34 protein-coding genes are annotated in these 46982 nt (G+C 71.9%); 25 read left to right on the forward strand and 9 right to left on the reverse strand.

The window, feature by feature from the left end; all coding sequences use genetic code 11:
* Positions 1 to 280 precede the first annotated feature (280 nt).
* The gene (locus ABD161_RS15155) at positions 281 to 2410 is read left to right on the forward strand and encodes a DEAD/DEAH box helicase (RefSeq protein WP_344004834.1); all 2130 of its coding nucleotides are present in this window, start codon (positions 281 to 283) and stop codon (positions 2408 to 2410) included.
* A 90-nt stretch (positions 2411 to 2500) separates the two neighbouring features.
* On the opposite strand, the gene ABD161_RS15160 is transcribed toward ABD161_RS15155, so the two are convergent.
* On the reverse strand, positions 2501 to 3751 hold the full coding sequence (locus ABD161_RS15160; RefSeq protein WP_344004837.1) for a cytochrome P450: 1251 nt from the start codon (positions 3749 to 3751) through the stop codon (positions 2501 to 2503).
* An 82-nt stretch (positions 3752 to 3833) separates the two neighbouring features.
* Here ABD161_RS15160 and ABD161_RS15165 point away from each other — a divergent pair, with 82 nt between their 5' ends.
* The 3 genes from ABD161_RS15165 (at position 3834) to nagE (ending at position 7862) form a co-directional block, all read left to right on the forward strand.
* A complete protein-coding gene (locus ABD161_RS15165) occupies positions 3834 to 4760 on the forward strand; it encodes an aldose 1-epimerase family protein (RefSeq protein ID WP_344004840.1) in 927 nt (308 codons plus the stop codon).
* Positions 4761 to 4853: 93 nt separating this feature from the next.
* Positions 4854 to 5798: a M15 family metallopeptidase gene (locus tag ABD161_RS15170; RefSeq protein WP_344004843.1), complete on the forward strand. Its 945-nt coding sequence runs from the start codon at positions 4854 to 4856 to the stop codon at positions 5796 to 5798.
* Between the two features lie 144 nt (positions 5799 to 5942).
* The gene (nagE, locus tag ABD161_RS15175) at positions 5943 to 7862 is read left to right on the forward strand and encodes an N-acetylglucosamine-specific PTS transporter subunit IIBC (protein WP_344004846.1); all 1920 of its coding nucleotides are present in this window, start codon (positions 5943 to 5945) and stop codon (positions 7860 to 7862) included.
* Positions 7863 to 7897: 35 nt separating this feature from the next.
* Here nagE and ABD161_RS15180 read toward each other — a convergent pair whose 3' ends face one another.
* From ABD161_RS15180 to ABD161_RS15200, 5 genes are all read right to left on the reverse strand, one after another.
* Positions 7898 to 8977: an Rv2578c family radical SAM protein gene (locus tag ABD161_RS15180; protein ID WP_344004849.1), complete on the reverse strand. Its 1080-nt coding sequence runs from the start codon at positions 8975 to 8977 to the stop codon at positions 7898 to 7900.
* 71 nt (positions 8978 to 9048) lie between these two features.
* The gene (locus ABD161_RS15185; RefSeq protein ID WP_344004852.1) at positions 9049 to 9609 is read right to left on the reverse strand and encodes an ECF transporter S component; all 561 of its coding nucleotides are present in this window, start codon (positions 9607 to 9609) and stop codon (positions 9049 to 9051) included.
* An 18-nt stretch (positions 9610 to 9627) separates the two neighbouring features.
* Positions 9628 to 12204: an ATP-binding cassette domain-containing protein gene (locus ABD161_RS15190; protein ID WP_344004855.1), complete on the reverse strand. Its 2577-nt coding sequence runs from the start codon at positions 12202 to 12204 to the stop codon at positions 9628 to 9630.
* A gap of 30 nt (positions 12205 to 12234) precedes the next feature.
* Entirely contained in the window at positions 12235 to 12804 is a 570-nt protein-coding gene (locus tag ABD161_RS15195) for an ECF transporter S component (RefSeq protein WP_135115661.1), read from the reverse strand.
* An 81-nt stretch (positions 12805 to 12885) separates the two neighbouring features.
* Entirely contained in the window at positions 12886 to 13875 is a 990-nt protein-coding gene (locus tag ABD161_RS15200; protein WP_135115660.1) for a pirin family protein, read from the reverse strand.
* Between the two features lie 386 nt (positions 13876 to 14261).
* On the opposite strand from ABD161_RS15200, the gene recQ reads away from it, so the two are divergent.
* The 14 genes from recQ to ABD161_RS15270 all read left to right on the forward strand — a co-directional run bounded on the left by recQ (position 14262) and on the right by ABD161_RS15270 (position 37913).
* Positions 14262 to 16175, forward strand: a complete 1914-nt coding sequence (gene recQ / locus ABD161_RS15205) for a DNA helicase RecQ (RefSeq protein ID WP_344004920.1) — start codon at positions 14262 to 14264, stop codon at positions 16173 to 16175.
* A gap of 507 nt (positions 16176 to 16682) precedes the next feature.
* Entirely contained in the window at positions 16683 to 16964 is a 282-nt protein-coding gene (locus tag ABD161_RS15210) for a hypothetical protein (protein ID WP_344004862.1), read from the forward strand.
* Positions 16965 to 16984: 20 nt separating this feature from the next.
* On the forward strand, positions 16985 to 17770 hold the full coding sequence (locus tag ABD161_RS15215; protein WP_344004865.1) for a DUF5819 family protein: 786 nt from the start codon (positions 16985 to 16987) through the stop codon (positions 17768 to 17770).
* On the forward strand, positions 17767 to 19422 hold the full coding sequence (locus tag ABD161_RS15220) for an HTTM domain-containing protein (RefSeq protein ID WP_344004868.1): 1656 nt from the start codon (positions 17767 to 17769) through the stop codon (positions 19420 to 19422). The genes ABD161_RS15215 and ABD161_RS15220 overlap by 4 nt, the downstream gene beginning before the upstream one ends.
* A 172-nt stretch (positions 19423 to 19594) precedes the next feature.
* Positions 19595 to 21667 (forward strand): acyl-CoA dehydrogenase family protein, encoded by a 2073-nt coding sequence (locus ABD161_RS15225; protein WP_344004871.1) that lies wholly within the window; start codon positions 19595 to 19597, stop codon positions 21665 to 21667.
* A 130-nt stretch (positions 21668 to 21797) separates the two neighbouring features.
* The gene (locus ABD161_RS15230) at positions 21798 to 28001 is read left to right on the forward strand and encodes an Ig-like domain-containing protein (protein ID WP_344004874.1); all 6204 of its coding nucleotides are present in this window, start codon (positions 21798 to 21800) and stop codon (positions 27999 to 28001) included.
* Between the two features lie 19 nt (positions 28002 to 28020).
* Positions 28021 to 28992 (forward strand): AAA family ATPase, encoded by a 972-nt coding sequence (locus ABD161_RS15235; RefSeq protein WP_344004877.1) that lies wholly within the window; start codon positions 28021 to 28023, stop codon positions 28990 to 28992.
* A gap of 22 nt (positions 28993 to 29014) precedes the next feature.
* Positions 29015 to 30304, forward strand: coding sequence for a DUF58 domain-containing protein (locus tag ABD161_RS15240; protein ID WP_344004880.1), 1290 nt, complete (start codon positions 29015 to 29017; stop codon positions 30302 to 30304).
* 20 nt (positions 30305 to 30324) lie between these two features.
* Positions 30325 to 32712 (forward strand): transglutaminase-like domain-containing protein, encoded by a 2388-nt coding sequence (locus tag ABD161_RS15245; protein ID WP_344004883.1) that lies wholly within the window; start codon positions 30325 to 30327, stop codon positions 32710 to 32712.
* A 153-nt stretch (positions 32713 to 32865) separates the two neighbouring features.
* Positions 32866 to 33921, forward strand: a complete 1056-nt coding sequence (locus tag ABD161_RS15250; protein ID WP_344004886.1) for an RDD family protein — start codon at positions 32866 to 32868, stop codon at positions 33919 to 33921.
* A 2-nt stretch (positions 33922 to 33923) separates the two neighbouring features.
* Positions 33924 to 34196, forward strand: a complete 273-nt coding sequence (locus ABD161_RS15255; protein ID WP_344004889.1) for an FHA domain-containing protein — start codon at positions 33924 to 33926, stop codon at positions 34194 to 34196.
* A complete protein-coding gene (locus ABD161_RS15260; protein ID WP_344004892.1) occupies positions 34193 to 35011 on the forward strand; it encodes a PP2C family protein-serine/threonine phosphatase in 819 nt (272 codons plus the stop codon). Before ABD161_RS15255 ends, ABD161_RS15260 begins: the two co-directional genes overlap by 4 nt.
* A complete protein-coding gene (locus ABD161_RS15265; protein ID WP_344004895.1) occupies positions 35011 to 36327 on the forward strand; it encodes an FHA domain-containing protein in 1317 nt (438 codons plus the stop codon). The genes ABD161_RS15260 and ABD161_RS15265 overlap by 1 nt, the downstream gene beginning before the upstream one ends.
* On the forward strand, positions 36324 to 37913 hold the full coding sequence (locus ABD161_RS15270) for a serine/threonine-protein kinase (protein WP_344004897.1): 1590 nt from the start codon (positions 36324 to 36326) through the stop codon (positions 37911 to 37913). Before ABD161_RS15265 ends, ABD161_RS15270 begins: the two co-directional genes overlap by 4 nt.
* A gap of 482 nt (positions 37914 to 38395) precedes the next feature.
* Here the strand turns inward: ABD161_RS15270 and ABD161_RS15275 are convergent, their stop codons facing one another.
* Entirely contained in the window at positions 38396 to 38857 is a 462-nt protein-coding gene (locus ABD161_RS15275) for a recombinase family protein (RefSeq protein WP_233441138.1), read from the reverse strand.
* A 137-nt stretch (positions 38858 to 38994) separates the two neighbouring features.
* Here ABD161_RS15275 and ypfJ point away from each other — a divergent pair, with 137 nt between their 5' ends.
* Both ypfJ and pip read left to right on the forward strand, forming a co-directional pair.
* On the forward strand, positions 38995 to 39873 hold the full coding sequence (ypfJ, locus tag ABD161_RS15280; RefSeq protein ID WP_135114077.1) for a KPN_02809 family neutral zinc metallopeptidase: 879 nt from the start codon (positions 38995 to 38997) through the stop codon (positions 39871 to 39873).
* An 18-nt stretch (positions 39874 to 39891) separates the two neighbouring features.
* On the forward strand, positions 39892 to 40860 hold the full coding sequence (gene pip / locus ABD161_RS15285; protein WP_344004901.1) for a prolyl aminopeptidase: 969 nt from the start codon (positions 39892 to 39894) through the stop codon (positions 40858 to 40860).
* Positions 40861 to 41013: 153 nt separating this feature from the next.
* Here pip and ABD161_RS15290 read toward each other — a convergent pair whose 3' ends face one another.
* Positions 41014 to 41289: a glutaredoxin family protein gene (locus tag ABD161_RS15290; protein ID WP_344004903.1), complete on the reverse strand. Its 276-nt coding sequence runs from the start codon at positions 41287 to 41289 to the stop codon at positions 41014 to 41016.
* Positions 41290 to 41403: 114 nt separating this feature from the next.
* Between ABD161_RS15290 and ABD161_RS15295 the strand changes: the two genes are divergently transcribed.
* The 5 genes from ABD161_RS15295 (at position 41404) to ABD161_RS15315 (ending at position 45691) form a co-directional block, all read left to right on the forward strand.
* Positions 41404 to 42561 carry a glycosyltransferase gene (locus ABD161_RS15295; RefSeq protein WP_344004905.1) on the forward strand — a complete coding sequence of 386 codons (1158 nt, stop codon included), beginning with the start codon at positions 41404 to 41406 and terminating at the stop codon, positions 42559 to 42561.
* A 78-nt stretch (positions 42562 to 42639) separates the two neighbouring features.
* Positions 42640 to 43107, forward strand: coding sequence for a DUF2243 domain-containing protein (locus ABD161_RS15300; protein ID WP_344004908.1), 468 nt, complete (start codon positions 42640 to 42642; stop codon positions 43105 to 43107).
* 44 nt (positions 43108 to 43151) lie between these two features.
* On the forward strand, positions 43152 to 43928 hold the full coding sequence (locus ABD161_RS15305; RefSeq protein WP_344004911.1) for a cytochrome c oxidase assembly protein: 777 nt from the start codon (positions 43152 to 43154) through the stop codon (positions 43926 to 43928).
* Positions 43929 to 43937: 9 nt separating this feature from the next.
* Positions 43938 to 44669 (forward strand): SDR family NAD(P)-dependent oxidoreductase, encoded by a 732-nt coding sequence (locus tag ABD161_RS15310; protein WP_344004914.1) that lies wholly within the window; start codon positions 43938 to 43940, stop codon positions 44667 to 44669.
* A 239-nt stretch (positions 44670 to 44908) separates the two neighbouring features.
* A complete protein-coding gene (locus ABD161_RS15315; RefSeq protein ID WP_425560918.1) occupies positions 44909 to 45691 on the forward strand; it encodes a type I restriction-modification system subunit M N-terminal domain-containing protein in 783 nt (260 codons plus the stop codon).
* 36 nt (positions 45692 to 45727) lie between these two features.
* Here the strand turns inward: ABD161_RS15315 and ABD161_RS15320 are convergent, their stop codons facing one another.
* Positions 45728 to 46942 carry a rhodanese-like domain-containing protein gene (locus ABD161_RS15320; RefSeq protein ID WP_344004917.1) on the reverse strand — a complete coding sequence of 405 codons (1215 nt, stop codon included), beginning with the start codon at positions 46940 to 46942 and terminating at the stop codon, positions 45728 to 45730.
* Between the last annotated feature and the right edge of the window lie 40 nt (positions 46943 to 46982).

The raw sequence follows: 46982 nt of genomic DNA on the forward strand, positions 1-46982 counted from the left end.
TGACCGTCGCTACGTCCGCAGCGACACGGTCACCCGATCCGTACACCACGCTATTGGACGCAACCGGGTAAAGGTGCGGCGTGTGCACCTTGAGCGTCGTGGTTCGATGCGTTTGCCGCACCTTTGCGCCCCACTCCCGGTTATCGAGCGTGGGGGACTCGGGGGTCTCTCAGGCGCTGTCGGTATCCTGAAGGGTCGGCTTGGGATACCGCGTTGTATGCGCGGGTGTGTGTGGTCCTGACAGGCCGCATGACACCTATGGAAGGTGCGTTACTTTCGCATGCCCAAGAACAAGAAGCCCGCGGGCGGTCGTCCCGCCCAGAACTTCGACCCGCGCTACGCCAAGAAGAAGACCGGTGGTCCCTTCCGCGGCAACGACGGGACGCGTGCCCCGCGCCGCGATGACAGTGCCGGCGCCGGTCGCTTCGACCGCGCCGAGCGTCCCCGTTTCGACCGCGATGCCCGTCCCGCCCGTGAGGGCGAGCGCCCCCGCTTCGATCGCGACGCGCGACCGGCTCGTGATGCCCGTCCGGCTCGCGAGGGCGACCGCCCCCGTTACGACCGCGATGCCCGTCCGGCCCGCGACGGCGAGCGCCCTCGTTTCAACCGTGACGACCGTCCGCGCTTCGACCGCGACGCGCGTCCGGCCCGTGAGGGCGACCGCCCCCGTTACGACCGCGATGCCCGCCCGGCTCGCGATGGCGACCGTCCCCGCTTCGACCGCGACGCTCGTCCGGCTCGCGATGCCCGTCCGGCCCGCGACGGCGACCGCCCCCGGTTCAACCGTGACGACCGCCCCCGTTACGACCGCGATGCCCGCCCGGCTCGCGATGGTGACCGTCCCCGCTTCGACCGCGACGCTCGTCCGGCTCGCGATGCCCGTCCCGCCCGCGACGGCGACCGCCCCCGGTTCAACCGCGACGACCGCCCGCAGCAGGATCGCCCCCGCTTCGACCGCGATGCCCGCCCGCAGCGCGACGACCGCCCCCGTTACGACCGCGACGCCCGTCCGGCCCGCGATGCCCGCCCGGCCCGCGACGCCCGCCCGGCCCGCGACGAGCGTCCGGCCCGCGAGGAGCGCGCCCGCTTCCAGCACGAGGGCGAGCGCAAGTGGTCGGAGCGCCGCGAGGAGCGTCCGGCGCGCAGCCAGGCGCAGGAGGACCGGATCGACGTTGTGCACGAGCGCCTCGAGGCGCAGGCCGTGCAGGCGGATGAGGTCGCCGAGGTGACCTTCGCCGACCTCGGGTTCGGCGACAACATCGTGCGCGCTCTCGCTGCCCTCGGCGCCGAGAAGCCGTTCCCGATCCAGGCGTCGACCGCCCCGTCGATCATCGAGGGCCGCGACGTCCTCGCCCGCGGCCGCACCGGCTCGGGCAAGACCATCGCCTTCGGCGCGCCGCTCGTCGAGCGCATCCTGCGCGCCAAGGCCGGCCAGAAGCGCGAGTTCGGCCGCGCGCCCGTCGCGCTGATCATGGCGCCGACGCGCGAGCTCGCGCTGCAGATCGACCGCACGGTGCAGGCGATCGCCCGCAGCGTCGGCCTGTTCACCACGCAGATCTACGGCGGCGTGCCGCAGGGCCGCCAGGTGGGCGCGCTCAAGAAGGGCGTCGACATCGTCATCGGGACCCCGGGTCGCATCGGCGACCTGCAGCGCCAGGGCAAGCTCGACCTCTCGCAGATCCAGGTGTCGGTGCTCGACGAGGCCGACCACATGTGCGAGCTCGGGTTCCTCGAGCCCGTCCAGGAGATCCTGCGCGAGACCGGCAAGGGCGGCCAGAAGCTGCTCTTCTCCGCGACGCTCGACCGCGAGGTCGCCGCGCTCGTCGACGAGTTCCTCGTCGACCCGCAGGTGTACGAGGTCGCCGGCGAGACGCAGGAGACCGGCACGATCGAGCACCGCGTGCTCGTCGTCGACCACCGCTCCAAGCCGGAGATCCTGGATCAGCTCGTCGCGCGTGAGGGGAAGACGCTCGTCTTCACCCGCACCCGCGCGTACGCCGAGATGCTCGCCGAGCAGTTCGACGGCGCCGGCATCGACGCCATCTCGCTGCACGGCGACCTCAACCAGGCCAAGCGCACGCGCAACATCGAGCGCTTCTCGAAGGGCCGCGCCCGCGTGCTCGTCGCGACCGACGTCGCCGCGCGCGGCATCCACGTCGACGACGTCGACCTCGTCATCCAGGCGGACGCGCCCGACGAGTACAAGACGTACCTTCACCGCGCCGGCCGCACCGGCCGCGCGGGCCGCACGGGTCGCGTCGTCACGCTCATCCCGCGTCAGCGTCGCCGTCGCATGACCGAGATGCTCGAGCGCGCCGAGATCGCCGCGCCGTTCGACGAGGTCCGCCCGGGCGACGACGTGCTCGATGAGCTCGCCGGCGCGCCGACGCTCGCCGACCTCACGGCCTGATCGCAGACCGGGGCGCGTGCCCCGGCCGGATCGACACGGATGCCGCCCTCGCAGGTCGAGGGCGGCATCCGTCGTCTGCGGGCAGGATGATCAGCCGCCGAAGACGACGAGCATCCGATCCTCGGGCTCGGCGGGGATGCGGCGCAGGCTGATCCGCAGATCCTGCTCCGGCACCGCGTACTCGGGGCCCCGGGTCAGCAGCTCCAGCGTCGCGACGAGCAGGTCGGCCGTCGCCTGCTCCCCGGGGCAGCGGTGCGCCGCAAGGGGGTCGCCGACGCCCTGCGCGACAACGGTCATGGGCGACGCTGTCGCGAAGCGACCGGGGTTGAACACATCCGGGCGCTCCCACAGCTCGGCGGAGTGATCGGTGCCGTACAGGTCGAGCATGACCCACTGGCCCTGGGCGAGCCGCGTGCCGTGCAGCTCGATCGGGCGGGTCGCGATGCCGCCGATCATCGGGAAGAACGGGGAGAACCGGCGGATCTCGTCGGCCGTCCACCGGGTCGCGGCGGGCTCGCCGCCCCGGATCTGCGATGCCCAATCGGGGTGGCGGTGCAGCGCGTGAACCGCGAAGGCGATGAAGCGGGCCACCGCCACGGTGGGGCGCAGCAGGTTCAGCAGCTCGATCGCCGCGACGCTCTCGTCGAGCAGTCGGCCGTCCTCGGTGTGGTGCGCGAGGCGCCCGGCGACCGTCGCCCGGTCGCCCTGGCGGCGGAGGTCGCGCACCACCTCTCGCGCCCATGCCTCGGTGCGCCGCCGCCGCAGCCGCGCCGCCCAGTTGAGCGGCCCGATGGCCGCGGCCCGCGACACCATGGCGTCGAAGTCCTCGCACAGGGCCCGCTCGTCGGCGGGTTCGGTGCGGATCCCCGCCCAGGCGAGGGCCGCGCGCGTCAGCGCGAGGGACGCGACCTGCCGCACGGGCACCGGCCGGTGCGCGTGCTCGGCCGCCACCTGCGGCCACGCCTCGCGGAACGCCGCCACGAGTCCGCCACGCTCCTCCTGGGCGAGATCGAGCATAAGCCGCTTCCGCGCCTCGTGGCGCGGGCCCTCGAGCTGCTGCACGCTTCCCTCGTCCTGCAGCAGATGCATGACCGAGCGGGGGATCGCCCCCGTGCGCGAGAACGCGTCCGGCGTCCCGAACACGTGTGCGGCCTCCGCGCCCCGGGCGACAACCACAGCGCGCCCCAGGAGGCGTGTGCGGAATGCATCGGCGTCGACGTCGCGGAAGCCGCGCGTGCCGAAGAGATACCCGTCGCGCGCGAGGCGCCACGTCGCATCCAGGCCGGGAAGCGCCGGGATGCGTGATGCCGTGGACGTCGCGGGCTCCACTGTCTGCGTCATGCGTCCACCGCACCATGCGCGATCCGCGCCCGACAGCGGGTTGACAACGGCTGGCACCGAGCCGCCCAAGTAGGGTCGAAGGGTGAACGCACCGACGCGCATCGATCCCACTGGCACCCAGGTCCGCATCCGTCGCGACGGCCCGGCGGGCGAGGTCGCCGCCCACATCGCGCAGGTCGGCGCGGCGTTGCGCGGCCTCACCGTCGGTGGCGTGGACATCGTCACGCCGTATCCCGAGGGCTCGCCGACGCCCTTCGGCAGCGGCATCGTGCTCGCGCCGTGGCCGAACCGCATCCGCGACGGGCGCTGGACCGACGGCGGCACCACGCGCCAGCTGGACATCACCGAGCCCGACCGCAGCAACGCCATCCACGGTCTCCTCCGCTACGCGCCGTACGAGATCGACGCCGCAGAGGGATCCGCGACGCTCAGCGCCACGGTCTTCCCGCAGCACGGCTACCCCTACACGCTCCGCACGAGCGTGACCTACGCCCTCACCGAGGACGGCGTCGAGATCACGCACGAGGTCGCGAACGTGGGCGACGGCGACGCGCCGGTCGCGCTCGGCACGCACCCCTTCTTCTGCCTCGGCGGCGTCCCCACGGAGGACCTCGTGCTCGCCGTGCCCGCGAGCACGGTGTTCGAGGTGGACGATCGTCTGCTGCCCACGGGCGAGGTGCCGGTGTCCGGCACCTACGACCTGCGCGGGGGAGCCCGCGTCGGCGACCTCGACCTCGACACCGGATTCGGCGCGCTCGAGCGCGGCGACGACGGCATCGCCCGCACCACCCTCACCGCGCCCGACGGCCGGACGGTCACCATGTGGCAGGACGAGAACTGGGGCCACATCCAGGTCTTCACCACCGACGCCTACCCCGGACAGTCCCGGGCCGTCGCGGTCGAGCCGATGACCGCGCCGACCGATGCCTTCAACACGGGGCAGGATGTGCGCCGCCTGGCACCGGGGGAGAGCTGGACCGCCCGCTGGGGTGTGAGCCTTTCCCGCTGACGCGCTGCTGCGGCGTCGGAACGCGGATGCGGGCGAACGCGCCGGACGCCGTGTCCCCACGTCGCATGCAGGTGAGCCGACGAGAATGACGGCATGAGCTACGCCCAGCGGGTCTCCGCGCGGCGCCGCGCCGCGTGGTTGCGGCGCGCGCGGCGGATCGCGCTGGTCACGCTCGGCGCGGGCGTGCTGCTCGTGTCGGAGGTCTCGCTCATCACGCAGCTCGTGTCCCGCAGCGAGGCCGCCGCCGAGGTCCGCGCCGGCGGGCCCGACGCCGTCGTCGCGGCGCTCCTGCCGGTGCCGGTGATCGACCAGGTCGAGGCGGGCGATCCGCCGGAGGGCTGCGCCGACGACGCGCTGCAGGCGAAGACCCCGGATGCGCTGATCGGCGCGTTCGGCGGTGCCGAGGCGATGCACAAGGCGATCCTGGCAGGCGACGCCCCGTGCGTTCCGCTGGACGATCCGTCCCTTCCGTGGGTGGTGGTGAACAAGCAGCGCCCACTGGAGCCGCTCGGCTACGCGCCCGAGGCGCTCGCCGTTCCTCCGTCGCACGTCGTGGAGGGGAGCCTTCGCGCCGACGTGGTCGACTCGTTCGAGCGGCTCGTCGCTGCCGCCGACGCCGAGGGAGCGGGACGGATGTCGCTGTTCAGCGGATACCGCTCCTACGACACCCAGGTGGCGACGTACGACTCCCAGGTCGACGCCCGGGGCCAGATCGGGGCGGATGCCCTGTCGGCTCGCCCGGGCTTCAGCGAGCACCAGCTGGGCCTTGCGGCCGACGTCGTCGCGTGCGGCGAGGCCGGGTGCGGGACGATCTACGAAGTGGGCGCCACTGCGCAGGGGAAGTGGCTCATCGACAACTCGTGGCGGTTCGGATGGATCATCCGCTACGAGGAGGGCCACACCGACACGACCGGCTACAACCCGGAGCCCTGGCATCTGCGCTACATCGGGCCCGAGCTCGCCCAGGTGTATCACGAGGGCGGCTACCACTCCCTCGAGGAGTTCTTCGGGTTGCCGCCCGCCCCCGACTACCCCTGATCCGCGCACCGCACGAGGGGCCTCCGCGATCTTCGGAGGCGCGGGATCCCGGGCCGCGCGCGCACGCGGGAGTACAGTCGCGGACAGCCCGTCTGGTCACGGGTCTCCCCGCGGACGCACGTCCCCTTCACGTTTGGAGGCTCGATGAAGTTCTTCCAACGGCTCGGCCGATCGATCATGCTGCCGGTCGCCGTCCTGCCGGTCGCGGCGATCCTGTCCGGCCTCGGCTACTGGATCAAGGAGACCGCGGGCGACAACGTCGCCTCGGCGTTCTTCGCCGCCGCGGGTGGTGCGCTGCTCGACAACATGGCGCTGCTGTTCGCGATCGGCATCGCGATCGGCATGGCAGAGAAGCCCGACGGCACCTCCGCCCTCGCCGGGCTCGTGTCGTGGCTCACGATCACAACGCTGCTGAAGCCCGAGACCGTGCAGGTGCTCACCGGTGCGGCCGAGCTCGAGGCGGTCGACCCCGCGTACGGGAAGATCCAGAACGTCTTCGTCGGCATCATCTGCGGTCTGATCGGAGCGTGGTCGTACAACCGCTTCAAGAACACGAAGCTCCCCGACTGGCTGTCGTTCTTCTCGGGCAAGCGCTCGGTCGCGATCGTCAGCGCCGGCCTCTCGCTCGTCGTGGCGATCGCCCTCTTCTTCGTGTGGCCCGTCGTCTACGGCGGCCTCGTCACGTTCGGCGAGTGGATCCTCACGCTCGGCCCGGTCGGTGCCGGCATCTATGGCATGATGAACCGCCTGCTGATCCCGCTCGGCCTTCACCACGCCCTCAACTCGGTGTTCTGGTTCGACGTCGCCGGCATCAACGACCTGAACAACTTCCTCGCCGGGGCGAACGGCGACGGCGTCTACGGCGTCACCGGTCAGTACATGACGGGCTTCTTCCCGGTCATGATGTTCGGCCTCCCCGGTGCGGCGCTCGCGATGTACGTCACAGCCAAGACCACCCGCCGCAAGGTGGTCGGCGGCATCCTGCTCTCGGCCTCCGTCGCCTCGTTCTTCGTCGGCGTGACCGAGCCGCTCGAGTTCTCGTTCCTGTTCCTGGCGCCGTGGCTGTACGTGATCCACGCGGTGTTCATGGGCATCTCGCTGACGATCTCGGCGCTGCTTCCCGTGCGGATGGGCTTCGGGTTCTCGGGCGGATTCATCGACCTCGTGCTCGGCTGGGTGAACCCGCTGGCGCAGAACCCGTGGCTCATCCTGGTGATGGGCGTCGTGTGGTTCGTCATCTACTTCTTCGTGTTCCGCTTCGTCATCCTGAAGTTCAGGCTGAAGACGCCCGGGCGCGAGGACGAGGACGAGACGCTCAGCACCGGTGAGGGCGAGGCCGGCGTCGGAGATTCGAAGTACGCCGCGGTCGCGGCCGGCTTCCTGGCGGGGCTCGGCGGTCAGGCGAACATCCTGTCGCTCGACAACTGCGCGACGCGCCTGCGCCTCGAGGTCGCCGACCCGTCGAAGGTCGACGAGGCGGCTCTTCGCCGCGCGGGAGCCGCGGGCACCATGAAGCCCGGCGGCAAGAGCGTGCAGGTGGTCTACGGCCTCAACGTGCAGTTCGTGAAGGACGCCATGGAGGACCTGATGGAAGGGCGCCAGCCCGCGCCCGCTGCGGCCGCCACGCCGCAGACCACGTCGGTCGCGACGCTCGCTCCGGCGGTCGTGCGGATCGCGCAGCCGATCGCGGGACGCGTCCTGCCGCTGTCCGAGGTGCCCGACCCGATGTTCGCCGAGCAGACGATGGGCCCCGGCGTGGCGATCGATCCGACCGGGGACACGGTTGTTGCCCCTGCCGACGGCACGGTCACGACGATGTCCCCGACGGGGCACGCGGTGGGGCTGACCCTCGCCGACGGCACCGAGCTGCTGATCCACATCGGCATCGACACCGTCTCGCTCAAGGGTGAGGGCTTCCGTCCGCTCGTCGAGCAGGGTGCCGAGGTGCGCAAGGGCGACGCGCTCGTGTCGTTCGATGCGAACGCGATCCGCGCGGCCGGTCTCTCGCCGATCACCCCGGTGATCGTCGTGAACAACGAGGACGCGTCGATCGAGTTCTCCTGATTGGCGTCCCCGCGGACTGATCCGGAGCCCGCTCGTCAGAACAGGCGGGCGGGCTCCGGCGCGGGAGCCGTCGCGGCGGCCCGGCCGCGTGCGGTCGTGATGATGCGCGCGGGCGCCGGCGCGGTGGCGAAGGACGGGCGTCGCCACGGGTCTTGGTCGTCGCGGCCGTCGAGCCGGTGCGAGCGGATGAGCGGACGGATGCGCTGCGACAGCATCGTCCGGTACGCCTGCGGGGCGTTGACCGACGCCCCCGGATACAGCCCGCGATACGCCGGCAGCAGTTCGGGATGCTCCCGCGCCAGCCAGCGCATGAACCACGGCTTGACGCCGGGCCGCAGGTGGAGCGCCCCGTGCACGACGCGGGACGCGCCCGCCGCCTTCACCCGCGCGAGGGCCGCGTCCAGCGCCTCGGGGGAGTCGGTCAGGTGCGGCAGCACGGGCATCATGAACACCGACACCGAGAACCCCGCGTCGGTCGCGGCGCGTACGGTGTCGAGCCGCGCCTGCGCCGTCGGGGTGCCCGGCTCGATCGCCTGCTGCAGCTCGTCGTCGTAGACGGCGATCGACATCGCGATCGAGATCGGCACCTGGTCGTGCAGTCGCTTCAGCAGCGGCAGGTCGCGGCGCAGCAGCGAGCCCTTCGTCAGGATCGAGAAGGGCGTGCCCGACTCGGCGAGTGCGGTCGAGATTCCCGGCATCAGCTTGTAGCGCCCCTCGGCGCGCTGATACGGATCGGTGTTCGTCCCGAGCGCGACGTGCTCGCGCTTCCAGCTCGGCTTCGCCAGCTCGCGCCGCAGCACCTCGTCGACGTTCACCTTCACGACGATCTGCGAATCGAAGTCCTTGCCCGCGTCCAGGTCGAGATACTCGTGCGTCCCGCGGGCGAAACAATATACGCACGCATGGGTGCATCCACGGTAGGGGTTGATCGTCCAGTCGAATGGCATGCTGCTCGAGCGCGGCACGTGGTTCAGTGCCGACTTCGCCGCGACCTCGTGGAAGGTGATGCCCGCGAACTCCGGCGTCGTCACCGAGCGGACGAGCCCGTCGAGCTGCTCCATGCCCGGCAGCGCGTTGTCGTCCGCAACGCCGAGTTCCTGCCCCTGCCACCTCATGCGCCAAGTCGAACAAAGATTCGACGGGATGTCAAGAAGGATCGAAGCTATGTCCCCTCGGCGAGGCTGGATCAGGCCGTGGCGCGGCTCGCCTTCGGGCGCACGGTCGCGGCGACACCGGCGCGGTGGAGGCGGTCGGCGATGAGGATCCCGAGCGCGGTCGCGGCGACGCAGCTCAGCACGGCGAGCGCGTAGAAGGTGACGACCGCGAGGGGCGTCATGGTCTCGATGCCGAAGTACGAGCCCTGCCAGAGGCAGTAGATGATCGCGGTGGCCGCGGCTCCCGCGTAGTACTGCCAGGTCGCCCAGCGGCGGTAGAGCGCGGCGGCGAAGGCGAGCTCGATCGGCAACGCGAACATCACGTTGGTGAGCACGCTGGCAAGACCCCAGCCCGAGAACGGCAGCAGCACGAGGCCCGAGATCAGCGCCGTGAGCAGCGCGGCGCCCGGCCGCTGCAGCAGGCGCAGCGCGACGACCGCGGGAAGGATCCACAGGCCGGTCAGCAGCTGGGAGGCAAGCGGCGCGACGCCGAGCAGCACGGTCGACAGCCAGTTCGCCGGGGCGAGCAGGATGGCGGCCGCCACGCCCAGCACGGCGCAGGTCAGCAGGTACGCGGTGGACACGCGGTTCATCGGGGCTCCTCGGTGGGGTCAGGGGAAGACGCGGGGGATGATCAGGAAGACGGCCGCGCACGCGGCCCAGAACAGCAGGACGAACACGAGGTCGCGCCACCGCAGCGGCACGAGGTGGCGCTCGGTGCGCGTGGGGTAGGCGCCGAAGGCGCGGGCGTCCATCGCGAGGGCGACGCGCTCGGCATGGCGGATCGCACTCGCCAGCAGCGGCACGATGTATCCCCAGCCGCGAGCGATCCGGGCGAGCGGCCCGCGTCCGCTCCCGCGGCCATGGCCGCGCACGCGGTGTGCCGCCCGGATGAGCTCGAGCTCGTGACCGAAGCGCGGCACGAAGCGGTAGGCGGCGAGCGCGGTGTACCCGATCCGGTAGGGGACGCGCAGGTGCTGGACGCTCGCGCGCACCACATCCGGTCCCGCCGTGACCGCGCCGCTCAGCACCGCGAGCAGCACGATGGCGGCGAGGCGCAGCGACGTGGCGAATCCGATGGCGAACGCGCCCTGGTGCAGGATCCAGTCCCCGACGCGCAGCACCGCGGGCGTGGCCGCGACCTGCGCGGGATCCACCCAGAGCGAGAACCCGATGCCCACGGCGGCGATGCCGAGCGGCACGCCCGCGAGCAGCCCGAGCGCGAGCCGGCGGGGGAGCCGCGCCCCGGTCGCCAGCACCACACTCGCCAGGGCGAGCATCGCCAGCGGCGTCGGGATGTCGCGGGTGAAGACGAGCAGGATCATCGCGGGGGCGGTGGCCGCGAGCAGGGCGAGCGGGTTGAGGTGGTGGAGGAACCGCCACGCCGGTGCCGGCGGCGGGGGAGCGTACGGGTCGGGGCGGGCGTCCCTGGCCGGGGTGGGGTCCGTCGCGCTCGGGGCAACCGCGCCGCCCCGGACGCCGCCGGCGCCGGCGCGCCCGCCGACCGCCACCGCCGCCTCGACCCGCAGCGCCCGATGCACCGGCGGCAGGCGCAGGCCCGAGCGCTCGAGCACCGCCTCGTCGGCGAACACCTCCGCCGTCGGCCCGGCCGCGGCGATCCGTCCGTCGTCGACGATGACAACGTGCGTGGCGTGCTCCGCCACCAGCTGCAGGTCGTGGGTCACGATGACGACCGTGGTGCCGGCGGCGTGGAGCCCGCGCAGCAGGGCGAGCAGTTCCGCGGCCCTGGCGCGATCCTGTCCGAACGTCGGCTCGTCCAGCACCAGCAGTTCCGGGCCGTGGCCCGTGTCGCCCGAGATGAGCGCTGTGCCCACCGACAGGCGCCGCTTCTGCCCGCCCGAGAGGAGGAACGGATGGGCGTCCGTACGCTCGGTGAGGCCGAACCGCTCAAGGATGTCCTCGACGCGCGCGCGGATCTCGTCATCCGCCAGGCCGCGCAGGCGCAGCCCGTGCGCGAGCTCGTCGTACACGGTGTGGGCGATGAACTGGTGCTCGGGGTTCTGGAAGACGAAGCCGATGCGCGTCGCGAGCTCGTGAGGCGACGCGGATCCGGGGTCCATCCCGGCAACGGTGATGCGGCCGGGCGGCGGCGGTGTCACGCCCGCGAGCGCCTGCACGAGCGTCGTCTTGCCGGCGCCGTTGGGGCCGATCACGGCGGTGAACGACCCCGCGGGGATGTCGAGGTCGACGTCCCGCAGCACCTCGCTGCGGTCCTTCTCGAGCGTGAGCCCGCGCACGCGCACGACCGGATCCGCGGCGTCGTCCGCGACGGGGCCGCGCAGCAGCAGGGCTGCGGCCTCGTCGCGCCGCGACGGATCCAGAGCGTCCCGCAGCTCGGCGGGGGTGAGCGGGAGCGGCTCGATCGGATGACCGGCATCGCGCAGGCGCAGCGCCGCGAGGGTGGCGGACGGCAGCCACACGCCCATCGCCGCGAGCGTCTCCGCGCGGGCGCGCAGCACGGCGGCGGCCGGGCCGTCGAACGCCACGGCGCCGGCATCATCCAGCACAACGACGCGCGTCGCCAGCTCGACGGCGGCGTCGAGGTTGTGCTCGACGAGGACGATCGCGCGGTCCCCCGCCGCCACGATCTCGGCGAGCGCCGCGTAGACGTCGTCGATGCCGACGGGGTCGAGGTTGGCGGTGGGTTCGTCGAGCACGAGCAGCGGGGAGCCCATCGCGAGGGCGCAGGCGATCGCGAGACGCTGCCGCCCGCCGCCGGAGAGCCGGTCGGGGTTCCACGCGCGACGCTCCCACAGGCCTATCCGGCGCAGCGCATCCTCGGAGCGAGAAAGGACGTCCGCGGCGGGGAGGCGGAGGTTCTCCAGCGCGAACGCCACCTCGTCGAGCAGCGTGCCGGCGACGAGCTGGGCATCCGGGTCCTGGAAGACCATCGCCGCCCGCGTGCTGAGCTCGGCGACCGTGCTCGTCGCGGTGTCGATCCCATCGACCTCGACCGTGCCGTCGAGCGTCGCGGGGAGCGCGTGGGGCACCAGCCCGTTCATGGCGAGGGCGAGCGTCGACTTGCCGGATCCGCTCGGCCCGAGCAGCAGGACGACCTCGCCGCGGCGCACCTCGAGCGTCACGTCGCGCGGGGTCGGCCGGACGGCGTCAGGATGCGTGATCGAGACGTCGGTCAGGCGAAGGAGGGGGCGGTCGGCCGAGGGCACGGCCTCACATTAGCCGAGAGTAAGGCGGGCCTAACCTCGGGAGGTGGCGTCCTTCACGCGCGGGGGTGTCCCCACACCCGCGCGGGCGAGCGCGGCGGCGGTGCTCAGGCCGGCAACGGTCCAGGCGACGGGCCCCAGGACGGCCAGCACGATGTAGAGCACCTGCGCCCAGGGGGCGAGCTCATCCAGGTCGGCGGCGAAGGCGACGGCGACGGCGACGAGCGCGCCGATCACGACGGCGGCGGCGAGCGAGCGCAGGGGCGTCCAGGAGCGGTACCGCCCGAGTGCCGCGGCGACCTCCTGGATCCCGCCGAACAGCACGGCGGTCGCGATGACCTGCCACATGTACACCGGCGCGAACGCGCTGGAGACGAGTGCGGCGAGCAGGTGCGTGGCGAGCGCGACGCCCGGCTGCCGCAGCAGCCGCTGCGCCACCACACCGGGAAGCACGTGCACGCCGAGGACGAAGCCGTAGACCATGGGCAGCGTCGCGAGCACGGCGACGGTGATCCACGCCGCCCCGGCGCCGAGCACACCGGTGCCGACCCCGATCGCCGCACACACGAGCAGGGTGCGGGTGTCGAGCCGGGGGCGTGCCATGCCCAGAGCCTATGCCCGCCATCGGGGCCGCGGCGCCGTCGCTGCAGCGCGCCTCCGCGCCGTCGCCTCGGCGGATCCGGATCAGAGTCGGCGGCGCCGGGGAGTGAGCCGCACCTGCGGCATCGGGGGAGCGGGGATGCGCTCATCCCCGTGCGTGACGACGTGACCGAAGCGGCCGGATCCGGTCTCCCACTCCTCGCGTGCGGTCACGATCTCCGCGTGGTCGCGGCCGACGAAGTTCCACCACATCACGAGGTCGTCCTCGAAGGGCTCGCCGCCGAGCAGGAAGAACATCGCCCCCTCCTCGCTCGAGACCTCGACGGCGTCCCGCGCGATGCCGAGATAGAGCAGATCGAGGGGCGCCAGTGCCGTCGGCTCGCCGGAGCGTCCGGCGTGCGCCACCACGTCGCCGTCGACGGCGGCGATCGCGTACTCCCACTCGCGGTGCAGCGGCACGCGCACGCGCGACCGCGGCGGGATCCGCACCTCGGCGCCGACGATCGGGGTGTGCACGGTCGCCGGTGAGACGGCGCCGGACAGCTCGCCGATGACGACCGTGGCGGTCGCGGGTTCTCCCGTGACGACGGGAAGCGCCACCGAGGGAAGGCCCTCGTGGCGCTCGAAGTCGGGCGCGCCGTGCCGACGCGAGTCCGGCAGCGCGATCCACAGCTGAAGCGCGTCGAGCGGCACCGGACCGTCGCCGATCGAGTACTCCGAGTGCGAGATCCCGTGCCCCGACGTCATGATGTTCAGCACGCCGCGGCTGATCGTGACGTCGCTGCCCACGCTGTCGCGGTGACGCACCTCTCCGACGAGCGGCCACGTCACCGTCTGCAGGCCGATGTGCGGGTGCGGCTCCACCCGCATCACGGCATCCTGCGGGCCGAACCGGTCGAAGAAGCACCACGCGCCGACAGTCGGCAGCTCGCGCTGGGGCAGCGTGCGGTGCACCGCCATCGCCCGCACGCCGCCGAGCGGCACCTCCCGCGGGGCGAGCAGCAGCTCGCGCGGGCCGTCGCAGGCGTCGGAGGCGAGATCCCACGACGTCGCCTCGACGTCGTATCGGGTCATGCGGGCGGCTCCCCCTGCGTCGCATCGGAGAAGTGCAGCTCGTACCGGTTCTCGGCGTCGTTCCGCGTCACCTCGATCACGGTCTCGCTGGGCTGGGGCATGACGCTCCTTCGCTCTCGGGTCTCGTCAGGGCCACGCTACGTCGTGCCGCCCACACCGGGAAGCGGCTCGTCCCCAGGCCGCGCATCCTGGCGGGCTTCCGCACACCCGGGGCGCTGTCGGACGCGCCGCCTACACTCGATCAGGTGACCAAGAGTTCCCAGGAGACCCCGTCCGGCTGGGGCTCGTGGGCCCCGTCCGACCCGTCCGATCAGGGTGGCCCGGGTGACTGGATCCCGTACGAGCCGCCGCCGGAGGACGAGCCTCCCTACGACCCGTATGCCGACGTGCCGCCCCCGGACGAGCCGTGGGGACCGGGACCGGGCGACGTCCGCTCGCCGGCGGCAGCGCCGCCGGCCGCCGCGCCGGGCGGCATCCGCGCATCCGCGTACGCCACCGCGGTCGACGCGCTGAAGACGGTCTACGGCTACGACGCCTTCCGCGGTGACCAGCAGGCGGTCGTCGACCACGTCATCGCCGGCGGCGACGCCGTCGTGCTCATGCCCACCGGCGGCGGAAAGAGCGTCTGCTACCAGGTGCCGGCCCTGGTGCGGCCCGGCACCGGGCTCGTCGTCTCGCCGCTCATCGCGCTTATGCACGACCAGGTCGACGCGCTCGTCGCGAACGGCGTGCGTGCGGCCTACCTGAACTCCACGCAGGCGCCGGATGAGCGTGCCCGGGTCGAGCGCGCCTACGTCGCGGGAGAGCTCGATCTGCTCTATGTGGCGCCCGAGCGGCTCAACGGCGAGGCGACCCTGCGGCTGCTCGAGCGCGGCACGCTCAGCGTCATCGCGATCGACGAGGCGCACTGCGTGTCGCAGTGGGGGCATGACTTCCGGCCCGACTATCTCGCGCTGGGCGGCCTCGCGGAGCGCTTCCCCGGTGTGCCCCGCCTCGCTCTCACCGCCACGGCGACCCCCGAGACGCACCGCGAGATCACCGAGCGTCTGAGGCTTCCCGACGCCCGCCACTTCGTCGCGAGCTTCGACCGTCCGAACATCCGCTACCGGATCGAGGCGAAGACCGAGCCGCGCAAGCAGCTGCTCGACTTCATCCGGTCGCAGCCCGAGGGCTCCGCGGGAATCGTCTACGCGCTCAGCCGCAACTCGGTCGAGCAGACGGCCGAGTATCTCGCCCGGCAGGGAATCGACGCGATCCCGTATCACGCGGGACTGGATGCGGCCACGCGCGCCCGGCATCAGTCGCGCTTCCTGCGGGAGGACGGCGTTGTGGTCGTCGCGACCATCGCGTTCGGCATGGGCATCGACAAGCCGGACGTGCGGTTCGTCGCGCACATCGACCTGCCGAAGTCGGTCGAGGGCTACTACCAGGAGACCGGTCGCGCGGGCCGCGACGGCGAGCCCGCGCAGGCCTGGATGGCGTACGGCCTGGGCGACGTCGTGCAGCAGCGGCGGCTGATCCAGCAAGGCGACGGCGACAGGGCGATCCAGCAGCGGCAGGGCCAGCACCTCGACGCGATGCTCGCGCTGTGCGAGACCGTGGGCTGCCGCCGTCAGAACCTGCTCGCATACTTCGGGCAGCCGTCCGAGCCGTGCGGCAACTGCGACACCTGCCTCACGCCGCCCGAGACGTGGGATGGGCTCATCCCCGCGCAGAAGCTGCTGTCGACGATCGTGCGCCTCAAGCGCGAGCGCAACCAGGCCTTCGGCGCCGGTCACCTCATCGACATCCTGCGCGGTGCATCGACCGACCGGGTCCGCAAGATGGGTCACGACGCGCTATCGACCTACGGGATCGGGGCCGATCTGTCCGATCAGGACTGGCGCAGCGTCATCCGGCAGCTCCTCGCGCGCGGGCTGCTCGTCGCGCAGGGCGAGTACGGCACCCTCGCGCTCAGCGACGCCAGCGCGGGAGTGCTGCGCGGCGAGACGCCCGTGCCGCTGCGACGCGACGTCATCGGCCGGGTGTCGCGCTCCGGGGGAGGCGCCAGGAAGGCGGCGGCCGCCGAGCAGCTGGCTCCCGAGCACCGCGAGCTGTTCGAGGCGCTGCGCGCCTGGCGTGCCGAACAGGCGCGAGAGCAGGGCGTGCCGGCGTACATCGTGTTCGGCGACGCCACGCTGCGGGCGCTCGCCGAGCGCCGCCCGACCACGCTCGGCGAGCTCGGCGGCGTCTCCGGCATCGGCGAGCGCAAGCGCGAGGCGTATGGCGCGGCGGTGCTCGAGGTGATCGCCGCCCACTGACCCGCCCGCCGGCGGCGTCCCACCCGCTGGTTTCGCCCATCGTCCCCGCCCGGACCGGCATGGTACTTTGGCCGGGATATCGCCGGTCCTCGGGCCGGCGCCACGGGGGTGGGACAGATGACGGAGCACGCGGGCGCGGATCCGGCGCCGCCTGCCGACGCCGCGCCGCGGCGCGGAACGTTCGTGCCCGCCGCCGCCCCCGTCACCCCGCGCTCGATCGACGAGGCTGCCGACGAGCGTGTAGTCGCCGCCCACGAGGCCACCCGGGATGGGGTACGTCGTCCCCGCCGGGATGTCGCCGTTCTCGTCCGTCCGGACCGTGATGGTCTCGCCCACGGGCTCGCCCGTCTCCGGGTCGGTCAGCGTGATCTCGACATCGGTGTTCGGCGGCCAGTTTCCACCCGAGATCGGCATGTCGGTTCCCGGCGCGGCCGGGTCCTCACCACGCAGATCGGGGGTGTAGCCGGCTTCGAGCCGGGCGAGTCCGTCTCGGCCACGATGTACTCCGTGCCGCAGGATCTGGGTACCCAGATCGCCAATGCGGACGGAGAGGTCGTGTTCACCTGGGCGGTCGACGGCGAGGCCGTCGTCGGTCAGCACCGCGTGGAGCTCGTCGGAGTCCTCTCGGGCGCCGTCGACGACACGTTCCAGGTCGTCGCGCGCAGCTCGCTCGCCGCGACCGGTGCCGACCTCGGTTCGCTGATCCCCTTCGGCCTCCTGATCCTCATCGCGGGTGCCGCGCTGACGATCGCGACGCGCCGTGACGGAGTGGCCTCGCACGACGCGTGAGCACTCGTACCCTTCAGGATGTGAGTCCTGAGAAGCGCCGTGGCGGTCCGGGTTCTTCCCGGGCCGCCACGGCCGCGCCGGTGGTCAAGCGCGTCGTGCTCGTCGCGATGGCGCTGTTCACGGCGTGGCACATCTTCGCCAGCATCCTCTGGATCGCGCCGCCCTCCCCGGCGCGCGAGGTCGTTCCCGCGGGCGCCCTGCGGGGCTACATGCTGCCGATGTTCGGACAGAGCTGGAGCGTCTTCGCCCCCGCGCCCATCAACGGCGACTACCACCTCGACGTGCGCGCCGCCCTCGACGCGGGCGGCGGTGAGGTGGCCGTCACCGAATGGACCCGGGCGAACACGGCAGAGCTGTCGTACGCGCAGCACAACCTCTTCCCGCCGCGCTCCGCGGGTCTTGCCGTGTCCGCGGCCAGCGACCTGTACCAGGCGTACGGCGAGCTCTCCGACAAGAGCAAGGAGCTCGTGGCTCTGAACTTCTTCAAGGACGACTGGAGCGCGCGCCTCGAGTCGTCCCTGGCCGCCGACAAGACCGTCGACACCTACGTCGCGGCTGAGCGCACCGTCGCCGCCTATGCGACCCAGGTCGCGTACGCGGTGTGGGGCGACGACGTCGTGCGGGTGCAGTACCGCGTGAGCCGCGAGGGGATCGTGCCGTTCGACAAGCGCAACGACCCGAAGGCCGTGCGCCCCGAGCCGACAGTCCGCAGCACCGGATGGCGCGGGCCCCTCGAGTACGAGGGCCAGTCGCGCGAGCAGTTCCGTTCGTGCTTCTGCTCCGCGCCGGCAAGGGTCTGCCCGTGATCGCCGTGAGGGACGTCCTGCTGCGGATCGTCGCCGTCATCCGTCACCTCGTCGTGAGCGGATGGCGCCTCGTCGTCGGCGGCGTCATCCGGATCCTGTCCTTCTGCGAGCAGTGGCTCATCGGCCAGCGGCACGCGCGCTACGGCGTCGCGGTGACGCGCATCCTGCTCGGTTTCGTCGGCTTCGGCCTGCTGTGGACGAACTACACGGCGCGCTCGTATCTGTACGGCCCGGCATCCTTCTGGAACGGCGAGGAGGTCGACAGGATCAGCCAGCTGCCCGAGGTCTGGGTGTTCGGTCTCGGCGACCTGCTGTCGGGCGACCTCGTGGCGTTCACCATCCTCTATCTCGTCGCGGCGGCCCTCGCCCTCGCGGTGATGCTGGGCTGGCGCACCCGCCTCACGCTTCCCCTCTTCTTCGCGCTGTACGTCGGCATCATCGAGCTCAACAGCGCGTCGGGCGATCAGGGCGACAACGCCTACCGGATCTGCCTGTTCTGGCTGATGTTCGCCGACCCGGCGGGTGTCCTGTCGATGGATGCGCGTCGCCGCGCGGCCGGGATCACCGGACCGAACCGCACCATCTGGGACCGGATCCGGCGGATCTGGCGCGGCGAGCGGCTGCTTCCCGAGTGGCTGCAGAACGCGATGCACAACCTCGTGCTCGTGCTGCTGACGGCCCAGGTGACGTTCATCTACGTCGCCGGCGGCCTGTACAAGGCCGGGGGAGACCCCTGGGCGGGCGGCACCGCGGTGTATGCGCCGCTGCAGGTCGAGAAGTTCAGCACCTGGCCGGAGCTCGCCGACCTCATCACGGCGTGGGGGCCGATGGTGGCGCTTGCGTCGTGGGGCTCGATCCTGCTGCAGATCTCGTTCCCGTTTATGCTGCTCAACCGCTTCACGCGCATCCTTGCGCTCGTGGGCATCCTCGGCTTCCACGCCGCGATCGGGCTGCTGATGGGGCTGCCCTGGTTCTCGCTGTCGATGGTCGCGATCGATGCGATCTTCGTCCGCGACCGCTCATGGATCGCCCTCGGCTCGGCCGCGCGCGGCGCCTGGCGGCGTGCCCGCGCCGGATCGGACGACCGGGCCGCGGATGATCGGGTGCCGCGGCGGCCCGTGGTGGTCCGCAAGGCGCCGATCGGCGCGCCCGCCGAGCCTCGAGAGGTCGCCGAGCCGGTCCGGGAGCCAGTGCTCGTGCTTGCCGGTGCCGGTGCCGGTGCCGGTGCCGGAGACGACGCCCCGCCCCTCTTCAAGTCGGCCCCGGCCGCGCAGCCGATACCGATCCCGAAGGCCGCTCCCGCTCCCGGGCCGGCCCCGAAGCGCGCCCCCGCCCCGCGCCCGGCCCCCATGCCCAAGCCGCAGCCGGCTCCCATCCCGAAGCCGCGGTCCTCGCCGGCGCCCGACCCGGTCGCCGCGCCCGAGCCCGAGCCGATCCCCGCGCCCACGCCGACGCCCGAGCCCGCAGCGAAGTCGGTCACCGCGAAGGTCCGCACGGTCGCCGAGCTGCCGGCGTGGGCGCGGAACGCGCGCCAAGCGCCCCGCCCGGATGCGGCGCCGACCCCCGCGGCCGAGCCCGCTCCCGATGCGCCGAAGCGGCCCGCCTGGCTCGACGAGGCCGCGGCGCGCGCCAAGGCCGAGCGGGAGCGCTGACGCCGCGGCGACTGTGGCGCACGCACATCCTGTCGTCCGACCGTTCGCCGACGACCTGTCTACGACCCACAAGGTGTTTATCGAGCGCTTGTGGTCGTCCTACGGTTGAGCCGATCGCCCGTGTCCACCGACGGACCGGCATCCGACCATCCCCAGCCAGTGAGAGGCAGACATGGCAGACACCTCTGTTCGCCCGCAGGCGTCCGACGCAGAGCCCACCCACGAGGTCGCGCCCTCCGACGCCCCCCGGATCGACATCCCCCTCGTCACCGACAAGCTGCTCGGCACCTGGGGCGACATCCGTCGCACCGCCCGCGAGATGCTCAAGGACTCCGCGTTCTGGCGCATCGACGGGCAGACGCACCACGAGCACCGCGAGCGCGTGTACAGCCAGCTCGGGCTGCTCGTGCAGCACAACGCGATCGGCCGCGCGTTCCCCGTCGAGTACGGCGGCGAGAACAACAACGGCGGCAACCTCGCCAGCTTCGAGGAGCTCGTGCTCGCCGACCCCAGCCTGCAGATCAAGGCGGGCGTGCAGTGGGGCCTGTTCACGTCGGCGATCTACCAGCTCGGCACCAAGAAGCACTGGGACAAGTGGCTGAAGGCCGCGATCGAGCTCGAGATCCCCGGCGCCTTCGCGATGACCGAGACGGGTCACGGATCGGATGTCGCCGCGATCGGCACGACCGCGACGTACGACCCCGAGACCGAGGAGTTCGTCATCCACACGCCGTTCCGCGGCGCCTGGAAGGACTACCTCGGCAACGCCGCCGTGCACGGCACCGCCGCGACCGTGTTCGCGCAGCTGATCACGGGCGGCGTCAACTACGGCGTCCACTGCTTCTTCGTGCCGATCCGCGACGAGAACGGCGAGTTCCTGCCGGGCGTCGGCGGCGAGGACGATGGCGTCAAGGGCGGCCTGAACGGCATCGACAACGGGCGCCTTCACTTCACCGAGGTGCGCGTCCCCCGCGAGAACCTGCTCAACCGCTACGGCGACGTCGCCGCCGACGGCACCTACTCCAGCCCGATCGCGAGCCCCGGCCGCCGCTTCTTCACGATGCTCGGTGCGCTCGTGCAGGGCCGCGTCTCGCTCGACGGCGCCGCCACGACGGCATCCGCGCTCGCGCTGAACATCGCCGTGACGTACGGAAACCAGCGGCGCCAGTTCGCCGGCGCATCCGGTGCCGAGACGGTGCTGCTCGACTACGGCAAGCACCAGCGCCGCCTGCTCCCGCGGCTCGCGACGACCTACGCGCAGACGTTCGCCCACGACGAGCTGCTGCGCAAGTTCGACGCCGTCTTCGGCGGGACGAACGACACAGAGGAGAGCCGCGAGGACCTCGAGACGCTCGCCGCCGCGCTGAAGTCGCTGTCGACGTGGCACGCGCTCGACACGGTGCAGGAGGCGCGCGAGGCGTGCGGCGGATCCGGCTTCCTCGCCGAGAACCGCCTCGTCGGCCTGCGCTCCGACCTCGACGTCTACGTCACGTTCGAGGGCGACAACAACGTGCTGCTGCAGCTCGTCGGCAAGCGGCTGCTCGGCGACTACGCCAAGCAGTTCAAGGGCAAGGACTCGAAGGAGATCGCCGCCTTCGTCGTCGGCCAGACCGCGGGCAAGGTCTTCCACGGCGCCGGACTCCGCCAGCTGGGCCAGGCCGTCGCCGACCTCGGCCAGGTCGCGCGCTCGGTCGAGCTCGGGCTGCGGGCGAAGGACCAGCACGAGCTGCTCACCGACCGCGTGCAGCAGATGGTCGCGGATGTCGCCGGGCGCCTGCGCGCCGCGACGAAGCTCAGCCCCGACGCCGCGGCCGCGCTGTTCAACGAGAACCAGGTAGAGCTGCTCGAGGCCGCGCGCGCTCACGCTGAGCTGCTGCAGTGGGAGGCGTTCACCGACGCCGTCGCATCCGTCGAGGACGCGGGCACCAAGCAGGTGCTCGGCTGGCTGCGCGACCTGTTCGGGCTCGGCCTGCTCGAGAAGCACCTGTCGTGGTACCTGATGCACGGCCGCCTCTCGAACCAGCGCGCGATCGCCGTCGGCCGCTACATCGACCGGCTCTGCCTGCGCCTGCGCCCGCACGCGCAGGACCTCGTCGACGCGTTCGGCTTCGCCCCCGAGCACGTGCGCGCGCCCATCGCGTCGGGTGCCGAGAAGGAGCGCCAGGATGAGGCCGCCGCGTACTACGCCGACCTCGCCGCGAGCGGCACGGCGCCCGCCAAGGAGAAGAAGCCCTCCACGCGCTGAGCGCATCGCCGAACGGGACCGGGATCGACGATCCCGGTCCCGTTCGCGTGCGGGGCGGGCTCCCGCTCTCCACAAGGGCGCGCAGGTGCGGCCGATTAGGATAGCCGCCAGGATCCGAGGGGGTGAGGCGATGGGCGCCATGGCGTGGCTGCGCGTGCGCCCCCGCACGCTCGTCGGCGCGTCCGTGGTCAGCATCGCCGCGCTCGGGATCGCCACGATGGCCGTCGCCTACGAGGGCAACCCGACAACCGAGCTCGACCTCCACGATGGGTCCGTCTGGATCACCAAGGCGGAGGCCGGGCTGATCGGCCACTTCAACGCCGAGTCCCAGGTGCTCGACGGTCAGCTCGGCGCGCCGACGGCCGACTACGAGGTGCTGCAGGACGGCGACACCGTGCTCGTCCACGACTCGGGCGACGACACGATCGGCCGCATCGACACCGCGTCGGTCTCGATGCGCGACAGCGTGACGGTGCCGGATGACGCGGTCGTCGACTACGCCGCGCAGACCGTGGCCATCCTCGATCGCGCGAAGGGCTCCCTGTACGTCGTGCCGCTCCCGGGGCTTCCCTCCTTCGCCGTCGGCGAGACGAAGCCCACGCTCGACAAGCTCGGCGAGGGAGCGGTCGTCACCGTCGGCCGCGACGGCACGGTGTTCGCGGCCTCCGCGGAGAAGGGCACCGTCCACACGATTCCCGTGAAGCCCGAGGGCGACGTGGACAAAGAGGCGATCGCGCAGCAGCAGGTCGAGGGCGTCGACGAGACCGCCGAGCTGTCGATCACCTCGGTCGGCGAGAAGCCGGTGCTCCTCGACGCGACGGCGGGAGTCGTTCACCTCCCCGGCCAGCCCGCGTTCGGACTCGCCGAGCCGGAGGACGCCCGCCTCGCACTGGATGCCGCCGACGGCGATGCGGTGCTCGTCGCCACGCGCGCCGAACTGCTGAGCATCCCCCTCGACGGATCCGAGCCGACGGCCACGCCGTCCGGCGGTCTGTCGGGTCGGCCGGCCGAGCCCGTGTGGCTGAACGGCTGCGCGTACAGCGCCTGGATGGACTCCGGCCGCTTCGTCCGCGACTGCCGGGGAGCCGGCGACCTCTCGTCCGCAATCGACCAGTACAAGACCGAGGGCGAGCTGCGTTTCCGCGTGAACCGCGACGTCGTCATGCTGAACAACGTCTTCAGCGGCGCCGCCTGGCTCGCGAGCGACGTGCTGCAGAAGGTCGACAACTGGGACGACCTCACGCCCCCGAAGGGCGAGGGCGTGGAGAACCCCGACCCGACGACGGTCGAGGTGCCGAACCCGTCCCCGCCCGACCGCGGGATCGAGAACCATGCGCCGAAGCCGAACCCCGACCGGTTCGGCGCGCGCGCGGGCACGTCGACGATCCTGCCCGTGCTGAGCGGCTACGGCCCCGAGGGCGCCGGGGCTGACAGCGATCCCGACGGCGACGTGCTCGTCGTCTCGCTTCCGGACGCGCCGCCCGCTGGCGCCCAGATCCAGGCGATCAACGACGGCACGGCACTGCAGATCACGCTGGACGAGGGCACGACCACGGTCCCGACCTTCCGGTATCAGGTGAGCGACGGACGTCCCGGCGGCGTCGCCGAGTCGACGGTGACGGTCGATGTGCGCCCCGAGGACGCGAACGAGCCGCCCGTGCAGCTGCGGCAGCTCGCCGTGCCGGTGGCCGCCGACAGCTCGGTCACCTACAACGTGCTGTCGGAGTGGATCGATCCGGACGGCGACGACATCTTTCTCGAGGCCGTCGCCGCGCCGGAGGGCGACGAGGTCGAGTTCACCGCCGACGGGCGGGTGACGTACCGGCCCACGGCCGGGGTGCAGGGCCTGACCGAGATCAACGTCACGGTGTCGGACGGCCGCGCGGCGATGACGGGGACGTTCAGCGTCGAGGTCCGCCCGCCCGGTCCGACCCCGCCGCTCGCGACCGCCGATCACCTCGTTGTGCGCCCCGGTCAGCAGGGGACGGTCAGCCCGCTCGCCAACGACCTGAGCTCCAGCGAGGAGCCGCTCGAGCTGACCCAGGTGTCGCAGGTCGAGGACGCGACGATCGTGCCCGACCTCGTCGACGACACGTTCACGTTCCAGGCGAGCCGCGTTGGCACCTACTACGTCGACTACCTCGTCGCCGCGGCGGGCGCCCCTCCCGCCGAGGGCCTTGTGCGGGTGGATGTCGTCGAGCCGACGGGAGAGAGCGCGTCGCCCGTCGCGGTGCGCGACGTGGCGCTGCTTCCGCCCGGCGGGGATGCGCTCGTCAACGTGCTCGGCAACGACTCCGACCCCGGGGGCGGCGTCCTCGTTGTGCAGGGCGTCGAGGTCGACCCGGCAAGCGGAATCGCGGTGTCGGTGATCGGGCACGAGACCCTCCGTGTCGCCGACGCGGGGCTCTCCGGCGAGGGCGGACAGGTCAGCATCCGCTACACGATCTCGAACGGCGTCGACACCGCCACGGGCGAGGTCATGGTGCTCGCGCTGCCGAAGGAGACGAAGGCGAAGCCGCCGGTCCTCAACGGCGACAGTGCCGTCGTGCGCGTCGGCGACGTCGTGACGATCCCGGTGCTCGAGAACGACTACGACCCGAACGACGACGAGTTCGCGCTGGATCCCGAGCTCGTGAAGGATCCCGAGGACGGCAGCGCCTTCGTCTCCGGCGATGTGGTGCGCTACCGGGCGGGCGATAAACCGGGCACGGTGCACGTCACGTATGCGGCGGAGGACTCCCGGGGTGAGCGGGGCACGGCCGAGATCACCATCCGCGTCGAGCCGATGGACGCCGAGAACAACAACGCCCCGCGGCCGCTCGACATCGAGGCCCGTACGCTCGACGGCGCCGAGGCGACAATCGAGGTCCCACTCGACGCGATCGACCCCGACGGCGACTCGGTCGAGCTCGTGCGCCTCGCCTCGGCGCCGAAGCAGGGCGTCGCCACGCTGGGCGCGACGTCGATCGCGTACACGGCCCACGCGGGCGCGGCGGGGCTCGACACCTTCACCTACACCGTGCGCGACACCCAGGGCGCGGAGGCGACAGGCACGGTCCGGATCGGGATCGCGGCGAAGGCGGCCCAGAATCAGGCGCCGTTCGCCGTGCGCGACACCCTCACGATGAGGCCCGGCCGTGTTGTGGCCGCGCCCGTGCTGGAGAACGACTCCGACCCGGACGGGGGAGACATCGGCCTCATTCAGGGTGAGGGCGGCCTGATCCTGGGGGAGGATCCGCGGGTCGAGGCGGAGGTGGACGGCAAGTACGTGATCGTCACCGCGCCAGAGGAGGAGCTCGAGACGTCGCTGCAGTACGCGGTGACGGACGACCAGGGTGCCCGGTCGCTCGGAGTGCTGCAGATCACCGTCGACGAGGACGCCCCGACGCTGCCGCCCCGCGCGAAGGACGATCGCATCCGCCCGGAGCAGATCGAATCGGGGAGCGCGACCATCTCCGTGACAGCGAACGACGTCGACCCGGACGGCACGACCGAGGTGCTCGTGCCCGAGATCGTCGATCCCGACGCCGGCGTCGACGTGGCGCCGGACGGCACGGCGACGGTGGAGATCCGGGAGGATCGCCGCCTCGTCGAGTACACGGTGACCGACGAGGACGGCCAGGTCGGGCGGGCGTTCATCCACGTCCCGGGCGACGCGGATCTCCGGCCCGCGATCAAGCCGGAGGTCGAGCCGGCGCGGGTGCAGAGCGGCGAGACGATCGAGCTTCCGCTCGAGACCTACGTGCGGACGACGGATGGCGCACCGGTGCGCATCACCGAGGCCGAGAAGGTCAGCGCGGCGCACAGCGACGGCTCGTCGCTTGTGATCGACGAGTACACGCTGAGGTACACCTCGGCCGACAGGTACTCGGGCACGGACGCCGTCACGTTCGAGGTGACGGACGGGTCGGGCCCGGACGACCCGAACGGGCGCACGGCGATGCTGTCGATCCCGATCATGGTCACGCCGGCCGACAACGAGGCCCCCGAGATGCAGGGTGCGGCGGTGACGGTCGGCGCCGGCGATCCCGAGCCCGCGACGATCGACCTCGCGGGGCTCGCCACCGACATCGACCAGGATCCGGTGAGCTTCGAGGTGGCCGAGCAGCCCGAGGGCATCACCGCCGAGATCGTCAACGACACGACGCTGCGGGTCACCGCGGATGCGGGGCTGAAGGGCACGGTTGCGAACGTCGTGATCCTCGCCGACGACGGCCAGCCGAACCCGAACGATCCGGATCCCGTCACCGCCGACATCGAGGTGACCGTCACGGCGTCGACCCGGCCACTGCCGGTGGCCACCGACGACACGGTTGCCGAGTGGAACGCGGGGCAGAGGCTGACCGTGCCCGTGCTCGAGAACGACGTGAACCCGTTCGACGGAGAGGCGCCGCTCGAGGTCGTCGACGCCAAGCTCGAGACAGGCGCCCCCGAGGACGCCGACGTCGCGTTCGATGCCGACAGCGTGTCGATCACCCCGGTGGGCGACTTCCACGGCCGGCTCGTCGTGCGCTATCGGATCCAGGACAGCACGCAGGATGTGGATCGCGTCGCGGACGCCAGGGTGACCGTCACGGTGCGAGGAGAGCCGGATGCGCCCGGCGTGCCGAGCGCCACGAACGTGCAGAGCCGGGAGGCGACCCTCCGCTGGCGACCGCCGGCCGACAACGGCGCGGCGATCACCGAGTACCGCGTCACCACGGTGAAGGGCGGCACGAAGAGCTGGACCTGCCCCGAGACGACGTGCACCCTCACCGGCCTGACGAACAACGTCACCTACGCGTTCACGGTCACCGCCGTCAACGAGGTGGGCGAGTCGAAGCCGTCTCCCGTCAGCGGCGACGTGCGCCCGGATGTGCGCCCGAACATGCCCGCGGCTCCGCAGCTGCCGAAGTTCCGCGACAGCGGGCTGCTCGCGACGTGGGAGGCCCCCAAGACCGAGGGGTCGGCGATCACCAAGTACGACCTGCGGATCGAGCCGACGCCGCCGAACGGAATCGACACCCGCACGGTCGCGGCCGGCACGACGCAGCTGTGGTGGGACGGGCTGCTCAACGGCCAGGCGTACAGCGTGAGCGTCCGCGCCCACAACCTGGCGCCGAAGCCGTCGGACTGGAGCCCCGCCTCCACGCGGAACACTCCCGCCAAGCCGCCCGCGGCCCCCGCGGCTCCCGCGGCGAAACGGCAGTCGTCGGTCGGCGCGACCGCGGGCGGCGTCGAGGTGACGTGGAACGCGGTCACCGGCGAGCCGGCCGGCGGCGACGAGGTCGACGCGTACCAGGTGCAGATCCTCAAGGGCGGCGCCCAGTACGGCGAGCTCCACAGCACGTCGGCGACCCGCTTCGTCGTGACGCTGCCGACCGATCGGGCGGAGTACACGTTCCGCGTCATGGCGAAGAACAAGGCCGGCTGGAGCGGCTGGAGCGAGCCGAGCGCCTCGCTGCGGCAGTTCACCTCTCCGGGAGCGCCGGGAACCCCGACCGTCACCGAGGGCGACCGGCAGATCCAGGCGTCGTGGGCCCCCGCCACGGCCGAGGGTGTCGACGCGAGCGAGATCAGGTACCAGTACAGCGTCAACGGCGGCGCATGGCAGGAGGCCGCCGGCACCTCGGCGACGATCGTCGGGCTGCAGAACGGCGCGGAGTACCGTGTCGCCGCACGGGCGTACGCGGTGGCGGACGGCACCCAGTCGGCTCCGGGGCCGGCGTCGGCGCAGTCGGCCGCGGCGAGCCCCTACGGTCCGCCGCACGCCCCGTCGGCGAACGCCGTGCTCAGCCAGAACGGCACGCACGTGACCTGCTCGTGGGATGCGAGCGGGTCGGCGAACGGGCGCCCGGTCGCGGTCCAGGCACGGTTCTTCGACGGCGCGGGATGGCAGGACGTGACGGTGAGCGGCTCGCGCACATGCGCCGACGGCTACAACAAGACCGGCCAGGTCGAGGTCCGCGCCACCGCGAACCCCGGCGGCACGGCGAGCGCGATCTCGCCCCAGGTCAGGACCGTCGACGAGCCCAAGCCCGCGACCGCGCAGACGCTGCAGGGCGCGGACAACGGCGCCAAGCACGCGCGGGAGTGCCGCTACGACAACTGCGAGTTCGTGGGCGTGAAGGTGCAGAACTTCCCCGAGGGCAACTACCGTCTGGAATGCCACACCGGCACGAAGAGCAACCCCGGCGGTCAGTTCGGCGGCACTGAGACCCACCACCTGAGCAGCAACGACACCGCGTGGATGAACTGCTTCTACGACGCGAACCTGCCCCAGAAGAACGTGGTGATTCACATCGTCGGATGGGGCTACGCGGATCACGCCGTGTGGCGCAACGGCTGCTGCTGATGAGAGGACATTCCCCGAGATGACGATGACCCCCGAGCAGGCGGCGTGGTTCCAGGGCACCTTCCACCGCCTCGTCGACAACGTCGACAAGGCGGTGCTCGGCAAGCGCGAGGTCGTGAGCCTTGTGCTCGCGGCGATGCTCGCCGAGGGGCACGTGCTGCTCGAGGACGCCCCGGGCACCGGCAAGACCAGCCTCGCGAAGGCGCTCGCCGCGACCGTGCAGGGAACCTCGAACCGCATCCAGTTCACCCCCGATCTGCTGCCGAGCGACGTGACGGGCGTGACGATCTACGACCAGCAGTCGCACACGTTCGAGTTCCACCGCGGCCCGGTGTTCGCGTCGATCGTGCTGGCGGACGAGATCAACCGCGCGTCCCCGAAGACCCAGTCGGCGCTGCTGGAGGTGATGGAGGAGTCCCGCGTCACGGTCGACGGCACGCCGCACGAGGTGGGGCGGCCGTTCCTCGTCATCGCGACGCAGAACCCCATCGAGCAGGCCGGTACCTACAAGCTGCCGGAGGCGCAGCTCGACCGGTTCCTGATCAAGACGTCGATCGGCTACCCGACCGTCGAGGTGACCGAGCGGATCCTCGCCGGCTCGGCCGATCGCAACCCGTCGGCGAGCCTCAGCGCGATCATCACGACCAGCGCGGTCTCCGACATGGCCGACCTCGCCGCCACTGCGCACGTCGAGCCGGCCGTGCTCCGCTACGCCGCGGAGCTCGCCGAGGAGACCCGCGTCGACAAGGATGCGCGCATCGGCGTCTCGGTGCGCGGCGCGATCGCCCTCGTCCGTCTCGCCAAGGTGTGGGCCGCCGCGCAGGGGCGTCACTACGTGATCCCCGACGACCTGAAGGCGCTCGCCGAGCCCGTCTGGGCGCACCGCCTCGTGATGGATCCCGAGGCGGAGTTCGTGGGAACCACGCCCGAGACCGTGATCTCCCGCGTGCTCGACAAGGTCGCCGCGCCGCAGACGCGCACTGCAGCCTGAGCCGCCGAGCCGACGCCACCGTATGACGACCGCACCCCACGCCGCTCCCGACGAGGCCGCCGCGTCCGCGGCGACAGCGCACGCCGACGCCGCCGCGCAGGCGAGCTGGCGCGAGGTGGCGGCGTACCTGTGGGGCCGCGGCCTCGCCGGCGTGCGGCGGGTCGTAGGTGTCGTGCGCCCGACCGGCTGGGTGCTCATCGGCACCGCGGCGGTGCTCTGGATCGTCGGGCTGCGGTTCGGCTGGCGCGAGGTCACCGTCGCGGCCGTGGTCGTGACGGCCGTGCTCATCCTGTGCCTGCTGTTCCTCATCGGGCGCACCACCTACGACGTCAGCCTCGATCTGGCCCGCACCCGGGTTGTGGTCGGTGAACGCGCGGTCGGTGCCCTCACCCTCGCGAACTCGGGGCAGCGGGCGATCCTTCCCTCGCGGGTTGTGCTGCCCGTCGGCCCGGGACGCGGGGTGTTCGGGATCAGGCACCTCACGCCGGGAGAGGCCGTCGAGGAGCTGTTCGCCATCCCGACGACGCGCCGCGCCGTGCTGCCGGTCGGCCCGGTCAGCATCGTCCGCGGCGACCCGCTCGGGCTGTTCGAGCGGGTCGACAGCCGCGACGAGCCGGTCGACCTCTACGTGCACCCGCGCACCGTCCGCTTCGACGGCCAGTCGCTCGGCTTCGTGCGCGACCTCGAGGGGATGACCTCGCGCGAGCTGACGCGCGACGACATCGCGTTCCACGCGCTGTCGGAGTATCAGCCGGGCGACGACCTGCGTCACGTCCACTGGCGATCCACCGCCCGCACCGGGACGCTCATGGTGCGCACCTACGAGCAGACCCGTCGTTCGCACTTCGTCATGGGGCTGTCGAGCCACCCCGCCGAGTATGCGGACCCGGATGAGTTCGAGCTCGCGGTCTCGGCGATCGGATCGCTGGGCCTGCGTGCGCTGCGGGATTCGTACCGCGTGGATGTGCGCACGCAGAGCGGACGACTGCGCAGCGACACCCAGAAGCACCTCCTCGACGCGCTCGCGGGCGTGGAGCACACCCGCCCGCGCGAGGGCGGCGCCGCCGCGCTCGCGGGGGCCGTGGCCGCCGCGGCTCCCGCCGCGAGCATCGTCGTGCTCGCCTGCGGCAGTCGTGTCACCGCCGCCGAGCTGCAGGCCGCCGTGTCACGGATGCCCCTCGGCTCGCGCGCCCTCGTTGTCGTCGCGGCGCGAGGTGAGGAGCCTGGCCGCCGCCGCATCGGGGAGGCGGATGTCATCACGATCGGCGCGCTGGAGCACCTTGCGCCGTCGCTGAGGCGGGTGCTGGGATGACCGCGCTGCAGGATGGACCCGTGCTCGCACCGCCCGCGGGCAGCCAGGCGGCCGCCCCGTCCCGCCGGCAGGCGCGCGCCGCCGCGTCGGCCGCGCCGCGCGAGCCGCGCCGCTGGGCACTCGACCTCGGCGCGGTGGCGCTGCTGCTGCTCGTGCCGGTCATCGGCTTCTGGCCCACGTTCGACGGGCCGCTTGCGCTGCTTCCCGGCCTCGGCGGACTGATCCTCGGGCTCGGAATCGCCGCGCTCGGCACGCTGCAGCGGTGGGGCGTGCTGCTGCTCGCGGCGGCGACCGTCGTCGCGTACTTCGTGTTCGGCGGGCTCTTCGCGCTTCCGCACACGGCGCTGGCGGGCGTGGTGCCGACCGGGGAGACCCTGCGCGGCCTCGCGCTCGGCGTCGTGACGTCGTGGAAGTCGCTGCTGACCACCGTCGCCCCCGTCGCCGCCGAGGACGGCCACCTGGTCGTGCCGTACCTGATGCTGCTCGTCTTCGCGGTGGTCACGGGGAGCCTCGCGCTGCGAGTGCGGCAGCCCGCCTGGGCGCTGCTTCCGGCGGTCGCCTGCCTGGCGCTGCAGATCGCGCTCGGCACCTCCGAGCCGGCCGCCCCGGTCGTGCAGGGGATCCTGCTCGCCGTCGTGGCGATCGTGTGGCTGACGGTCAGGGCGGCCTGGGCTCCGGCGCGCAGCGCCGTCGCCCTCTCCTCGGGCACGCAGCACATCGAGGACCGCCGGCATCTCGTTCGCCGGGTCGCATCCGCGGCCGGCGTGCTCGCGGTCGCTGCCGCGGTCGGCGGTGCCTCGACCCTGCTCGCCCCGCCGCACGAGGTGCGGTACGTCATCCGCGACGTGATCATCCCGCCCTTCGACATCCGGCAGTACCCGAGCCCGATGCAGGACTTCCGGATCTACGTGAAGGACTTCTCCGACACGCCCCTGTTCACCGTGACGGGGCTCCCGGCGGGCGCCAGGGTGCGCCTCGGGACCATGGACGCGTACTCGGGCGTTGTGTACAACGTCTCCGACTCGTCGAGCGCGTTCACGCCGCTGCGCTCGAACATGGCCGGCGACGTCGAGGGGACCCCCGCCGACGTGCGCGTCGAGATCGGCGAGTACGGGGACGTCTGGCTGCCGGATGCGGGATACGTCGATGCGCTCGAATTCGAGGGCGAGCGCGCGGATGCCCTCCGCCGCGCGACCTATTACAACCCCGCGACGGGCACTGGCGTCGTGCGCACCGGGCTGAGGGCGGGCGACGCGTACACGTTCCGCGCCGTCGTGCCCCCGCGGCCCTCGGACGCCGACCTCGCCGCCGATCGCTTCGCGGCCGTGGATCTTCCCCGGCCCGTGGCCGTGCCCGAGCGGCTGCGCGAGATCGCCGCCGACGCCATCTCGAAGCAGAAGGCGACGACGCCGTTCGCGAAGGTGGAGGCCCTGCGCACCCACCTCATGGAGTCGGGGTACTTCAGCCACGGACTCAAGGACGAGCAGTACTCGCTGTCGGGACACGGGTCGGCCCGCCTGTCGACGATGGCCGCGGCCGAGCAGATGGTCGGCGACGACGAGCAGTACGCGGCGCTGCTGGCGCTTATGGCGCGTGAGGTCGGCATCCCCGCCCGCGTCGTGATGGGCTTCCACGCGGAGGACGCCTCGGGCAGCGAACTCGTCGCCACCGGCGGCAACCTGCACGCCTGGGTGGAGGTCGCCTTCGAGGACGCGGGCTGGGTCGCCTTCGACACCACGCCCGACGAGGACAAGGAGCCGAAGGACCAGACGACGCAGCCGAAGTCCGACCCCCAGCCGATGCCGCTGCAGCCGCCGCCTCCGCCGAACGAGGACGCCGACGAGCCTCCGCTGGTGACGGACGACCGCAAGGCGGAGGAGGAGTCGGAGCCGACGCCCGGCTACCTCGGCCTCGTGCTCGCTGTCGGCGGGATCAGCCTCGGCACGATCGCCCTTCTGCTCGCGCCGTTCGTGATCATCGGCGGCATCAAGGCATCGCGGCGCCGCAAGCGCCGGGAGGCGCCGGTGCCGGCCGACCGGATCAGCGGCGGCTGGGATGAGCTGATGGATCGGGCGGTCGACTACGGACGCGGCGTGCCGGTGGGAGCCACGCGCTACGAGCAGTCGGCGCAGCTCGTCGCGATCCTGGACGAGCCGCGCGTTCAGAGCCTCGCCGTCCGCGCCGACGCCGGTGTGTTCGGCCCCGGCGAGCCCACGCAGGAGGAGATCGACGCGTTCTGGGCCGAGGTGGACGGCGTCGTCGTCGGGATGAGCAAGCGCGCGTCGGTGTGGAAGCGCCTGCGGGCGCGCGTGAACCTGCGCTCCCTGACGCAGAGCTCGCGGCTCGCGACCGGGGTGCGTTCGCTGCGGACCCGGATCGCGTCAGCCGCGGGGGAGAGCCGGCGATGACCCGGATGCGCAGCGGCCGCAGGGGGTTCTTCTCCCCACCCGCTGGGGAGGCCCGAGGCCGCCCGGGATGGGACGATAAGGCCGCGGGGCCTGTGATGAACGACGCTCGCCGCAGGCGCGCCGAGGCGATGGCGCTGAAGGAGGAGGGCTGACATGACGACACCGAACCCCTACGCGGCGGCCGGCTCCGGCGCGTATCCGCCGCCCCCGGGTGCGACCCCCGGGTACCCCGCGCCCGCCGCGCCTGCGCCCGCACCGACGCCGGGCTCGCCGGCCGCTCTGGGGCGCCGGGTCGCCGCCTTCGCCATCGACACGGCGATCATCGTCGCCGGCCTGGCGGTGTGGATGCTCATCGGCTCTCTCCTCGCCGAGGCGCTGGGAACGTTCCTCGTCGCCCTCGTCTTCGGTGTCATCGCGTGGCTGCTCGGCATCGGCTGGTGGCTCGTCTACAGCGCGATGCAGGGCGGCCACGGCTCCATCGGCATGCGGCTCATGAAGCTCCGGCTCGTGCGCATCGACGGCGGCGCGCCCCTGGGCTTCGGGCGGGCGCTGCTGCGCAACCTCATCTGGGGCGCCGCGGCGGCGATCGTCGTGGGGTTCTTCTCGGTCCTGTTCGACCGCAGCGGCCGCAACCAGGGCTGGCACGACAAGGTCGCCCAGGCGTTCATGCGCGACGCATCCGCGGCGCCGTCACCGGGCCCCGGGCCTGCTGCGTCGCCCTTCGCAAAGTCGGCGCCGGTCTCGCCCGTCGCCCCCGCGTACGGCGGCGTCGCGCCGGCACCCGCCTTCCCGCCGCCCGCCCCCGCAGCGAACCCGGCCCCGGCCGCGCCCACGTACTCGGGCTACGTCCCGCCGCGTCCGCCGGCGCCGCCGGTCGCCGCCACACCGCCCGCGGACGACGGCCTGATCGCCTACGTGCCCGGCATCACGCAGGATCCGCCCGCCTCCGCGGATCCCGCGATCCCGCCCGCGCCCGCCCCTGCACCGGCCCCCGCACCGGCGCCCGCCGCTCACGCGCTGGACGACGTCGACGGCGACACCGTCCTCGTGCGGCCGGAGCCGCCGCGCCCCGAGCCCGACGTGGAGGACACCCGCCTTGTCGTCCGCACGCCGCCCATCCTGCTCGAGTGGGACGACGGTACGCGCCACACCGTCACCGCTCGCTCGGTCTTCGGGCGCAACCCCGCGGCGACGAGGATGCCGACCTGATCGTGGTGCGCGACGAGACGCTGTCGCTGTCGAAGACGCACTTCGAGATCCGGGTCGGCCCCGAGGGCGCCGTCGTCATCGACCACCACTCGACGAACGGCGTGACGATCGTCCGCGCGGGCGAGCGGATCGACGCGCGGCCCGGCGAGCCGATGCCGCTGAGCGCGGGGGATGCGCTCGAGATGGGCGACCGGATCGCCACGTTCCTCGGCACGGAGGGGCAGCTCGGCGGACGCGGTGAGCGCGACGCGATCGGCGAGCGGGGCGCCGGATGACGAGCCCGATCGTCGCGCAGAGCGGAGCGGCCACCGACGCGGGGCTGCGCCGCTCCCTCAACGAGGACGCGTTCCTGTCCGTGCCGCCGGTGTTCCTCGTCGCCGACGGGATGGGCGGTCACGACCGGGGCGAGGTCGCCTCGGCGACGGCGATCGCCGAGTTCGCCGGCTTCGCGGGGCGTGACAGCCTCACGATCGCCGAGGTGCGCGATGCCCTCGCCCGCGCGCGCAGCCGCGTGGACGGCCTCTCGATCGACACGGCCGCCGGCGCCGGCACGACGCTCACGGGCGTGGTGATCGCGGACGTCGCCGGCGAGGGCTATTGGCTCGCGCTGAACCTCGGCGACTCCCGCACGTACCGCCTCGCGAGCGGCAGGCTCGAGCAGATCAGCGTCGATCACTCGGTCGTGCAGGAGCTCATCGACCGCGGCGAGCTCACGGCCGAGGACGCCTCCCGCGACCGTCGCCGCAACGTGATCACGCGCGCGCTCGGCGCCGGCAGCGACGCCGATGCCGACTTCTGGATGCTGCCCGCGACGGAGGGAGATCGCATCCTTGTCTGCTCCGACGGGCTGCCGAGCGAGCTTCCCGCCGAGCGGATCCGCACAATCCTGAGCGTGGAGGCGCACCCGCAGGCCGCGGCCACCCGCCTCGTCCACGAGGCGGTGCTTCACGGCGGCCGCGACAACATCACGGCGATCGTGGTCGACGCCGTCTCGGTCTCGCGGCGCGGCGCGGCGGCCGCCGGCGGCGCGCCCGACGAGGACATCGACTCCGACACGCTGCCGCGCGAGCCGGTGGGAGGGATGCTCTGATGCGCGTGACGTACGAGCCCGGCGGAATGCTGACAGTCGTCGCCGACGACGGGATCGCGGTGCTTCCCGGAGGCCTGCCGCAGGAGCTGATCGACGACGTCTGGGTCGGCCTCGACTCGGGTGACGGGGTCGCCGCGGTCCTCGATGCGATGGAGCGGGCCTTCGGCGCCGCGACCTCCACGATGCCGCCGTTCGCCGTCGCGCTGCTGCAGGGCGAGGCCGTGCGGACGGCTGTCCGCGGCGATCTGCGCGTCGCCGTGCAGACCCTGCGCGGCGAGCTCGAGCTCACCGGCGGCGACAGCGACACCTGGCTGGTGCGGCTCATCGAAGATGCGCTGTCCGTCCGCGTGCTTCCCGCGCAGGATCCGCCCGCGCACGCCTCCGAGCTGCCGATCGGATCCGGTGCCGTGCTCGCGGCATCCGTGAGTGCGGTGTTCTTCGAGCCCGCGGAGGCCGACGAGCCGGTGCGCGCGCAGGGCGACGACGCGCGCGACGCGCTCGTCCCCGACGACCTCGTCTCGGGCGATCCGGATGACGCCGGGGCGGCCGGGCCAGCGGACTCCGCGCGGGAGGCCCCGACCGAGACCCTGCTGCCGGACGACACGCGCCTCGACCCCGTCGCTCCGGCGCCGAAGGCCGTGGACGAGTGGCCGCCCGCCTCGCATGACACGCTCGACCCCTCCCACTCGGGGCCGATCGAGCCGCTCGGCGATCACGACGGCGCCACGCTCTCGGTCGAGCAGTTCGCCGTGCTGCGCGAGCGCGAGGAGGAGTCGCAGTCGCTCGGCGATCATGACGGCGCCACGATCGCCGTGGCGCCCGATCCGGCGCCCGCGCGACAGGCCGCGCCTGTGACGGCGGACATCCCGCTCGACGAGATCGAGGAGGCGTCCGCTGGCCTCGATCCCGCGCCGGTGCCGCGCTTCGACGTCCCCGCGCTGCGGCCCGAGCCGGCTCCGCGCCGCGGACGGATCCGGCTGTCGACCGGCGAGATCGTCGAGCTCGGCCGCAGCGTGATCGTCGGCCGGCGCCCGCGCTCGTCGCGCACGACCGGCGCCGACATGCCGCAGCTCGTGGCGGTCGAGAGCCCGCAGAACGACATCTCCCGCAACCACGTGGAGATCAGCTCCGACGGCGAGACCGTCGTCGTGACCGACCTTCACAGCACAAACGGCACGGTGCTCTACCGGACGGGCCTGCTCGGCACGTCCGCTGATCCGGTGCGCCTTCACCCGGGGGAGCAGACGGTCGTGGTGTCGGGCGACGTCATCGACATCGGCGACGGCGTGCGGATCACGTTCGAGGAGCTGCCGTGAATCAGCGCCGTCCCCCGGCGCCACCCCCGCAGCTGCCGGGGTTCACCCACCTCGAGCTGCTCGGATCCGGCGGCTTCGCCGACGTCTACCTGTACGAGCAGGAGCTGCCGCGCCGCCGCGTCGCGGTGAAGGTCCTGCTGCCCGATCGCATCTCGACCTCGGCCACCCAGTTCACCGCCGAGGCGAACGTCATGGCGATGCTGTCGACGCATCCCGCGATCGTCACGATCTACCAGGCCGGCGTCTCGTCCGACGGCCGGCCGTATCTGGTGATGGAGTACTGCCCGCGGCCGAACCTGCAGGTGCGGTACCGGCGCGAGCCGTTCTCGGCCGCCGAGGCGCTGCGCGTGGGGATCCAGGTCGCAGCGGCGGTCGAGACCGCCCACCGCGCCGGGGTGCTCCACCGCGACATCAAGCCGGCGAACATCCTCGTCACCGAGTACAACCGGCCGGCGCTGACCGACTTCGGCATCGCGTCGACGTCGCAGTCGGGCGCCGAGACGACGGGCATGTCGATCCCGTGGTCGCCGCCGGAGGTCTTCGCCACCGGTGCCTCCGGCGCGCTGAGCGGCCCTCGCACCGACGTCTACCAGCTGGGCGCGACGATCTACACGCTGCTCGCGGGCCGTTCGCCGTTCGAGCTGCCTGGACAGCGCAACGGCAGTGCCGAGCTCATCGAGCGGATCGAGCGGATGCCGCTTCCCGCCATCGACCGCCCGGATGTGCCGTCCTCGCTGTACGCCGTGCTCGCGCGCGCGATGGCGAAGGATCCGGATGCGCGTTATCCGAGTGCCGTCGCGCTCGCCCGCGCGCTGCAGAAGGTGCAGATCGAGCTGGCGCATTCGGTCACTCCCATCGACATCCTCGACGAGCACCCGCTCGACGCGCCGCCCGAGGACGACGACGGCGGGCTGACCCGCGTGCGCGGGATCACGAGCATCGCGCAGCTCGACACCGCGAAGGTCGAGCGCGCTCCGATCGACCCCGCGACGCGGTCCTCAGCGGGGACGGCGGAGGTCGCGCCCGCGCCCGCCGTCGAGGACGACGCGACCATCGCGAGGGGCCCGCGCGTGGTCGAGCCGGTCGACGACGCGACCGTGTGGCGCCCTCCGGCGGCGCCCGCGCCCGCGGGGCCCGAGGGCGTGGCGGCCGAAGAGCCCGCCCCGCGCTCGCGCCGCTGGCCCACGGTGGTCGCGGTGTCCGTGCTCGGCGTCGCCGCGGTCGGCATCGCGGCAGCGACCCTCCCCCACCTCGTGGCTCCGCAGCCCGAGCCGAGCCCCACGAGCGAGACGATCGTGCAGGATCCGACGGGCGGCGACGCCGTCCCGCTGGTGACCGACGGGCGCGGCGTCATCCAGGACGCCAACGCCGTGTTCTCGTGGAACAACCCGGCCCCTCAGGACGGCGACTACTACCGGTGGCACCGCAACTCGCTGGCCGGCCCGGAACCGGCGCAGGTCACCGAGGAGCGCACCGTCACGGTTCCGCTCGAGGGCGCCACCCAGGTCTGCATCGACGTCTACCTTCACCGCGCCGACGACTCGTTCACGGACGAGCCGGCGACCATCTGCACGCCTTCTATTTAGAAGCGGCTCGCACGCTCGCGCCGACGCTTCGCGCCGGACACTCGCGAGCGAGGCAACGTCGCTTCGCTCCGCTGCGGCAGCGCTTCGCGCTGCGGGGTCGCTTCGCTCCACGCTCACTTCGTTCGGACAGGGGTACAGGTCCTGTACCTGGGGCTCGGTTATCGAGCGAGCGGAGCGAGTCGAGATGACGGCCCGCACAGGCGCGTCGCTTCGGCTCGCTGGCGCTCGCCCAGCAACTGGTGGCGGCACAGCCCGTGACCCAACCCCGGTTATCGAGCGAGCGGAGCGAGTCGAGATGACGGCTCGCACTTGCCGGTCGCTTCGGCTCGCTGGCGCTCGCTCAGCAACCGGTGGGGTAAACGTGCGGCGTGTGCACCTTCACGCTCGTCGTTCGGTGCGTTTGCCGCACCTTTGCGTGCCCTACCCCGGTTATCGAGCGAGCGGAGCGAGTCGAGATGACGGCTCGCACCGGCGCGGGCGGGTCAGACCGTGGGGGCCGTGTCGAGGTGACGCGCGCCGTGCGAGAGCACCTTCACGACGATTCCGCGGCGGGCGAGCGCCGAGACCGTGCGGGTTCCCTCGTCGACGTTGCGGCCCAGCGCCTGCACGTTCGTCACGACCAGCACGTCGCCCGGGCGGAACGTGTCGAACAGGCGGGCGAGCCGCTGCTCCCACGACTCGAGGATGTCGGGCGCCGGGTGGCGGAAGCCCTCGATCGGCACGCCGAAGCGGGTGAGGTCGTCGCGCTGCTGCACGACCGACGGCATGTCGTCGCGGGCGACGACGAGGCCGACGAGGCGTGAGCCCGCGGGACGCGCGAGCCACCAGTCGCGGTCGCGCTGCAGCTCCGTGAAGCACTTGGGGCACTCGACCGCGGCGTGCGGCAGATGCAGAGGCGCGGTATCGGCTTGTGTCGTCTCAGGTTCGTGCGCGATGTCGGCCACGGCGCCCCCTCTCGTCCCCTCTATTCTGCCGGTTCCGCGCGGTCGCCGACACCCGGATCGCGTCGCATCCGTTCGCATGTGTCGCTCCGGCGCAAGGGGCTTGTCGCGCAGGGTGCGCATCCCGGTACCGTTGCGACATGACGTTCAACGAGGATGCGAACATCGGCGGCAGCAAGGCCCGCCGCCGTGGTCGCACGGCGGCGATCGCGGGAGGCGGCGGTGTCGGCGTCATCGGCATCGCGGTGCTGCTGATCAGCATGTTCACCGGGCAGGACCTCACGGGCCTGCTCGGCGTCGGCGGCGGCGGAGCCCCGCAGCCGCAGGGCGGCGGCGCGATCATCGAGGACTGTGCGACCGGCCAGGACGCGAACGAGAACGACGACTGCCGCCTGGTGTTCGGCGCGGAGGTCATCGACCAGTTCTGGGCGAGGAACCTCGACGGCTACCGCGAGCCGCAGCTGATCATCGTCGAGGAGCAGACCTCCTCGCAGTGCGGCGTGGCCTCGAACGCGACCGGGCCGTTCTACTGCCCGCCGGAGGAGACGGTGTACATCGATCCCACCTTCTTCGGGCTGCTGCGGTCGCAGTACGACGCGTCCGCGGGCGACCTCGCGCAGCTCTACGTGCTCGCGCACGAGTACGGCCACCACGTGCAGAACCTGATCGGCGTCTTCCAGGAGCACCCGAACAACGGCACGGGCCCCGACAGCAATGGCGTGCGCACCGAGCTGCAGGCCGACTGCTTCGCGGGCGCGTGGGTCGCGGCGATGACCGAAGAGAAGGACGCCGACGGCGACCCCTACCTCGAGGCGCCGACGCCGCAGCAGATCGCGGATGCGCTGAACGCGGCCGCCGCAGTCGGCGACGACCACATCCAGGAGCAGTCCGGCGGTCAGGTCAACCCCGAGAGTTGGTCTCACGGATCGAGCGAGCAGCGCCAGCGCTGGTTCAACACGGGCCGCGAGGGTGGCGTCGGCGCGTGCGACACCTTTTCGGTGTCCGGAAGCCAGCTCTGAGACCGGAGAACTGACGTGGTGAGCGGTCTTGACGGGATCCTGTATCCCGCCATCGAGCCGTACGCCTCGGGAATGCTCGCCGTCGGCGACGGGCACCGCATCTACTGGGAGACCAGCGGCGCACCCGACGGCAAGCCGGTCGTGTTCCTCCACGGCGGCCCCGGCGGCGGGACCGCGCCCTGGCAGCGGCGCTTCTTCGATCCCGAGCGGTACCGGATCGTCCTCGTCGACCAGCGTGGGTGCGGCCGCAGCGAGCCGCACGCGAGCCAGGCCGAGGCCGACCTGTCGGCGGTCACGACCTGGCATCTCGTGTCCGACCTCGAGCTGCTGCGCGAGCACCTCGGCGTCGAGCGGTGGCAGGTGTTCGGCGGCTCCTGGGGCAGCGCGCTGGCGCTCGCGTACGCGCAGGCGCATCCGGATCGCGTGACCGAGCTCATCCTGCGCGGTATCTTCACGCTGCGCCGCCACGAGCTCGACTGGTTCTACGAGGGCGGGGCACAGGCGCTGTTCCCCGACCTCTGGGAGGCGTACATCGCGCCGATCCCGTCAGGGGAGCGCGCGCACCTGATCGAGGCGTACCACCGGCGGCTGACGCATCCGGATCCGGATGTGCACGTGCCCGCGGCGGTGGCGTGGACGGTGTGGGAGGCGTCGACCATCACGCTGCGTCCGGATCGGGAGGCGATCGCGAAGGCGAGCGAGCCGCGCAACGCGGTGGCGTTCGCGCGGATCGAGAACCACTTCTTCCGGCATGGCGGCTGGTTCCGCGAGGGGCAGCTGATCGAGGACGCGGGGCTGCTGCGCGACATCCCGGGCGTCATCGTGCAGGGCCGTTACGACGTGTGCACCCCGATGATGACCGCGTGGGAGCTTCACCGCGCGTGGCCGGAGGCCGAGCTCGTTGTGGTCGACGACGCCGGTCACGCCGCGATCGAGCCGGGCATCGCCGCGGCACTCCGCGCCGCCACCGACAGGTTCGCGGGCTGACACGTCCGATGCCCGCGTTGGTGACCCTCTGCGAACGAAGTGAGCGTGCCCCGGATGGGGCCAGCCAGCGCGCCCGGATGGAGCGACAGCGACAGCACATCGAGCGCGAGTCCCGGCGCGAAGCGTCGGGCGAGCGATCGATCCGCGCGCGGCCTAGGAAATAATGCTCAACTCCCGCAGCTTCGCGGCGACGTCGGCGTTGCTCGGCTCGACGTGGTGCGAGGCGTCGGGGTAGACGACCACCGGGATGTTCGTGCGACCCGAGATGTCCTTCGCGACCTCGGCCGCGGCGGGCTCGGCCTCGAGGTCGATGTACGTGTACGCGACACCGAGCTCGTCGAGCTGCGCCTTGGTGCGGCGGCAGTCGCGGCACCACTCGGCGCCGAACATCGTGATCTTGCCGGATTCGGGCTGGGTCGCGCTGGTCATACTTCAAGGTTACGCGCGTGAGGACGGGCGGGATCCGTCCGAGCGCGTACGGCGGACATGACACGATTGAGTGATCCCGCGCATCGCGGGCCGTTTGGCAGGGAGAGGGCCGGCGTGGACGTCACCGTCATCGTCCCCACGCGCAACGAGCAGGCGAACGTCGCCGAGCTCGTGCGGCAGCTGGCCGCGGCGCTCGGGCGGCGCCGGGCCGAGATCCTGTTCGTCGACGACAGCGAGGACGACACCGTCGCCGAGATCGAGCGCGTCGCGCAGGATGCGCCCCTCCCCGTCCGGGTGCTTCACCGTCCCGCGGGGGAGCGCACCGGGGGTCTGAGCGGCGCCGTCGTCGCGGGCCTCGCGGCCGCCGCGGCCGACGTGTGCGTCGTGATGGACGGCGACCTCCAGCACCCGCCGGCGCTCGTCCCGGCGCTCGTCGACCGTCACACGCGCGGCGACGCCGACGTGGTGGTCGCCTCGCGGTACATCGGCGGCGGCGACTCGACCGGGCTCGGCACGACCCTGCGGTTCGGGGTGTCGCGCGCGGCGACCATCCTGACCAAGTCGATGTTCCCCCTGCGGCTGCACGGCACGAGCGATCCGATGACCGGGTTCTTCCTCGTCGATCGCTCGCGCCTCGATCTCTCCACGCTGCGTCCGAGCGGGTTCAAGATCCTGCTCGAGCTGCTCGTGCGCACCGACCTGCGGGCGGCCGAGGTGCCGATGCGGTTCCACGAGCGCGCCGAGGGCGAGTCGAAGGCGTCGATGCGGCAGGGCGTGACCTTCCTCGTGCACCTGGCGCGCCTGCGTTTCGGCAAGATGTCGCTGTTCGCGGGGATCGGCGCGCTCGGCGCGGTGGCGAACATCGCGATCGTGTGGCTGCTCACCTCGTTCGACCTCGGCTACATCTGGGCCGCGATCGTGGCGGCCGAGGTCACGATCATCGCGAACTTCCTGCTCGCAGAGCGCTTCGTCTTCGCCGACATGCGCGGCCGGGCGTCCGGTTTCCGCCGTCGCTTCCTCACGTCGTTCGCGTTCAACAACGCGGAGGCGGCGATCCGGATCCCGGTGCTCGCCTTCCTGGTCGAGACGTGGCACATCTCCTCCGTGCTGGCGACCGCGATCACGCTCGCCGTCGCGTTCGTCGCCCGCTTCGTCTTCCACTCGCTCGTCGTCTACGCGCCGCGCCGCCCCCGCGAGCCCGGCACCGAGACGGCCGGCCAGAAGATCATCCGGATGATCGACGAAGAGGCGATGCGCCCCGGCGAGCTCTGAGCCCAGCCCCGACTACCACCGGGTGGCCCACAGGTCGAGCCGGTTCCGGATAGTGCGGCAGGCCGCGAGCATCGCTTCATGACGCCATCTCAGTCGCGCCCCGCCCACAACGTCTGGTCGGGAGTGCTCTTCGGGGTGGGGTTGATCGCGTTCGTCGACGAGGCGGTGTTCCACCAGCTGCTTCACTGGCACCACTTCTACGACCGCGGCACGCCCGCGGCGGGGCTGATCTCCGACGGCATCTTCCACGCCTTCAGCTGGTTCGCCACGATCGCGGGCCTGTTCCTCTTCGCCGACCTGCGTCGGCGCGGCGCGCTGCGGCTGCGCCGGTGGATCGGCGGGGTGCTGACCGGCGCGGGAGCGTTCCAGCTCTACGACGGCATCGTGCATCACAAGTGGATGGGCATCCACCAGATCCGCTACGTCGACGACCTCCTGCCGTATGACCTGACGTGGAACATCTCCGCCGCCGTCATCCTGGTGATCGGCATCGTGCTCGTGGTGGTGACGCGTCCGTCCCGGGCGGCAGTGCGGGAGCGCGCCTGATGCACGGGCACGGCGGTGGAGGAGGCGCCGAGACGCTCGAACTCATGCTGCTGGGGATCGCCGCGCTGACGGTGGTCGCCTATGCCTCGGGCGTGCTGATGTCGCGACGACAGGGGCGCGCGTGGTCGACGGATCGGCTCGGGCTCTGGGCGCTCGGGATCGCCGTGGCCACCCCCACAGTGGTCGGTGACCTCGCGGAGAGGGCGCGCGACGATTTCGTCGCGCACATGGGCGCGCATCTCGCCGCCGGCATGCTGGCGCCCCTGCTGCTTGTGCTCGCCGCGCCGGTCACGCTTGCGCTGCGGACGCTGCACGTCACGCCGGCGCGGCGCCTGTCACGCCTGCTGAGGAGCGCCCCGGTGCGGTTCATCGCCCATCCCATCACGGCCGCCATCCTCAGCTCCGGCGGGCTCTGGCTCATCTACCTGACGCCGATCTTTCCGGCGATGCAGGCATCGTTCCTTGTGCATGTGCTCGTGCAGGGACACCTGCTCGTTGCCGGGTTCGTCTTCACCTCGGCGGTCATCGGCGCGGACCCTTCGCCGCATCCGCCGCGCTGGCTGATGATCTCGATCGTCCTCGTGCTGTCGATGGCATCGCACGCCGTGCTGGCGAAGTACCTGTACGCGTACCCGCCGTCCGGTGTGCCGATCGCAGCGGCGCAGCAGGGCGCCCAGCTCATGTACTACGCGGGCGCGGCGATCGAGGCCGTGATCGTGGTGATCTTCTGCGCGCAGTGGTATCGCGCGGCTGGCCGCGGGCGACGAAGCCCTGGGCGCCGCCGACTCGTCGGCCCCGCTCAGCTCGAGCGTGCCCGCTAGCGTGGGAGCGTGCCACGCCCTCTCACGCTCATCACCGGTGGAACCCGCGGGATCGGAGCCGCCGTCGCACGGCGTCTCGCCTCGGAGGGCCACGACCTCGTTCTCGGCTACGCGAGGGTCGACGAGGCCGCCGCCCGGACGCGCGCCGAGATCGAGGGCCTCGGCGCGGCGTGCCGCCTTGTGCGGGCCGACCTCACGACCGATGAGGGGATCGAGGCCCTGTTCTCCGCGGCCGCGGAGGCCGGGCGGATCACCGGCGTCGTCAACAACGCGGGCGCGACCCTGCACCTCGGTCCGCTGGTTGAGACGCCGACCGACGTCGTCCGCCGCGTCATCGACCTGAACCTCACGTCCGCCGTGCTCGTCGCGCGTCGCGCGGTCGCCGAGCTGTCAGAGGGCGGGGTGCTCGTCAACATCTCGTCGGGCGCCGCGACGACCGGATCGCCGGGGGAGTACGTCCACTACGCCGCCGCGAAGGCCGGCGTCGATGCGCTCACCAAGGGCCTCGCGATCGAGGCGGCGGATCGCGACATCCGCGTCGTCGGCGTCGCGCCCGGCACGATCAAGACCGACATCCACGCCGATGCGGGCGATCCCGACCGCCCCGCGCGCGTCGCCGCGTCGCACCCGATGGGCCGCGCCGGCCGGGTCGAGGAGGTCGCCGGGGTCGTGGCCTTCGCCCTCTCGCCCGACGCTTCTTATGTGAGCGGCGCGACCATCCGCGTCGCCGGCGGCCGCTGAGCGCTGCCGTCCGTCCCGGGGGAACGCGAAAACCCCCGGCGAACCGGGGGTTTCAGGTGGTGGCTCCGACGGGCGTCGATCCCGTGACCTCACGATTTTCAGTTGGATTCGCTGGGCGCCCGAGTGCTCGTTGCTGCCAAATCGCCGCGTGATTCCGCGGAAGTCGTCCTCGTTGGTCGCGGCTGGTTTCGGGTGGTTTCAGCGGGGTTCCCGGCACGGGTCCGGCACGGCGATCACCGGTGGCGGGCGTAGCGTCGCGGCGTCGATACAGTCAATACTGTGAGCACGGACACAACGAAGCCCAGGGCATGGCTAGCGCATGGGTCGACGGACCGCGGACTCGACGGGTGGACGCTCCGAGAGACGGCTTCGGCACGCTGTGCACTTATCGTTGGCGATCACGCGATCGCATGACGCCGATGACGAAGGAAGCGCAGCGCGCCGAGCTGCACAAGACGATCTGGCGGATCGCGAACGATCTGCGGGGCTCCGTCGACGGCTGGGACTTCAAGTCCTATGTCCTGGGGATGCTGTTCTACCGCTACATCAGCGAGAACCTCGCCGCGTACTTCGACCGCGGCCAGCGGGCGGCAGGTGACAACGACTTCTCGTACGCGAGGCTGTCCGATGCGGAGGCGGAGCCGGCGCGGGAGGTAACCGTCGAGGAGAAGGGTTTCTTCATCCTGCCCTCGGAGTTGTTCGTGAACGTCCGTGCTCGCGCGCGGCACGACGAGAACCTCAACGAGACCCTCGATGCCGTCTTCAAGCACATCGAGGGCTCGGCGGTGGGAGCTGCGAGCGAGAAGGACTTTAAAGGGCTCTTCGCCGATCTTGACGTGAACTCTCCGAAGCTCGGCCCCACGGTACAGAGAATCAACGAGAAGCTCGTGAAGCTGCTGGACGCGATCGGCGACCTCCCGCTCGGCAGCTTCGAGGACAACACGATCGACGCCTGGCTATGTCAACCGGATACGAGACCGTTGTGTCGGTCTGATTCGAGACCACCTCGGGCGCGGCGTTGACCATCATCCGAGTTCATCGAGGTCCCACCGCGGGAGTCAGGCGGCCGGTCGGGTTGCGTCGGGTAGCGCCGACCATGCGGCGTAGCTGCCCTCTAGTTCGGCGATGTCGTAGCCGGCCCGCCGCAGGGCACTCGCGGTGACGCTGTTGCGGACACCGCTCTGGCAGTAAGTCACGATGGTGCCGGTCTCAGGCAGTCCGTCGGTGTGCCACATGACGCGACCGCCGGACATCTGGTCGGCGCCGGGGATGTGGCCCGCGGCGAACTCCGTCCGGTTGCGCACATCCAGCAGAAGCGCGCGATCGATCTGACCGAGCCGATCCGGCGCGACAGTCTTGGGACGCACCAATGAAAGACCCTCGATGGTCGTGATGAAGCCTTGTACGTTGTCGATGCCGACCCGGATGAGGTGGTCGCGGATCCGCTCTGCGGCGGCCCGGGAGTCGGCCAGCAACACGAGGGGCCGGAACTCGGTTTCGGGGTCGTAGACCCACGATCCGTAGGTGGCCGCTTTGGCTTCGCCCGGCACGTTCAGCGAACGCGCGACCGTTCCTTCGTGCACCTGACTGTGATGACGGGTGTCGACGAAGATCACCCGATCCTCTGCCAGGGCGACGAGCAGCTCGGCTGTCGTGTACTCGCTCAGCGTCGGCAACTCTCCGATCACGGCCGGTCCCACACGATTCTGTGTCTTCATCCGCGCGAAGTAGGCGTGGGCATCGGGCTGGTCGCTCAGCAGCGCCTCGACGAAGCCCTGCTCGTCGTCGTTGGCGAGGTACGAACCCCACCAGGAGAAGCGACGCTCGTACCCGACCGTGGAGGCGGCGATCGCTCCCAGCGCCTTTCCGCAGGCGGATCCGGATCCGTGCGCGGGAAGCACCTGCACGTAGTCGGGAAGTGTGAGGAAGTGATCGCGCAGGCTCGCGAACAGTGCGTGGGCGCCTGCGAAGCGGGTGTCTACGCCTCCGGCTGCCTCGTCGAGCAGGTCGGGCCGGCCGACGTCTCCGACGAAGACGAAGTCGCCCGTGAGCATGTAGCCGGGTTCGTTGGTCTGAGCGCCGTCGGTGATGAGGAAGGACAGGTGCTCGGGAGTGTGTCCGGGGGTGTGAACGGCTTCCAGCGTGACGTTCCCCAGCGTGATCTGGTGACCGTGCTTCATGCGCACGGCGGTGTCGAAGCCTGCCCCATACGTCCAGTCCGGGCCGCCCTCGTCGGATACGTACGCGGGCGCTTGACCCCTGATCTTGGACACGCTGATTCCAGCACGATGCTGGGGAAGCGAGAATCCAAGG

It is taken from the genome of Microbacterium paludicola (assembly GCF_039529675.1).
Lineage (GTDB): Bacteria > Actinomycetota > Actinomycetes > Actinomycetales > Microbacteriaceae > Microbacterium > Microbacterium paludicola.

What these genes read in the sequence shown, in the direction of transcription:
- ABD161_RS15300 (WP_344004908.1), top strand. Translation starts at nt 42,640, where the DNA reads ATGACGCCATCTCAGTCGCGCCCCGCCCACAACGTCTGGTCGGGAGTG.
- ABD161_RS15260 (WP_344004892.1), top strand. Translation starts at nt 34,193, where the DNA reads ATGACGAGCCCGATCGTCGCGCAGAGCGGAGCGGCCACCGACGCGGGG.
- ABD161_RS15230 (WP_344004874.1), top strand. Translation starts at nt 21,798, where the DNA reads ATGGGCGCCATGGCGTGGCTGCGCGTGCGCCCCCGCACGCTCGTCGGC.
- ABD161_RS15160 (WP_344004837.1), bottom strand. Translation starts at nt 3,751, where the DNA reads ATGACGCAGACAGTGGAGCCCGCGACGTCCACGGCATCACGCATCCCG.
- ABD161_RS15265 (WP_344004895.1), top strand. Translation starts at nt 35,011, where the DNA reads ATGCGCGTGACGTACGAGCCCGGCGGAATGCTGACAGTCGTCGCCGAC.
- ABD161_RS15240 (WP_344004880.1), top strand. Translation starts at nt 29,015, where the DNA reads ATGACGACCGCACCCCACGCCGCTCCCGACGAGGCCGCCGCGTCCGCG.
- nagE (WP_344004846.1), top strand. Translation starts at nt 5,943, where the DNA reads ATGAAGTTCTTCCAACGGCTCGGCCGATCGATCATGCTGCCGGTCGCC.
- ABD161_RS15290 (WP_344004903.1), bottom strand. Translation starts at nt 41,289, where the DNA reads ATGACCAGCGCGACCCAGCCCGAATCCGGCAAGATCACGATGTTCGGC.
- ABD161_RS15195 (WP_135115661.1), bottom strand. Translation starts at nt 12,804, where the DNA reads ATGGCACGCCCCCGGCTCGACACCCGCACCCTGCTCGTGTGTGCGGCG.
- ABD161_RS15250 (WP_344004886.1), top strand. Translation starts at nt 32,866, where the DNA reads ATGACGACACCGAACCCCTACGCGGCGGCCGGCTCCGGCGCGTATCCG.
- ypfJ (WP_135114077.1), top strand. Translation starts at nt 38,995, where the DNA reads ATGACGTTCAACGAGGATGCGAACATCGGCGGCAGCAAGGCCCGCCGC.
- ABD161_RS15180 (WP_344004849.1), bottom strand. Translation starts at nt 8,977, where the DNA reads ATGAGGTGGCAGGGGCAGGAACTCGGCGTTGCGGACGACAACGCGCTG.
- ABD161_RS15235 (WP_344004877.1), top strand. Translation starts at nt 28,021, where the DNA reads ATGACGATGACCCCCGAGCAGGCGGCGTGGTTCCAGGGCACCTTCCAC.
- ABD161_RS15155 (WP_344004834.1), top strand. Translation starts at nt 281, where the DNA reads ATGCCCAAGAACAAGAAGCCCGCGGGCGGTCGTCCCGCCCAGAACTTC.
- ABD161_RS15305 (WP_344004911.1), top strand. Translation starts at nt 43,152, where the DNA reads ATGCTGCTGGGGATCGCCGCGCTGACGGTGGTCGCCTATGCCTCGGGC.
- ABD161_RS15200 (WP_135115660.1), bottom strand. Translation starts at nt 13,875, where the DNA reads ATGACCCGATACGACGTCGAGGCGACGTCGTGGGATCTCGCCTCCGAC.
- ABD161_RS15170 (WP_344004843.1), top strand. Translation starts at nt 4,854, where the DNA reads ATGAGCTACGCCCAGCGGGTCTCCGCGCGGCGCCGCGCCGCGTGGTTG.
- ABD161_RS15225 (WP_344004871.1), top strand. Translation starts at nt 19,595, where the DNA reads ATGGCAGACACCTCTGTTCGCCCGCAGGCGTCCGACGCAGAGCCCACC.
- ABD161_RS15185 (WP_344004852.1), bottom strand. Translation starts at nt 9,609, where the DNA reads ATGAACCGCGTGTCCACCGCGTACCTGCTGACCTGCGCCGTGCTGGGC.